This is a genomic window from Tenacibaculum aquaeponti (assembly GCF_057221555.1).
Genome location: NZ_CM170147.1, coordinates 288,356 through 346,026, shown reverse-complemented (window position 1 = coordinate 346,026; position 57,671 = coordinate 288,356). Strand labels below are relative to the sequence as shown.

57 protein-coding genes and 1 pseudogene (2 of these 58 running past the window's edge) are annotated in these 57,671 nt (G+C 28.9%); 28 read left to right on the top strand and 30 right to left on the bottom strand.

The window, feature by feature from the left end; genetic code table 11:
• Nucleotides 1-1,212, top strand: partial view of a S41 family peptidase gene (locus AC2TEO_RS01645; protein WP_442266440.1) — the 3' portion only. Its footprint begins 2,031 nt before the window's first position; only the last 1,212 of its 3,243 coding nucleotides appear in the window; its start codon lies beyond the left edge, outside the window; the stop codon is at nt 1,210-1,212.
• Nucleotides 1,213-1,303: 91 nt separating this feature from the next.
• Here the strand turns inward: AC2TEO_RS01645 and AC2TEO_RS01640 are convergent, their stop codons facing one another.
• The 4 genes from AC2TEO_RS01640 to dnaB all read right to left on the bottom strand — a co-directional run bounded on the left by AC2TEO_RS01640 (nt 1,304) and on the right by dnaB (nt 5,016).
• The gene (locus AC2TEO_RS01640; protein WP_442266439.1) at nt 1,304-1,870 is read right to left on the bottom strand and encodes a hypothetical protein; all 567 of its coding nucleotides are present in this window, start codon (nt 1,868-1,870) and stop codon (nt 1,304-1,306) included.
• Between the two features lie 83 nt (nt 1,871-1,953).
• Nucleotides 1,954-3,213, bottom strand: coding sequence for an asparagine synthetase B (locus AC2TEO_RS01635; protein ID WP_442266438.1), 1,260 nt, complete (start codon nt 3,211-3,213; stop codon nt 1,954-1,956).
• Between the two features lie 72 nt (nt 3,214-3,285).
• A complete protein-coding gene (locus AC2TEO_RS01630) occupies nt 3,286-3,477 on the bottom strand; it encodes a hypothetical protein (RefSeq protein WP_442266437.1) in 192 nt (63 codons plus the stop codon).
• A 9-nt stretch (nt 3,478-3,486) separates the two neighbouring features.
• On the bottom strand, nt 3,487-5,016 hold the full coding sequence (gene dnaB / locus AC2TEO_RS01625; protein ID WP_442266436.1) for a replicative DNA helicase: 1,530 nt from the start codon (nt 5,014-5,016) through the stop codon (nt 3,487-3,489).
• Between the two features lie 126 nt (nt 5,017-5,142).
• Between dnaB and AC2TEO_RS01620 the strand changes: the two genes are divergently transcribed.
• The 4 genes from AC2TEO_RS01620 (at nt 5,143) to lysA (ending at nt 9,505) form a co-directional block, all read left to right on the top strand.
• Nucleotides 5,143-6,210 carry a DUF3810 domain-containing protein gene (locus AC2TEO_RS01620; protein WP_442266435.1) on the top strand — a complete coding sequence of 356 codons (1,068 nt, stop codon included), beginning with the start codon at nt 5,143-5,145 and terminating at the stop codon, nt 6,208-6,210.
• A gap of 2 nt (nt 6,211-6,212) precedes the next feature.
• A complete protein-coding gene (locus tag AC2TEO_RS01615; RefSeq protein WP_442266434.1) occupies nt 6,213-6,761 on the top strand; it encodes a hypothetical protein in 549 nt (182 codons plus the stop codon).
• 26 nt (nt 6,762-6,787) lie between these two features.
• Entirely contained in the window at nt 6,788-8,026 is a 1,239-nt protein-coding gene (gene pepT / locus AC2TEO_RS01610) for a peptidase T (RefSeq protein WP_442266433.1), read from the top strand.
• A 276-nt stretch (nt 8,027-8,302) separates the two neighbouring features.
• A complete protein-coding gene (gene lysA, locus AC2TEO_RS01605) occupies nt 8,303-9,505 on the top strand; it encodes a diaminopimelate decarboxylase (protein ID WP_442266432.1) in 1,203 nt (400 codons plus the stop codon).
• A gap of 243 nt (nt 9,506-9,748) precedes the next feature.
• Here lysA and rplI read toward each other — a convergent pair whose 3' ends face one another.
• The 3 genes from rplI to rpsF are packed head-to-tail and all read right to left on the bottom strand — an operon-like array spanning nt 9,749 to nt 10,858.
• Nucleotides 9,749-10,198 (bottom strand): 50S ribosomal protein L9, encoded by a 450-nt coding sequence (gene rplI / locus AC2TEO_RS01600; protein WP_442266431.1) that lies wholly within the window; start codon nt 10,196-10,198, stop codon nt 9,749-9,751.
• Nucleotides 10,199-10,213: 15 nt separating this feature from the next.
• On the bottom strand, nt 10,214-10,513 hold the full coding sequence (gene rpsR / locus AC2TEO_RS01595; protein WP_173862380.1) for a 30S ribosomal protein S18: 300 nt from the start codon (nt 10,511-10,513) through the stop codon (nt 10,214-10,216).
• Between the two features lie 3 nt (nt 10,514-10,516).
• Nucleotides 10,517-10,858 carry a 30S ribosomal protein S6 gene (rpsF, locus tag AC2TEO_RS01590; protein ID WP_442266430.1) on the bottom strand — a complete coding sequence of 114 codons (342 nt, stop codon included), beginning with the start codon at nt 10,856-10,858 and terminating at the stop codon, nt 10,517-10,519.
• 120 nt (nt 10,859-10,978) lie between these two features.
• Here rpsF and AC2TEO_RS01585 point away from each other — a divergent pair, with 120 nt between their 5' ends.
• Nucleotides 10,979-11,863 (top strand): sterol desaturase family protein, encoded by an 885-nt coding sequence (locus AC2TEO_RS01585; protein WP_442266429.1) that lies wholly within the window; start codon nt 10,979-10,981, stop codon nt 11,861-11,863.
• Nucleotides 11,864-11,891: 28 nt separating this feature from the next.
• Here AC2TEO_RS01585 and AC2TEO_RS01580 read toward each other — a convergent pair whose 3' ends face one another.
• The 5 genes from AC2TEO_RS01580 to mqo all read right to left on the bottom strand — a co-directional run bounded on the left by AC2TEO_RS01580 (nt 11,892) and on the right by mqo (nt 17,694).
• Nucleotides 11,892-12,968 carry a hypothetical protein gene (locus AC2TEO_RS01580; RefSeq protein ID WP_442266428.1) on the bottom strand — a complete coding sequence of 359 codons (1,077 nt, stop codon included), beginning with the start codon at nt 12,966-12,968 and terminating at the stop codon, nt 11,892-11,894.
• Nucleotides 12,969-13,038: 70 nt separating this feature from the next.
• Nucleotides 13,039-13,848 (bottom strand): hypothetical protein, encoded by an 810-nt coding sequence (locus tag AC2TEO_RS01575; RefSeq protein ID WP_442266427.1) that lies wholly within the window; start codon nt 13,846-13,848, stop codon nt 13,039-13,041.
• The gene (locus AC2TEO_RS01570) at nt 13,835-14,395 is read right to left on the bottom strand and encodes an RNA polymerase sigma factor (protein ID WP_442266426.1); all 561 of its coding nucleotides are present in this window, start codon (nt 14,393-14,395) and stop codon (nt 13,835-13,837) included. Before AC2TEO_RS01570 ends, AC2TEO_RS01575 begins: the two co-directional genes overlap by 14 nt.
• Nucleotides 14,396-14,763: 368 nt before the next feature.
• Nucleotides 14,764-16,203 carry a TPM domain-containing protein gene (locus AC2TEO_RS01565; RefSeq protein ID WP_442266425.1) on the bottom strand — a complete coding sequence of 480 codons (1,440 nt, stop codon included), beginning with the start codon at nt 16,201-16,203 and terminating at the stop codon, nt 14,764-14,766.
• 15 nt (nt 16,204-16,218) lie between these two features.
• Nucleotides 16,219-17,694, bottom strand: coding sequence for a malate dehydrogenase (quinone) (mqo, locus tag AC2TEO_RS01560; RefSeq protein WP_442266424.1), 1,476 nt, complete (start codon nt 17,692-17,694; stop codon nt 16,219-16,221).
• Between the two features lie 147 nt (nt 17,695-17,841).
• Between mqo and AC2TEO_RS01555 the strand changes: the two genes are divergently transcribed.
• Nucleotides 17,842-18,840 carry a hypothetical protein gene (locus tag AC2TEO_RS01555; protein WP_442266423.1) on the top strand — a complete coding sequence of 333 codons (999 nt, stop codon included), beginning with the start codon at nt 17,842-17,844 and terminating at the stop codon, nt 18,838-18,840.
• A gap of 23 nt (nt 18,841-18,863) precedes the next feature.
• Here AC2TEO_RS01555 and AC2TEO_RS01550 read toward each other — a convergent pair whose 3' ends face one another.
• Nucleotides 18,864-19,550 (bottom strand): hypothetical protein, encoded by a 687-nt coding sequence (locus AC2TEO_RS01550; RefSeq protein WP_442266422.1) that lies wholly within the window; start codon nt 19,548-19,550, stop codon nt 18,864-18,866.
• Between the two features lie 12 nt (nt 19,551-19,562).
• Nucleotides 19,563-22,004: a replication restart helicase PriA gene (gene priA, locus AC2TEO_RS01545; RefSeq protein WP_484730888.1), complete on the bottom strand. Its 2,442-nt coding sequence runs from the start codon at nt 22,002-22,004 to the stop codon at nt 19,563-19,565.
• A gap of 71 nt (nt 22,005-22,075) precedes the next feature.
• Between priA and AC2TEO_RS01540 the strand changes: the two genes are divergently transcribed.
• Both AC2TEO_RS01540 and AC2TEO_RS01535 read left to right on the top strand, forming a co-directional pair.
• Nucleotides 22,076-22,930, top strand: a complete 855-nt coding sequence (locus tag AC2TEO_RS01540; RefSeq protein WP_442266421.1) for an alpha/beta fold hydrolase — start codon at nt 22,076-22,078, stop codon at nt 22,928-22,930.
• An 89-nt stretch (nt 22,931-23,019) separates the two neighbouring features.
• Nucleotides 23,020-23,202 carry a hypothetical protein gene (locus AC2TEO_RS01535; RefSeq protein ID WP_299677828.1) on the top strand — a complete coding sequence of 61 codons (183 nt, stop codon included), beginning with the start codon at nt 23,020-23,022 and terminating at the stop codon, nt 23,200-23,202.
• Nucleotides 23,203-23,250: 48 nt separating this feature from the next.
• Here the strand turns inward: AC2TEO_RS01535 and recG are convergent, their stop codons facing one another.
• Complete coding sequence (gene recG, locus AC2TEO_RS01530; RefSeq protein WP_442266420.1) at nt 23,251-25,356, bottom strand: ATP-dependent DNA helicase RecG; 2,106 nt, start codon at nt 25,354-25,356, stop codon at nt 23,251-23,253.
• Nucleotides 25,357-25,683: 327 nt separating this feature from the next.
• Nucleotides 25,684-26,193: an SH3 domain-containing protein gene (locus AC2TEO_RS01525; protein WP_442266419.1), complete on the bottom strand. Its 510-nt coding sequence runs from the start codon at nt 26,191-26,193 to the stop codon at nt 25,684-25,686.
• A 78-nt stretch (nt 26,194-26,271) separates the two neighbouring features.
• Here AC2TEO_RS01525 and AC2TEO_RS01520 point away from each other — a divergent pair, with 78 nt between their 5' ends.
• Entirely contained in the window at nt 26,272-27,483 is a 1,212-nt protein-coding gene (locus AC2TEO_RS01520) for an RsmB/NOP family class I SAM-dependent RNA methyltransferase (protein WP_442266418.1), read from the top strand.
• 2 nt (nt 27,484-27,485) lie between these two features.
• Nucleotides 27,486-28,541: an endonuclease gene (locus AC2TEO_RS01515; protein ID WP_442266417.1), complete on the top strand. Its 1,056-nt coding sequence runs from the start codon at nt 27,486-27,488 to the stop codon at nt 28,539-28,541.
• Nucleotides 28,542-28,750: 209 nt separating this feature from the next.
• On the opposite strand, the gene AC2TEO_RS01510 is transcribed toward AC2TEO_RS01515, so the two are convergent.
• Genes AC2TEO_RS01510 through AC2TEO_RS01495 form a run of 4 tightly spaced genes read right to left on the bottom strand, consistent with a single transcriptional unit; the run spans nt 28,751 to nt 32,185 of the window.
• On the bottom strand, nt 28,751-29,584 hold the full coding sequence (locus AC2TEO_RS01510) for a prohibitin family protein (protein ID WP_299677843.1): 834 nt from the start codon (nt 29,582-29,584) through the stop codon (nt 28,751-28,753).
• 10 nt (nt 29,585-29,594) lie between these two features.
• On the bottom strand, nt 29,595-29,987 hold the full coding sequence (locus AC2TEO_RS01505) for an acyl-CoA thioesterase (RefSeq protein WP_442266416.1): 393 nt from the start codon (nt 29,985-29,987) through the stop codon (nt 29,595-29,597).
• 3 nt (nt 29,988-29,990) lie between these two features.
• Nucleotides 29,991-30,170 carry a zinc ribbon domain-containing protein gene (locus tag AC2TEO_RS01500; protein WP_442266415.1) on the bottom strand — a complete coding sequence of 60 codons (180 nt, stop codon included), beginning with the start codon at nt 30,168-30,170 and terminating at the stop codon, nt 29,991-29,993.
• Nucleotides 30,170-32,185, bottom strand: a complete 2,016-nt coding sequence (locus AC2TEO_RS01495) for a VWA domain-containing protein (RefSeq protein WP_442266414.1) — start codon at nt 32,183-32,185, stop codon at nt 30,170-30,172. The genes AC2TEO_RS01500 and AC2TEO_RS01495 overlap by 1 nt, the downstream gene beginning before the upstream one ends.
• A gap of 128 nt (nt 32,186-32,313) precedes the next feature.
• Here AC2TEO_RS01495 and AC2TEO_RS01490 point away from each other — a divergent pair, with 128 nt between their 5' ends.
• Entirely contained in the window at nt 32,314-32,658 is a 345-nt protein-coding gene (locus AC2TEO_RS01490; RefSeq protein WP_442266413.1) for a hypothetical protein, read from the top strand.
• Here the strand turns inward: AC2TEO_RS01490 and AC2TEO_RS01485 are convergent.
• On the bottom strand, nt 32,642-33,046 hold the full coding sequence (locus AC2TEO_RS01485; protein ID WP_442266412.1) for a group III truncated hemoglobin: 405 nt from the start codon (nt 33,044-33,046) through the stop codon (nt 32,642-32,644). The two genes, AC2TEO_RS01490 and AC2TEO_RS01485, sit on opposite strands and share 17 nt — an antisense overlap.
• A gap of 77 nt (nt 33,047-33,123) precedes the next feature.
• On the opposite strand from AC2TEO_RS01485, the gene AC2TEO_RS01480 reads away from it, so the two are divergent.
• From AC2TEO_RS01480 to AC2TEO_RS01445, 8 genes are all read left to right on the top strand, one after another.
• A complete protein-coding gene (locus AC2TEO_RS01480) occupies nt 33,124-33,720 on the top strand; it encodes a Crp/Fnr family transcriptional regulator (RefSeq protein WP_442266411.1) in 597 nt (198 codons plus the stop codon).
• Between the two features lie 117 nt (nt 33,721-33,837).
• On the top strand, nt 33,838-36,009 hold the full coding sequence (locus tag AC2TEO_RS01475) for a DUF6851 domain-containing protein (protein WP_442266410.1): 2,172 nt from the start codon (nt 33,838-33,840) through the stop codon (nt 36,007-36,009).
• A 124-nt stretch (nt 36,010-36,133) separates the two neighbouring features.
• Entirely contained in the window at nt 36,134-37,477 is a 1,344-nt protein-coding gene (purB, locus tag AC2TEO_RS01470; protein WP_442266409.1) for an adenylosuccinate lyase, read from the top strand.
• On the top strand, nt 37,477-37,908 hold the full coding sequence (locus tag AC2TEO_RS01465) for a hypothetical protein (protein ID WP_442266408.1): 432 nt from the start codon (nt 37,477-37,479) through the stop codon (nt 37,906-37,908). The genes purB and AC2TEO_RS01465 overlap by 1 nt, the downstream gene beginning before the upstream one ends.
• Nucleotides 37,909-37,955: 47 nt before the next feature.
• Nucleotides 37,956-38,279: a hypothetical protein gene (locus tag AC2TEO_RS01460; protein ID WP_442266407.1), complete on the top strand. Its 324-nt coding sequence runs from the start codon at nt 37,956-37,958 to the stop codon at nt 38,277-38,279.
• Between the two features lie 41 nt (nt 38,280-38,320).
• Entirely contained in the window at nt 38,321-40,723 is a 2,403-nt protein-coding gene (locus AC2TEO_RS01455) for a TonB-dependent receptor (protein WP_442266406.1), read from the top strand.
• Nucleotides 40,724-40,756: 33 nt separating this feature from the next.
• Nucleotides 40,757-41,314, top strand: coding sequence for a type 1 periplasmic binding fold superfamily protein (locus AC2TEO_RS01450; RefSeq protein WP_442266405.1), 558 nt, complete (start codon nt 40,757-40,759; stop codon nt 41,312-41,314).
• Nucleotides 41,315-41,415: 101 nt separating this feature from the next.
• Nucleotides 41,416-41,733, top strand: coding sequence for a hypothetical protein (locus tag AC2TEO_RS01445; protein ID WP_442266404.1), 318 nt, complete (start codon nt 41,416-41,418; stop codon nt 41,731-41,733).
• A 17-nt stretch (nt 41,734-41,750) separates the two neighbouring features.
• Here the strand turns inward: AC2TEO_RS01445 and AC2TEO_RS01440 are convergent, their stop codons facing one another.
• Both AC2TEO_RS01440 and AC2TEO_RS01435 read right to left on the bottom strand, forming a co-directional pair.
• Entirely contained in the window at nt 41,751-43,058 is a 1,308-nt protein-coding gene (locus tag AC2TEO_RS01440) for an MFS transporter (RefSeq protein ID WP_442267737.1), read from the bottom strand.
• A 68-nt stretch (nt 43,059-43,126) separates the two neighbouring features.
• Complete coding sequence (locus AC2TEO_RS01435) at nt 43,127-43,963, bottom strand: M48 family metallopeptidase (protein ID WP_442266403.1); 837 nt, start codon at nt 43,961-43,963, stop codon at nt 43,127-43,129.
• Nucleotides 43,964-44,083: 120 nt separating this feature from the next.
• On the opposite strand from AC2TEO_RS01435, the gene AC2TEO_RS01430 reads away from it, so the two are divergent.
• The 3 genes and pseudogenes from AC2TEO_RS01430 to AC2TEO_RS01420 all read left to right on the top strand — a co-directional run bounded on the left by AC2TEO_RS01430 (nt 44,084) and on the right by AC2TEO_RS01420 (nt 46,024).
• A complete protein-coding gene (locus AC2TEO_RS01430; RefSeq protein ID WP_442266402.1) occupies nt 44,084-44,950 on the top strand; it encodes an alpha/beta hydrolase in 867 nt (288 codons plus the stop codon).
• A gap of 2 nt (nt 44,951-44,952) precedes the next feature.
• Nucleotides 44,953-45,435 (top strand): peptide-methionine (R)-S-oxide reductase MsrB, encoded by a 483-nt coding sequence (gene msrB / locus AC2TEO_RS01425; protein ID WP_442266401.1) that lies wholly within the window; start codon nt 44,953-44,955, stop codon nt 45,433-45,435.
• Nucleotides 45,436-45,469: 34 nt separating this feature from the next.
• Nucleotides 45,470-46,024: pseudogene (locus AC2TEO_RS01420) on the top strand (DUF1572 family protein).
• Here the strand turns inward: AC2TEO_RS01420 and AC2TEO_RS01415 are convergent.
• The gene (locus AC2TEO_RS01415; protein ID WP_442266400.1) at nt 46,008-47,018 is read right to left on the bottom strand and encodes a LacI family DNA-binding transcriptional regulator; all 1,011 of its coding nucleotides are present in this window, start codon (nt 47,016-47,018) and stop codon (nt 46,008-46,010) included. The pseudogene AC2TEO_RS01420 and the gene AC2TEO_RS01415 overlap by 17 nt on opposite strands.
• A 99-nt stretch (nt 47,019-47,117) precedes the next feature.
• Here AC2TEO_RS01415 and AC2TEO_RS01410 point away from each other — a divergent pair, with 99 nt between their 5' ends.
• The gene (locus tag AC2TEO_RS01410; RefSeq protein WP_442266399.1) at nt 47,118-47,651 is read left to right on the top strand and encodes a GNAT family N-acetyltransferase; all 534 of its coding nucleotides are present in this window, start codon (nt 47,118-47,120) and stop codon (nt 47,649-47,651) included.
• Nucleotides 47,652-47,712: 61 nt separating this feature from the next.
• Entirely contained in the window at nt 47,713-48,324 is a 612-nt protein-coding gene (locus tag AC2TEO_RS01405) for a hypothetical protein (protein ID WP_442266398.1), read from the top strand.
• Here the strand turns inward: AC2TEO_RS01405 and AC2TEO_RS01400 are convergent.
• From AC2TEO_RS01400 to AC2TEO_RS01380, 5 genes are read right to left on the bottom strand one after another with little or no spacing between them, the layout of a single operon-like run.
• Nucleotides 48,321-49,076 (bottom strand): LytR/AlgR family response regulator transcription factor, encoded by a 756-nt coding sequence (locus tag AC2TEO_RS01400; protein ID WP_442266397.1) that lies wholly within the window; start codon nt 49,074-49,076, stop codon nt 48,321-48,323. The two genes, AC2TEO_RS01405 and AC2TEO_RS01400, sit on opposite strands and share 4 nt — an antisense overlap.
• A 1-nt stretch (nt 49,077) precedes the next feature.
• On the bottom strand, nt 49,078-50,109 hold the full coding sequence (locus AC2TEO_RS01395; RefSeq protein ID WP_442266396.1) for a histidine kinase: 1,032 nt from the start codon (nt 50,107-50,109) through the stop codon (nt 49,078-49,080).
• Nucleotides 50,106-51,125 carry a sensor histidine kinase gene (locus AC2TEO_RS01390; protein WP_442266395.1) on the bottom strand — a complete coding sequence of 340 codons (1,020 nt, stop codon included), beginning with the start codon at nt 51,123-51,125 and terminating at the stop codon, nt 50,106-50,108. Before AC2TEO_RS01390 ends, AC2TEO_RS01395 begins: the two co-directional genes overlap by 4 nt.
• Nucleotides 51,126-51,150: 25 nt before the next feature.
• Nucleotides 51,151-52,590, bottom strand: coding sequence for a serine hydrolase domain-containing protein (locus tag AC2TEO_RS01385; RefSeq protein ID WP_442266394.1), 1,440 nt, complete (start codon nt 52,588-52,590; stop codon nt 51,151-51,153).
• Nucleotides 52,591-52,614: 24 nt separating this feature from the next.
• Nucleotides 52,615-53,955, bottom strand: a complete 1,341-nt coding sequence (locus AC2TEO_RS01380) for a hypothetical protein (RefSeq protein WP_442266393.1) — start codon at nt 53,953-53,955, stop codon at nt 52,615-52,617.
• A gap of 142 nt (nt 53,956-54,097) precedes the next feature.
• Between AC2TEO_RS01380 and AC2TEO_RS01375 the strand changes: the two genes are divergently transcribed.
• From AC2TEO_RS01375 to folD, 3 genes are all read left to right on the top strand, one after another.
• A complete protein-coding gene (locus AC2TEO_RS01375) occupies nt 54,098-54,625 on the top strand; it encodes a DinB family protein (protein ID WP_442266392.1) in 528 nt (175 codons plus the stop codon).
• Between the two features lie 41 nt (nt 54,626-54,666).
• Entirely contained in the window at nt 54,667-55,995 is a 1,329-nt protein-coding gene (ffh, locus tag AC2TEO_RS01370) for a signal recognition particle protein (protein WP_442266391.1), read from the top strand.
• Nucleotides 55,996-56,069: 74 nt separating this feature from the next.
• Nucleotides 56,070-56,945, top strand: coding sequence for a bifunctional methylenetetrahydrofolate dehydrogenase/methenyltetrahydrofolate cyclohydrolase FolD (gene folD / locus AC2TEO_RS01365; protein WP_442266390.1), 876 nt, complete (start codon nt 56,070-56,072; stop codon nt 56,943-56,945).
• A 73-nt stretch (nt 56,946-57,018) separates the two neighbouring features.
• Here folD and AC2TEO_RS01360 read toward each other — a convergent pair whose 3' ends face one another.
• Nucleotides 57,019-57,671, bottom strand: the 3' portion of a protein-coding gene (locus tag AC2TEO_RS01360) for a S8 family serine peptidase (RefSeq protein ID WP_442266389.1). The gene runs 571 nt beyond the window's last position; the window shows 653 of its 1,224 coding nt (coding positions 572-1,224); the start codon falls outside the window, past its right edge; its stop codon occupies nt 57,019-57,021.

The following is a 57,671-nucleotide window of genomic DNA, read 5'->3' as shown; positions in this document are numbered from 1 at the left end:
CTAAGTGGAGGAAGAATTTCGAAAATAGCTCCAGCTAAGAAAAGTAATAAAGGCGTTAAGATTAATGGTGAAATGCTATTAGATACTGATGCAGAAAGAGAAGCAATGTTCGATCACGTTTGGATTAGAACTAATGCGATTTTCTATCATCCAGATTTTCATGGTATCAATTGGAAGCAAATGAAAAAGGAATACAAAAAGTATTTACCATCAATTGGTAATTCTTTTGAGTTTTCTGAAATGCTTTCTGAAATGTTAGGTGAATTAAACGTTTCACATGCTGGTGCAGGTTATAGAACTAGTATCAATAATGCAGATGCTACTGCTTCTCTTGGAATTTTCATGAATTACAATCATAAAGATGATGGTATTTTAATTGATGAAATCATAAAAGAGGGTCCGTTAGACAAATCATCTTTAAATGTAAAAGCAGGAATGATCATTGAAAAAATTGATGGTGTTACTATCGATAAAAATGTTGATGTTGCTAAATATTTAAATAGAAAAGCTAGAAAATTTGTTTTATTAGATATTACTGATCCTAAAACTAAGAAAAAACAAACTATAACAATAAAACCAATTTCTCTTGGTGAAGAAAGTAGCTTATTATATAAGAGATGGGTAAAAACTAACGAAAAAGAAGTAGATAGATTAAGTAATGGAAAATTAGGATATGTTCATATTCCTGGAATGAGTGATGGTCCATATAGAAGTATTTACAAAGATATTATGGGTAAATTCTTCGAACGTAAAGGAATGATTATCGATACTCGATTTAACGGTGGTGGTGATTTAGTTGCCGACTTAGCTATGTTCTTTACTGGCGTACCTTTTATTTCTTATGAAACTGAAGCTAAAGTTGTCGGTGGTGAACCAACGTCTCGTTGGACAAAACCAACATTAACCATGTTTAATGAAAGTAATTATTCTGACGGACATTGTTATGCTGCTGGATATACAGATCTTAAAATTGGTAAAACAGTAGGAATGCCTGTTCCTGGAACATGTAGCTTTGCTGGTTGGGAAGGTTTACCTGATGGAAGTTATTGGGGAGTTGTTCCTGTAAGTGCTAAAGATAAATCTGGTAGATGGATGGAAAATAACCAAACCGAACCAATGATTAAAGTAAAAAATATGCCTGGTATTATTGACAATGGTCGTGATCAGCAATTAGAACGATCTGTTAAAGAAATGCTTAAAGATATTAAATAGTAGTATTTATATATAATAATAAGGTTAGCATTTTATATGCTAACCTTTTTTATGACCTTACAAAATCTCTATGTTTTTAATTAACTAAATCTTATTGTATCCAATGATCAATAACATTTTTCTGTTTCCACTCATTTTCTTCAAGTTCATATAAAGCTATCGTTCCTCCGCCACAAAGAGGTCCACAAATTTTTTCAAAATATATCAAAGCGCGATCGTATTTCTCATTGAAAATCGGTTTTGATATTGATCCAAATCCATATTTACAATTTTTCTTTTCTAACCAATCAAGGTAAGAATAGTCTTCTTTGTGAAACAATTCAAGTAATGCAGTAAAATCTTTATATTCATTTATAGTGATTATTCTTTTAGGTTTAATCAAAATTGAAGGAACTCTAAAACTATCCAACAAACTTAATTGAAAATTTAGATGCTTTAAATCCCTTATCTTTAGACTATTACTCAGGAAATCAATGTTTTCTTTCACTAAATCTGGACTCCATAGAGAAACTTCTAATATTCCATTTACTTTTAAAAAATCTTCATTTTTCAATAATGATTTGATGAAATCATTTGTCATTTTACGATCATGCGTTACATCATTTGACGAACATGAAATACAAAATAATAACATTGTAAGAAACACTCTATATATCATTATACTATTTACACTTAAAAACCCTCACATGTTTTAAAACGTGTGAGGGTTCTAAATATTTTTAATGTGTAAAACAAAGGTTATCAAGTCTTTTGTTTTTTCTTTTTAGCAGCTGGAAACAGAACATTATTTAAAATTAAACGATATCCAGGTGAAGTTGGATGTAAGTCTAACTCTGTTTTTGGATCCCCTACTCTATGTTGATAATCTTCAGGATCATGTCCTCCATAAAAAGTAAATAAACCTTTCCCTTTTGTACCATGAATGTATCTTGCTTCTCTATTGGTTTTATTCTCGCCTAAAACCATAACATTAGATTTAATTGCTCTTCTCTCAAAAGAAGTTGTTTGTCCCATAAAACCTTTTACAAGTTGAGTATGATTTTGACACAACATTGTTGGAACTTGATCCCATTTTGCAGAAAAATCTTTCAAAACAAAATAATCTACTTCTTTATTAATTCTTCGCTTTCTTGTCATATCTATTGAAGAAAACTCATAAGTAGTTGGGTTACGAATTAATTCGAAATTTTTAAACGCAAAGGTTTTGTTATAATCAATTTTCGATTGATAATTTGGTTCAGAAGGATCTCCATCAAACATAGCTTCACAAATATCTACACCATCTGCTGCTAAAGCAATATCAAAACTATCAGTAGCAGAACACATAGCAAACATAAATCCTCCCCCAATTACAAAATCTCTAATCTTTTTAGATACATCTCGTTTTGCTTCAGAAACTTTACTATATCCTAATTTTGTAGCTAAGGCTTCAGCATCTTTCTTTTGTTGAATATACCAAGGAGCAGTTCTAAAAGCTCCGTAAAAACGTCCATATTGTCCTGTAAAATCTTCATGATGTAAATGCAACCACTCATATAATAACAATTTATCAGACAACACTTCTTCATCGTAAACAACATCAAAAGGTATTTCTGCATAAGTTAACACCATAGTTACAGCGTCATCCCAAGGCATTTTATCTTTTGGTGAATACACTGCTATTTTAGGAGCTTTCTCTAAAGTTACAGCTTCTTGATTTTTACTTGGTGATGAAATCTCTTCTAATATTAATTGAGATTTAACATCTGAAATTACCTCGTAAGAAACTCCTCTTATTTTACATTCGTTAACAACAGCATCATTATGTTCAATTAAAAAAGCTCCTCCATCGTAATTTAATAACCACTTCGCTTTTAATCCATTTTGAAGTCCGTAATAAACAATACCATAAGCTTTTAAATGGTTTTTTTGATTATCATGACTCATCGGCAGGTAAATAAATGATGCCGATACAGTATTTGATAATAATATAATTACTAGTAATATTATGTATTTCTTCATATGTAAAAACTAAAATACACAATTACCATAAAGCAATTGTGTATTTTAATATTTTTTGTGATTTGTTTATTGTTATTTTTCTGTCCAATCTTTAATTTTCTTATCTAATTCAGGAAATCCCATATACGAAGCAAACATGGCTATTGGCATTCCAATGATAGTTTTTAAAAAACCTTTAGGATTTTTTTTATATTCATAACTGTATCCCCAAATAAATATAAATAGATATGTTGATATTACTATTATGATAAAAACTATTTCCACTATTTGAGTTTAAAATGGTACATCATCATTAAAATCTGGAGTTGAAGGTGGTTCTGGAGCTCCAAAAGCATCTGCGGCAGATGGAGATGGTAAAGAACCAGACTCAAATGTATTCATACTAGATTGAAATTCACTACTAAATCCTTCTTCTAAATCTGAGAATTTAGCTAAATGTCCTGTAAACTTCAAACGAATATTATCTAAACCACCATTACGGTGTTTTGCTACAATAAATTCTCCTTGCCCTTCACAAGGTGAATGATCATCGTCATCCCATTCTGTCATTCCATAATATTCAGGACGGAAAATAAATGATACAATATCGGCATCCTGCTCGATTGCTCCAGATTCACGAAGATCGGATAAAAGTGGGCGTTTACTTCCTCCACGTGTTTCTACCGAACGTGATAACTGCGATAATGCAATTACTGGTACATCTAATTCCTTTGCTAAAGCTTTTAAGTTACGTGAAATCATCGATATCTCCTGTTCACGGTTACCTCCTGCTCCACCAGCTGTCATTAACTGTAAATAATCTATGATTAAGATCTTTACTCCATGCTGTGATACTAAACGACGAGCTTTTGCACGTAAGTCGAAAATAGATAAAGCTGGAGTATCATCAATATAAATAGGTGCGTCAGATAGTTTTTTAACTTTTACATTTAATTGCTCCCATTCATGTGGTTCTAAGTTTCCTTTACGCAATTTCTCTGAAGTTAAGCCAGTTTCTGAAGAAATCATACGAGTAATTAACTGTACAGAAGACATCTCCAAAGAAAACAAAGCAACTGCGTGATTAAAATCTATTGCCATATTCTTTGCCATCGAAATTACAAATGCTGTTTTTCCCATACCCGGACGAGCAGCAATAATAATTAAATCCGTTGGTTGCCATCCAGAAGTAAGTGCATCTAGCTTAGTAAAACCAGTTGCTAAACCACTCATTCCTTCTTTATTTGAAATCTCTTGAATTTTATTGATTGCTTGTTGTACAAGCGATTGAGCATTCTCTGCTCCTTTTTTAAGATTTCCTTGTGTTACTTCGAAAAGTTTTCCTTCCGCATCATCTAATAAATCAAAAACATCTGTAGTTTCGTCATAAGCACTTTCAATAATTTCCGAAGAAATAGAAATTAATTTTCTCTGAATAAACTTTTCAAGTATAATTCTCGAGTGAAACTCAATATGAGCAGAAGAAGCTACCTTTTGTGTTAAACCAATAATATAAAAATCTCCACCAGCTATTTCTAGCTTTCCTTCTTTTCTTAATTGATTAGATACGGTTAATAAATCTATTGGTTCAGAATTTTGAAATAAAGCATAAATAGCTGCATAAATTTCTTGGTGTCTTTTATCATAAAAAGCTTCAGGATGTAAAATATCTATCACTTCATCAATCCCCTTTTTATCGGTCATCATAGCTCCTAAAACTGCCTCCTCAAGATCTAATGCTTGTGGTGGTAATTTTCCTTTTTCTAAATTTACGACTCTCGAACGATCAACTCTTCCTCCCCTTAAACTTTGTGTTTTCTCCATGGTGACAAAAGTAATTTTTTAGGTTCATATTGTTCCTCATTTTTAACAATTTTCTTTTTTCACAAAAAATGTAAACAAAACTGTTACTAACATGTTGATAACATTTTTGTTTTATATTTTTACCCAATGAAATTAAAAAAGAAACATGTAATACTTGCTACATTATTACCAATACAGTTCTTTATAGTACAATTTTTAAGCCAAAAGCATGAGTTTATTGAACAGTACTATTCTTCAGGGATATATCCATATATATCTAGATTTTTTAGAATTCTTTTAGGTTGGTTACCTTTTTCTTTGGGAGATATTTTAGGGTTTACTCTAATTATTCTATTTATTCGTCAGGTTTACATTTTAATTAAAAATAAATTAAAAAACATATTTCCTAAACTAGTACAATTTATTGCTGCTTTATCTGTAGTTTATTTTTGCTTTTATATGTTTTGGGGATTAAATTATTTTAGAAAACCTTTGGCTAACAACTTAGGTTTACAACAATCTAAATATACTACAGAACAATTAATAAGAACTACAAAGAAAACTATTGAAATTTTCAATAACATTCATTTCAACATAACAAAAAACGATACATTAAAAATTAATGTTCCTTATTCTTCAAGTGAAATTTATGCTAAAGTACCTGATGCTTACAAAAATGTAGCTATTGATTATCCGCAACTCGCTTATAAAAATACTGCTATAAAAAACTCATTAGTTAGTTTATTTCAGTCTTATAACGGAACAGCAGGATATTTAAATCCAATAACAGGTGAAGCACAAGTAAATAGTATGCTTCCAAAAGCAGGTTATCCAGCAACTACTTGTCATGAAGTTGCACATCAAATCGGTTGGTCAGCAGAAAACGACGCTAATTTCTTAGGCTTTTTAGCTTGTATTTATAGTGATGATGTTTATTTTAATTACTCTGGTTATCGAATGGCATTTCGATATTGTATGCGAGAAATAAGAAAACGTGATAAAGAATTATATAAAGAACTTTTGAAAACAGTAAATAAAGGTATCAAGAAAGAACTAAATGACAACTATTTGTTTTGGAAAAAGTATGAAAACCCTATTGAACCTTATTTAAAAAAAGGATATAATTCTTATTTAAAAGCGAATAATCAAACAAAAGGAATAGAATCTTACAGCTATGTTGTAGATTTGCTTATTGCTTATTTTGAACAAAAATAATTATGACAAAGTATTTACTATTTTTCTTCACTGCATTTATATTTATATCATGTGATTCTAACGAATTAGGTAAAGAATTTGCTTGTGAATTTCCTTCTCCAGGTAATTTAGAAACGGTTGAAGATTTTAAGAAAAAATTCACTGTAAAATTCCCAAAACACTGGAAGATTAATTTATATTATGAAGAAGCTGTTTCTTCTATTTATGCTGCAGATACAACATTAAGTTTATCTAAAGCTACTTTAATCGATATTTCTTTTATCACAAATCCTGACAATATTGATAATGATTTTATTAATAAAGTGAAAAGTGATAATAAAGAATTACAACTTGAAGAAGTACAATCGAAACAAATAAAATTCAAAAGAAACGACGCATATTATAACTTAGCTAAAGGAAAAAGAGGAAAGTTTAATTACCATATTCTAAATCTTTATGGAAAAACTGAAACTGGTTTTATACATGCTAAAACAGAAATTTATGGTGATTCATTAATTAATGAGCGACTTTGCTCTGCAATTACTTTAATTAATAATGTACGTGTAAAATAAACATTCAAAAAACAAACAAAACATAAATGAACAAACAAAACATAATTAATAGATTTATTAAATACGTGACAATTGATACTGAATCTGACCCTACAAATCCTGCTTTTCCAAGTACTGAAAAACAATGGGATTTAGCTAGATTATTAGAAAAGGAATTAATCAGTATTGGAATGAAAGATGTAGAATTGGATGAAAATTGTTACTTAATGGCTACGTTACCAAGTAATATTGATTATGAAGTACCAACAATTGGTTTTGTTGCACATATAGACACAAGTCCTGATTATACTGGAGCAAATGTAAAACCTCAAATTCATGAGAATTATAATGGTGAAGATATTGTTTTAAATCAAAAAGAGAATATTGTTTTATCGCCTTCGTATTTTGAAGATTTATTACAATATAAAGGTCAAACCTTAATTACAACAGATGGTACAACTTTATTAGGAGCAGACGATAAAGCTGGAGTTACAGAAATTGTAACAGCGATGGAGTATTTAATTCAACATCCAGAAATTAAACATGGAAAAATCAGAATTTGTTTTACTCCAGATGAAGAAGTTGGAAAAGGAGCTCACAAATTTGATGTAGAAAAGTTTGGAGCAAAATGGGCATACACAATGGACGGAAGCCAAATCGGTGAATTAGAATATGAAAACTTCAATGCTGCAGGTGCAGTTGTTACTATAGAAGGAAAAATTGTTCATCCTGGTTACGCTAAAGGAAAAATGGTGAATTCTATGACTATTGCCAGTCAATTCATCAACACTTTACCTGAAAATGAAGTTCCAGAACAAACTACAGGTTACGAAGGTTTTTTCCATTTACACACAATGGAAGGCAAAGTTGAGCAAACAGTTTTAAAATACATTATTAGAGATCATGACATGGAACTTTTTCAGCAAAGAAAAGAAACTATGATATCTGTTGCTGAAAAAATTAATAATGAACTTGGCAAAGAAGCAATTAAAGTAGTGATTAAAGATCAATATTTTAATATGCGTGAAAAGGTTGAACCTGTAATGTATATCGTAGATATTGCTGAAGAAGTAATGAAAGATTTAAATATTACACCATTAATTAAACCTATTAGAGGAGGAACCGATGGTTCTCAATTATCTTATATGGGACTTCCTTGTCCAAATATATTTGCAGGCGGGCATAATTTTCATGGTAGATACGAATATGTTCCTGTTGAATCTATGATTAAAGCTTCAGAAGTTATTGTTGGTATAGCGGAAAAAGTTTCAGTGAAGTTTAAATAGAAAATTTACTACATATTATAAAATGAAAAAACTCTGGTGAAGAAATACCAGAGTTTTTAATTAACCTCCTATTAAAATCAAATATATGAAAACACTCCCATCAATTTTGATTTCGATACAAAGATAATATTATTTTTTACCAAAAACCAAAGAAAAATTGCAATTTGTAATAAAAAAATGTAATTTTTTCACATAATAGGCTATTGTGTTATATTCTCACATTCAATTTTTTTTAAATTTTTATATCAATACATTTGAAAAAAATTAATTTTAAAAATGGAGAACAATTTACTATTAGATTTAGCAAAAAAGCATGGAAGTCCTTTATATGTGTATGATACAGAAAAGATTATAAGTCAATACAAAAGAATAACAAAAGCTTTTTCTAAGGTAAAGAATGTAAAAATTAATTACGCAACTAAGGCATTATCTAATGTTAATATACTAAAGGTATTTAATAAATTAGGAAGTGGATTAGATACTGTATCTATTCAAGAAGTTAAACTAGGTTTATTAGCTGGATTTGAGCCAAAAGACATTATTTACACTCCAAATGGTGTTTCTTTAAAAGAAATTGAAGATGTAGCAAAGCTTGGAGTACAAATAAATATCGATAATTTATCTATTCTAGAATTATTCGGTCAAAAACACCCAAACATTCCGGTTTGTATTAGAATAAACCCTCATGTAATGGCAGGTGGAAACTCTAAAATTTCTGTTGGACATATCGATTCGAAATTTGGAATTTCAATACATCAGGTTCCACATATAAAAAGAGTAGTAGAAAACACAGGCATGCATATAAATGGTATTCATATGCATACAGGTTCTGACATTCTAGATGTAGATACTTTTTTAATGGCTACTGAAATTCTTTTCAACACTGCTAAAGAATTTAAAAATATTGAGTTTATTGATTTTGGCAGTGGATTTAAAGTTCCTTACAAAGAAGGTGACATTGCTACAAATATTGAAGATTTAGGAAAACATTTATCGAAAAGGTTTAATGATTTCTGTAAAGAATACGGAAGAGATTTAACCTTAATGTTTGAACCTGGAAAGTTTTTAGTGAGTCAAGCAGGATATTTCTTAGCTACAGTAAATGTTATTAAACAAACTACTTCTACTGTATTTGCAGGAATTGATAGTGGTTTAAATCACCTTATCCGTCCTATGTTTTATAACTCGTACCACTTTATAGAAAACTTATCTAATCCAAAAGGAAGAGAACGTTTTTATAGTATTGTAGGATATATATGTGAAACAGATACTTTTGGTACAAACCGAAGAATTAATGAAATTAGAGAGGATGATATTTTATGTTTCCATAATGCTGGAGCATATTGTTTCTCTATGGCATCCAATTATAATTCTCGATACAGACCTGCAGAAGTTATGATTCATGAAGGTAAGGATTATTTAATACGAAAAAGAGAAACTTTTGAAGATATTATGAGAAACCAAGAAATAGTAATCTAACTTATAAAAAAACTCCGACTTTCGTCGGAGTTTTTATTTCTTATATAATTAAATAATCCCCTAAATAAATTATATAAAAGTATATGCATTGGCAATTTGCAAATTATTTAAGGTTTTTAAACAGGAAAAAACCTGTTTCTAAATAGGGAAAACCGCAATTAAAATTACGGTTTTCCACATTATATCATAAAAAAACACACTCATTGAGTGTGTTTTTATTTTTTTAAAGTTAAATTTCTGAAATTATTTTTCAGCTACTACTTCAAATGTAATATCTACAACTACTGATCTATGTAAACGAACAGCTGCGTTATATTTACCTAATCTTTTTACATTACCTCCGGTAACTTTGATAAATTTCTTTTCAATCTCAGTACCTTCTTTAGCTAAAGCATCAGCTACATCAGCATTATTTACAGATCCAAATAATTTATCTCCACTTCCTACTTTAGAGGCAATCTTTAATTCGTAACCTTTAATAGTTTCTGCTATTTTGTTAGCATCTTCTACTAATTTAGCTTCTTTAAAAGCACGTTGCTTTAAATTTTCTGCTAATACTTTCTTAGCTGAAGAAGTAGCTAAAACTGCATATCCTTGAGGTATTAGGTAGTTACGTCCATAACCATTCTTAACAGTTACAACATCATCTTTAAAACCTAAATTTTCTACGTCTTGTCTTAATATCAATTCCATTGTTCTACTTCTTTTTTATTTTAACATATCACCAACGTATGGCATTAAAGCTAAGTGACGAGCTCTTTTAATAGCTTGTGCTACTTTACGTTGATATTTTAATGAAGTTCCTGTTAAACGTCTTGGTAAAATCTTACCTTGCTCGTTTACTAAGTACATTAAGAAATCAGCATCTTTATAATCGATGTACTTGATACCGTTTTTCTTAAAACGACAGTATTTAGCTTCTTTTTTAGTTTCAATGTCAAGTGGAGTTAAGTAACGTACTTCCCCCTGCTTGTTTCCTTTTGCTTGTTGTTCAATTGATGACATAATTGATTACTTTTTTGCAGATTTAACTCTTTGTCTTCTCTTCTCAGCCCAAGCAGCAGCGTGCTTGTCTAACTTTACAGTTAAGTAACGCATGATACTATCGTCACGTCTAAACTCTAATTCAAATGGAGAAATTACTTCACCAGCTGATTTAAATTCGAATAAATGATAGAAACCACTTTTCTTCTTTTGGATAGGGTAAGCTAATTTTTTTAAGCCCCAATCTTCTTTGTGGATCATTTCTGCACCTTTTGAAACTAAATAGTCCTCGAACTTTTTTACTGTTTCCTTTATCTGACCTTCAGATAAAACGGGATTCAAAATGAAAACAGTTTCGTAATGATTCATAATTAAATGTTTAAATTAATTTTTAAAGCGTGCAAATATAACATTTATATATCTAATAATTGAATAATAAAAACAAATATTTTTCTTTTTAGTATATTCACAAAAAATAAACCCTAAATTATGACAATTCCTGAAATGCCAGAGTTAATTCATTATGCAATTCCATTTTTTGTAATTACAGTAATTATTGAAGCCATTTTAACTGTAAAAGTGAAACTTGATAATTATGAGTTTAAAGATGCTTACACTTCCATTTTAATGGGATTAGGTAATGTTTTTATTGGTTTATTTACTAAAGGAGTTATACTCACTATCTTTTTACTTTTATATAAGTATCGGTTTTTCACCATCCCTTTTTCTTGGTGGGCTTGGGTTATTTTACTTTTTGCTGAAGATTTTGTGTACTATTGGAATCATCGAATTGCACATGAAAGTAGATTATTTTGGGCAAGCCATGTAGTTCATCATTCTTCTCAAAAATATAATTTAAGTACAGCTTTACGTCAAACTTGGACAGGAAGTTTTTATACTTTTATTTTTTGGCTTCCTTTAATAATTATTGGTTTTCATCCTGTAATGGTTATGGTTCAAATGAGTATTAGCTTATTATATCAATATTGGATTCATACTGAATTAATACAGAAAATGCCTAATTGGTTTGAAGCCATTTTTAACACCCCTAGTCATCATAGAGTTCATCACGCAACAAATCCCCAATACTTAGATAGAAATCATGCTGGTATTTTTATTATTTGGGACAAAATCTTTGGAACTTTTGAACCTGAAGTAGAAAAACCTATTTATGGTTTAGTTAAAAATATTAATACCTATAATCCTATTAAAATTGCTTTTATTGAATGGTATCATATGCTTTCCGATGTATTTAAAAGTAAAACTTCTGTAAGAAAAAGACTATTATATTTTTTTAAACCTCCTGGATGGAAACATGATGGTACAGGAATCTTATCTGATGATTTAAGAGCAGAATGGGAAAAGAAAAAGTAGCGGACAATACCGCTACTTTTAATAAAGTTTAGTCGATATCGAAACGAACTCCTAAAGATATGTTTCGTGTATTTGTATTTTTAAATAGTGGATTTAAATCATATTTCACATACAATCCATACCATTTGTATGATAAATAACCACTTAAACCATAATTTAAAGTATTCGTGTTAAACGGATCTTTTTGAACTTCTTCAATCTCAATACCATTACTATTTTCATACTCTAAATATTGTCTTGTTCCTAATTTAAATCCAAAGAAACCTCCTAATCCTAAACGAATTCCTTCGTTGGTTCTATCCTTCACAAAACCATCATCATATTTTTTATGTTTTGAAAAATCAAATTCTAAATGCATTGGAAAAATCATTTGTACATGACGCAATCTACTTTCTGAAAGTTTATCAGAAAAAGTTACTAAATTAGTTTGGTCTCCATTTACTTCATGAATTTGGTTATTATCTGCTCGTAAATTGTTCCATAAAAAAGAAAGACCGTATTTAAAATATGTTTTAGATGGTTCTTTTGAAAGCCTAGTTTTTAAAGAAAATCCTATTTCGTAAAAACGTGATTGCCAAAATTTATATTCAGAATTATTAATAGAACCTAGGTTATGATTTTCAATTACATTATTTGCTCCCATAGCTAAAACTATTTGACTTGTGGTTCTTTTATTCCTTTTTCTATGTCTCTTAACTCTTCGCTCTCCTACAGAAGCATTACTAATACCTATACCTCTATCAAAAATTTGAAAATTGAAAACATAATCATTAAAATCTGCATCATCACTAACTATTTTACCATTAGTTTTATCTTGTACTAATTGTTGTAGTTTTAATTCTTCTTTACTAACTCTGTTCTCTATATTTGACGCGTGTAACTCTGCTACTTCTTTTTTTAATTGTTTCGCTTTTTCTTCTGTAATTTCTCCTTTACTTAATCTTTTATTAATAGCTTTTACTTTTTTCTTTAAGCTATCTTTTTCTTGTTTCGTAATTTTCTCTATTTCAATTGAAATTTTCTTTACTTCTTTTTCAAAAGTTTTTTCTTGAGATTGGGCATAAGTAGTACATAGAAGTACTAATATTAGTAGTATTCTTTTCATTTTTTAAGTTTTAAATTAAACGTGATTTAAGGTTTGGTAAGTCTAATTATCGATAATTATTTTATAATTTCTATTTATTATTTCTTTCTGCAATTGCTACAATAACTTCTGATAGTTTTGATTTGAATTTATCCATGAAATTTTCTTGATAATAAGATTCATCTATAGCACTTTCTACTTCGGCTAAAATTATTTCTGGGTCAATTTTCAAATTAGATTTTAGTAACTTATATTTTACTGTATCTATAATATCATTTCTGTTTATTTTGTATTTAGCATAATATTCTTTTACTTCCTCTGGGTTATGAGTAACAGCATATAATAAATCATCTGCATTTACATATATTCTTTTAGTAGCTGGTATTACTGTTTTTATTTTTTGATTTATAACTGAATCTTTTACTGTTTTTTGTTTCTGAGCTAATAATTTATCTTCTGAAATTTCAGTTTTAATAAAATTTACTTTATCATTAAATTCTTTCTTTAGTAATTCTGTTTTACTTGTGATTTTAACTTTAGTTTTATGAGTTTGTTTCTTTATACCTTCATCTTTTTTTGCTAAAACCACTGGTTTAAACTCTTCTTTTGAACTTTTTTTCTGGAATATATCGTTATCGACTTTTTTTTCTGTTTTAGTAATTATTTCCTGTTTAGGAAAATCGATTGAATTATTAATATCATCTTTCAAGAAAAACATCCCTAATGATATTAGAAGTAAAATACTAGCTACATAACTTAAAAGAACCATTTTGTTCTTACGCTTAGACTGATCAACTTCATCTAGCTGATTACTTAACCTTTCCCAAGCAGAACCAGAAGGTGATAATCTTCTATTTTTAAGCTTTTCGGCTATTTGTTTGTCAAAATTATCTGTCTGCATCTTTAATTCTATTCATTTTAATATAATTAGCTTGTAACCATTTACGAGCTTTAAATAACTGCGATTTAGAAGTACTTTCTGAAATAGATAACTTCTTAGCTATTTCGTGATGTTTGTAACCTTCTATTGCGTACAAATTGAAAACCATTTTATAACCATCTGGTAAGGCGTCAATTAATCTCTGAATATCTTCTACTGATGTATTTTCAATGTTATGAGTAACCATATCATTAAACTGATATTCTTCATCTGTAAATTCTAAGTGATTTTTCTTTCTTAAATAACTAATACAAGTATTCACCATTATTTTTCTAATCCAACCTTCAAAGCTTCCTTCGTTTTTAAATTTCTCTAAATTTTTAAAAACTTTTAAAAAACCTTGTAACATTAAATCTTCTGCATGATGAATATCTTTTACATATTGCCTACATACACTAAGCATAACAGGAGCGTGTTCTTTAAATATTTGCTCTTGAGCTTCACGATCTCCTTTAATCGCTTTTTTACGTTGCTGTTGTGATTTTGTATGTAAAGAAATTATTTTCAATTCACTGTTTTTGTCCTCTTACAAATATATAGACTACATAGTTTTGAAAAAGGTTGCCTGAATAAAACATAAAACCTCCTAAATTTATGTTTAGAAGGTTTAAAGCTACATACACAAGATGTAAATCGGGGGAAAGAAAGTACTTTATATTTAGATTTATTTACATTTTAAATTTACGAATTAAAGATATTCTTTAAAAGAGGAAAAACACCTTTTTAAATCATTGTTTTACAATGTATTACAATTTTAAAAAATTAAACAATCCAACACAAAACAACCACAAAAAAACATAAAAAACTCATTTACAGAACATTAAAAATTAAACAAAAAAGACTTAATCAGTTCTTTTTATTATTAAGAATAGTTTTTTACCAACTAACACCAGCTCCTCCACCTCCAGAACTTCCACCTCCCCAACTTGAAGAAGATGATGAACTACTACTCCAACTACTTCCTCCTGAAGAATAGCTGCTAGACGACTGAGATCTTACCTTTTGGGGAATTGTTATTATCACGGAATCTGTATAATGACAATTTCTACATAAATATATTTCTTCTTTTTTTCCTGCTCTTTCATAGGTCGCACTTCGAATAATTCTTGTACTAGAACGCCCATAAGTTTTATAACCACATTCTTTACAATCGGAATACTTTCTACTGGAACCTTCGTATTCTAAGACCATCACATCAGATTCGTCTTCTGTAACCCATACATCATACTCTGCGGCATCTAATTTTTCTTCTAAAATTTCACCTTCTTTCAAAAATTCATTTTCTGCCCAAGCATTTAACAATTCCATTTTCTGCCCATTAACTCTGCTAAATCTTGGAGCATAACGATACTCTTTTAATTTCTTTTTTCTGGTAGTGTATCTAAAATACGCATATATTGGAAAAAACATCCCTAAAAACAATGATAAACAACCTAAAGCTCCTCTGGTTGTGTTTTTTAATTCATTATACTTATCATAATAATCTTCTTTACTATTATCTATAATCGCTATTTTCTCCTTCATTCGTTGAAAAAGCACTCCATTTAAACTTGCATAAACTAGTATTAATATTAATAATGGTAAGTATGTTAGGAAAATTTTATACGGAGATGGCTCTTTAGAATCTAAGTATTGATCATAAACAGAACTTAAAGACGAATTTCTCTTTTCAGGATAACTAATGTTTTGAGAATATACTTCTTCTATATTTTTAGGATCCTCAATTATTTGCTTTACTTTATTAGAAGCCGCAATTAAACCTAATCCAAATTCTCCTTTTTTAAAGTTAGGTATTATTTCATCTGTTCCAATTCTATGGCAAATTAAATCCGTTAAAATTGGTTCTAAACCATAACCGACTTCAAACTCTGTTCTTCGTTGATCTATAACAGTTAATATTAACAACCCATTGTCTTTATCAGCTTGACCAATACCCCATTTTTCAAATAGTTTTACTGCAAAATCTTTAGGAATTTCATTTCCGATACTTTTTAAAATTACAACTGCAACTTGAGCTGTAGAATTCTCTTCCAACTCCCAAAGAATCGAGTTGATCTTATATTCTTCAGATGGATTGATGTAATTATTAGGATCTGACACAAATCCATTTGAACTGCCTTTTTTGGGGTCTGGAACATTATCAACTTTATAAACACTTATGTTTTCATACTTGGGACTTATAAATGTTGATGGTGGTATTTGTTGCTCTACAATGCTATCTTGTTCATAAAAATGAAATGAATTATTAGCTTTTGTTATACCGTGAAACAAAACAAAACATAACACCAATAATAGTTTAGACAAATTAGCTTTCATAACAAACAGTTTGGTTTATAGATTTAAGATTGTATTTACTCTTTTTAACTCACTTTTAAAAAATACTTCTTCAACTTCTTTATTATAAAAAGGAACTACTTTACTTAATAGGTCTTTATTTTCTTGATTTTGTAACAATTCAGGAAAAGCTTTTTCTAATACTTCAAACATGATAGCTGTTGCTGTTGATGCTCCTGGAGATGCGCCCAACAAACAAGTAATACTTCCATCTTTACTACTAATTACTTCAGTTCCGAATCGTAACTGACCTCCTTCGAATTCATCTTTCTTAATAATTTGAACACGCTGACCTGCTTTTACAACATCCCAGTCTTCACTTTTTGCATTCTTCATAAACTTGCGAAGCGACTCTATTCGGTCTTCTTTATTCATTAATACTTGATGAACTAAATACTTTGTTAGTGGTAAATTGTGCCAAAAAGCACCTAGCATTGGTGAAATATTATCAAACTGAATCGATTTAAATAAATCTAAATTCGATCCTTCTTTTAAAAACTTTGGACTAAAGCCAGCAAATGGACCAAATAATAATGACTTTTTTCCGTCGATGTATCTTGTATCTAAATGTGGTGTAGACATTGGCGGGTCTCCAATTCCTGCTTTACTGTATACTTTTGCGTTATGCTGATTAATAATTTCTTCATTATTGCAAACTAACCACTCTCCACTAACAGGAAAACCACCGTAACCTTCTTTCTCTTCTATCTCTATTTTTTGCAGTAATAATAAACTTCCACCTCCAGCTCCAATAAAAACATGTTTTGCTTCTATATTATGTATCTCATCTGTTTTTGTGTTTTTTGTTGCTACAGTCCAATCTAAATCTGTATCTGGATCAACATCTAAAACTTCTTGGTTACAATATACTGGTGTATCAAACTTTTCTTCTAAAACTTTAAAAAGTACTTTAGTTAATGCTCCGTAGTTTACTTCTGTTCCCCTATCCATTCGAGAAGCGGCCATAATCTCTTCCTCTCCTCTATCATTCATAATTAATGGAAACCACTTTTCCATTTCTGCAATATCTCTAGTGAAACTAATATTATCGAACATAAAGTGTTCTTTATAAGCTTTGAATCTTTTTTCTAGATAATCACTATTCTCTTTACCTGTAACCCAACTATGATGTTTTACTGGCATTACAAAATCATTAGGATTATCTATGTATCCATTCTTTGTTAAATATGCCCAAAACTGTTTAGAAATTTCAAATTGAGTACAAATACGAATTGCTTTTTCCATAGCTATGGATCCATCTTCCTTTTCTGGACAATAATTTAGTTCACATAAAGCTGCATGTCCAGTTCCTGCATTATTCCACGCTGCTGAACTCTCCAAAGCAACTCCATCTAAACGTTCAAGAATTAGTATTTTTAATTTAGGATCTAATAATTTAGCTAATAAAGCTAAATTTGCACTCATTATACCACCTCCAATACAAATTAAATCATACTCTTTTTCGAAATTCATTGATTTTATTTTAGATTTGAAGTAAATATATTTAGAATAAACTCTTTTAAAAAAATTACCATGATAAAAAACACTGATTATTATGCTTTTTGTAATCTTTTCAAAACTGACTTAAAATTTCATTAAACTAAAAAAATTAAAAAAACTATGATTAAAAAATTTTTAAAGTCTGAAAAACAGAAGAACAACTTCTTATATATACTTCGTCTTATCTGTAGATATTATATTGCTTTTCAGATGTTTTCCTATGCTTTTGGTAAAATACTTAAAAGTCAATTCGATTTAGGTTTATCTTACCTTGGGGATACCTCTATAAACCAATTTAATGGTTTCATGCTAACTTGGAATTACTATGGATACTCAAGAACCTATGGATTAATAATAGCTTTTACTCAAATTATCGCTGCTTTTTTACTTTTATTTAGAAAAACCGAACGTGCTGGAGTTATTTTATTTTTAAGTTTTATGATAAATATCTTATTAGTAGATATTTTTTATGATATTCAAGGAGCACTTTCTATGGCTATTAGATTAAGTATAATGGGAGTTTTCTTGTTACTATCGGATTGGAATGGTTTTAAAACATATTTCTTAAAGTTTAAAATTAACACGCCTTTATTTCCTTCTATATTACCTAAAAAAATTAAAAATTTATATTGGATAAAATTCTTAATTATTGGCGGAATGATTTTTTATGGATACAACTACATTTCTAATATTAAAAAGAATTTTTTAGTTGAAAAGGAAATCTTCGGAATTTACAAAGCAGTACCTGAAAATTTTAATGAACGATATTTTAGAGTTTATTTTGATTATGATTATAGATTAAAAATTAAAGATTTTAACGATAATATTTATTATGGTAACTTTTCTATTGATTCTTTAAAAAAATCGGTAATCTTAAAAGCTAAATGTTACACTGAAACAGGCTACTTCTTAGTTAAAGACAGTTTAAATAAATTGAACTTACCAAAAGATAGTACTAAAGCAATAAAAAAAGAAATTACTGATTATTACAATAAAAAAAGAAATAGCGAATCTTATAATGTAACTTTTGACTTTAATTTAAAAAACGATACTTTAATTTTAACAAATAAAGAAACAAGTTTTAAATTGGTTAATATTACAGATAAATACAAGCATTAAAAGCAAAAGCGTAGAAATAAATTCTACGCTTTTATATTTTTTTTCTTAAAGAATTCTATTATTAACTCTTCACTATCTCCAATAACTTTATCTGTATCTAAATCTCCAGTAGAACCTAAGCCTGTTGCTTCAAATAAAGTTCCAACAATTTTAGAGTTGGTTTCTTCTTTTGTTTTTCTCCAACATTCTCTAAGTAAATTTTCTACCAAAGTATCTATACCTAATTCATTTGTTGAAATATCTTCTTCTTCCTTAAATTCTGAATAATCTACTTCTAATGCATCTAATAACTGCAATAGTAAGTGTTCTAATTCATTTAATTCAAACTCTAAATCTAACTCTAATCGATCTTGTACTAAACTTTCTTTATGAAACGATCCTTCAGGTTCACAAGCAACAAAAATCTGATCCCAAATGTACACATGATAATACATCTGAACTACTTTTACATCTTCAGGCCCTGCGTTCTTTTCATAATCAAAATCAGCTAACTGAATTCTTTTACAAAAAGAATTGATTTCTTTTCTAAATGAATCTAAAATCATTTTATCAAAAAAATAATCTCTTAAATCCCAAATCAACCAATCATAATACATATCAATTAATGCAGATCCTTTAACAAAACTCTTCGTTTTATTAAAAGCTTCTTCACTTACAGGTAAATCAATTACCTTTTCTTCTTTATTAAGATTTACATATTGGAATTTCATAGCATTTATGATTTAATAAGCATCAACATCTAAAATAAAACGAATAGGACGAAATTCTTTAACTGCTTCAAACGTAGTTCTTATTCTTTGAATCTCTTGTTTCGTTTTTAGTAATGATTGTTTCGGAGGAATTTTTATCACTAAATTTTTTATATACTGATTTCGTACTCTAGAAACTGAAGGAGCTGTTGGACCTAAAACATTTTCTCTGAATACGTTCTGTAAGGATTTTGCTAACCAATTTATACCATCGTTTACTCTAACATAATCTCTATGTTTTAAAGTTATCTTGATTAAACGATAGTAAGGAGGATAATGATATTGCCAACGATCTTGCAATTGTTCTTTATACATTTCCTCATAATTATTTGTAGAAACTTGCTGTAAAATTTGATGATAAGGATTATAGGTTTGTATAGCTACCAATCCTTGTTTTTGATATCTTCCTGCTCTACCAGCAACCTGAACCATTAATTGAAAAGCTCTTTCATGCGCTCTAAAATCAGGGAAATTCAACATTGTATCAGCACTTAAAACACCAACTAAAGTCACGTTTTTAAAATCTAAACCTTTAGACAACATTTGAGTTCCTACTAAAACATCTATCTCCTGGGCATCAAAAGCCTCTATAATTTTCTGATAACCAAATTTTCCTCTAGTTGTATCAGAGTCCATTCTTCCAATATTATGATTTGGAAAAAGTTCTTTTAATTCAAGTTCTATTTGCTCTGTTCCGAAACCTTTCGTGTCTAATGTAGAACTACCGCAAGCTCCACAACTGGTTGGCATAGCTCTTTGATAATGACAATAATGACACTTTAATTGATTGTTGTACTTGTGATATGTTAAACTAACATCACAATTCGGACACTGAGGTGAATTCCCACAAGTTGTACATTCAACAATTGGTGAATATCCTCTTCTATTTTGAAACAGAATTACTTGTTCTTTCTCCTCTAAAGCTTCATTAATTAATTGAATCAATCGATCAGAAAAATGTCCAACCATTTCTCTTCGCTTTCTTTTTTCCTTTACATCAATCAATTCTATTTTAGGCATCAAAACATTTCCGTGTCGTCTTGTTAAATTGACCAATCCATATTTTCCTTCTAAAGCATTAAATTTAGATTCGATAGAAGGTGTTGCTGAACCCAAAAGAACTTTTGCTTTATGAATTTTACCTAAAACAATAGCTGAATCTCTAGCATTATACCTTGGTGATGGTTCAAATTGTTTGTAAGAAACTTCATGTTCTTCATCAACAACGATTAATCCTAAATTAGAAAAAGGAAGAAAAACAGTTGATCGAGCTCCTAAAATAATTTGTGCTTTTGTTTTTTGGTTAAGTGTATTATTCCAAACTTCAACTCTTTCATTCACTGAATATTTAGAATGAAAAACAGAAATTTGATTTCCGAAATAATTCTGTAAACGCGTAATGATTTGGGTAGTAAGAGCAATTTCAGGCAACATAAATAATACTTGTTTCCCTTCAGCTAAAACTTCTTTAATCAATTTTGTATACACTTCTGTTTTTCCAGAACTTGTTACTCCGTGTAATAATGTAATATCGTTGTCCTTAAAAGATTCTTTAATGTTAAATAATGCTTTTTCTTGAAATTCATTAAGATCTTTTAACGGGTTTTCATCTCCTTTAAACTGAACTCTATCTGTTTGAATATGATAAAATTCAAAAATCTCTTTATCTACTAAAGATTTTAATATTTGACTAGAAACTCCTGATCTCTCTTGTAAAGTTTTAGCCTTAATAGGTTTTTTATCTGTTTTTAATTGAAAAAAGGTTAAAACAGCATCTCTTTGTTTTTTTGCACGAGATAATTCTGATAATAAAGCTTGCAAACCTTCTTCATGTTCGTAAACTTTATTAAGCCTCACATATTTGATTAACTTAGGTTTGTATGTTTCGTAAATTTCCTCTTTTACATACAATACAGATTTGTCTATTAATTGGTTTATAACGGGGAATACTTTTTTTCGATCTAATATCGCCGTTATTTCATGAATTGTTAACTGTGATTGACGTTGTAAAGCTTCATAAATCAAGTATTCTTCATCATTTAAAACATCAATATTGGTAAATGTTTCATTTTTATGAATTACAGTTTCACTTTCCAAAAGAAATGCAGAAGGAACAGCTGCTCTGTATACATCTCCTAAAGAACACATGTAATATTGTGAAATCCATTGCCAATGTTTTAACTGTCTTTCATTTACAATAGGTTTTTCATCTAAAATTTGATGAATCTCTTTAGCCTCGTAAAGTTCTGGAGGATTTTGATGGATATTAAAAACTAAAGCTGCGTACATTTTAGTTTTACCAAAAGATACAGCAACTCGCATTCCTTTTTCAAGGAAACTTGCCTCTTCTTTAGTTACCGAATACATAAATGTTTTTTGTATTGGTATAGGTAATATGACGTCTATAAAATAAATAAGAGAAAGATTTTATTATATCAAAACTAAGCAAAATTCACTACATTGTTTATATATTTTTAAATAAGATTATGACTTCAAATGAGTGGGTAAAAAAAGGTGAATTTAGAACTGTTTTTAATCATAAAATTTTCACTGTAGATGCTGGTGAAAAAGACAAACCAATATTAGTTATTTTGCATGGTTATCCGACTTCATCTTATGATTATTATAAAGTTTTAAATCAACTTACTAAAAAATACAGAGTGATTGTTCACGATCATTTGGGTTATGGTTTCTCTGATAAACCAAAAGAGTATTCTTATTCTTTAATTGAACAAGCTGATGTTGCCTTAGCATTATGGAAACAACTTGGTGTTTCTAAATTCACTTTACTTGCTCATGATTATGGAACTAGTATAGCTACAGAAATAATTGCTCGTCTTAATAAAAAACAAATTGATGTAACTATTGAAGAATTCATTTTATGCAATGGAAGCGTACATATTGAACTTTCGCAACTACGATTGATTCAAAAGTTATTAAAAAATAAACTTACTGGTAAACATGTTGCTAAACTATCTAACGAGTACATTTTTTCTAAAAACATACGAAATGTTTATTTCGACAAGAAAAAAGTAACCAACGAAGAACTCAAAGAAATGTGGATACAACTTACTCATAATGATGGTAAAGCTGTAATTCATAAATTATCCAACTACATTAATGAACGTTATTTTTTCTGGCATAGATGGATCGGTGCTTTAAAAACAACGACTATACCAACTAAAATAGTTTGGCCTAAAAATGATCCTGTTGCAGTTTACAAAATGGCTGAATTGCTTCATAAAGAAATACAAAATAACACATTATATACTCTTAATAATTCAGGGCATTTCCCTATGCTTGAAACTCCAAAAGAATGGGTATCCTATGTATTATCATGATAATAATTCAAATATAAATCTAATTATCAATTCATTAAGTTTTGTATATTAGTTGTTCATAAAATTATTTAACCAAAAAACCTTCTATTATGTTAAAAAACTTAGGAAAAAAATTAACGAAAGAACAGCAAAAAAGTATCAATGGTGGTTACACAAACATTTTTTGTAACACGCATAGAGATTGTTGGGAAAGTATACCTTACGCTTTTCCTGGAGACTTTTCTTGTGTAAAAAGATATGGTTCTTTTTACGGAACTTGTGTTCCTAACTAAAAAACATAAAAGAGTATGATTAGCTCCGCCTATTGGCGGAGTTTTTTATTAACTTATATTACTCCAAATCCCACTGGTACGTTGTAAAGATATAAGTCGTTTTAATATCAAAGCGTTTTCTTCTTTTTTTAGCCCCGGATCGTCATTTAATATTTTTATTGCACATTGTCGAGCATTATATAAAATCGGACTATCTTTTACGACATCTGCTATTTTTAAATTAAGAACACCACTTTGTTGTGTTCCCATGATATTTCCCGGTCCTCTTAATTTTAAATCAACTTCAGCAATTTTAAATCCATCAGAAGTTTCCACCATAGTTTTAATTCTAGTTTTAGCATCAGAAGACAATTTTACTCCTGTTAATAAAATACAATAACTCTGTTCTGCTCCTCTACCTACTCTACCTCGCAACTGATGCAATTGACTTAAACCAAAACGCTCAGAACTTTCTATAACCATTACAGATGCATTTGGAACATTTACACCAACTTCAATAACAGTCGTAGCGACCATAATTTGAGTTTCTTTTCTTAAGAAACGTTCCATTTCATAATCTTTGTCCGCTGGTTTCATCTGCCCATGTACAATACTAATTTGATACTTTGGTGACGGAAATTCTCGGACAATACTTTCGTAACCATCCATTAAATCTTTATAATCCATAGCCTGTGACTCTTGAATTAATGGATAAACAACATACACTTGTCTTCCTTTTTCTATTTCATCTTTTAAAAATCGAAATACTCCTAAACGATGACTATCGTATCGATGTACTGTTTTTACAGCCTTTCTTCCTGGAGGTAATTCATCTATTACAGAAACATCTAAATCTCCATAAACAGACATTGCTAATGTTCTAGGAATTGGAGTTGCAGTCATCACTAAAACATGCGGTGGAACTCCTTCAATCTCACTTTTTTTCCAAAGTTTACTTCTTTGTGCAACACCAAATCGATGTTGTTCATCTATAATTGCTAATCCTAATTTTTTAAATTGAACTTTATCTTCTAAAATAGCATGTGTTCCTATTAGAATATGGAGTGATCCATTTTCTAAACCTTCATGAATCTCTCTTCGTTTTTTTGTTTTAGTAGATCCTGTTAATAACTCAACATTGATCGTAGTATTAGCAAGTAACTCTTTTATTCCATTGTAATGCTGATTTGCCAAAATTTCTGTCGGAGCCATTATTGTAGCTTGATAACCATTATCAATTGCTAATAACATCACTAAAAGCCCAACTATAGTTTTACCCGATCCAACATCTCCTTGTAAGAGACGATTCATTTGTGCACCAGTTCCTGTATCTTTTCTAATCTCTTTTAATACTCTTTTTTGAGCATTTGTCAAATCAAAAGGTAAATGATTATTATAAAAGGTATTAAACTGCTCTCCTACATTTTCAAAAACATAACCTTTAATTCTAGATTTATTGATTAGTTTTTTTACTAACAACTGTAATTGAATATAAAACAGTTCTTCAAATTTTAATCGATATTGTGCTTTTGCTAATAATTCTTGACTTTTAGGAAAATGTATATTAAGAATCGATTCTTTTTTATGTAATAACTGATTTTCAGTTCTAAAATCAGTTGTAAATGTTTCTTCTATACTATCAAAAGATTGTTGTAATAAATTTTGAATCATGGTTCTCATGACTTTATTACTAATACCTTTATTTGATAATTTCTCGGTAGAAGGATAAACAGGTTGCATTGCCATTTGTATCTTACTTTTATATTCAGATACTAGTTCCAATTCAGGATGCGCCATGTTTGCAGTTCCTTTGAACCAGTTTAATTTTCCATAAATTACATAAGGTGTATTTACTTTTAAACTGTCTTTAATCCATTTTACACCTTTAAACCAAACTAATTCCATTGTACCAGTTGCATCAGCAAATGTTGCAACTAATCTACTTCCTCTTTTCTGCTTTACAGTTTTAATTCCAGTAATTTTACCAACGATTTGAACCTCGGAACTATTTTGTTCTAACTGGTTAATTGTATAAAACTGAGTTTTATCAATATAACGATTTGGAAATAAGTGCAAAAAATCATTACAAGTCCTTATTCCTAACTCTGAATACAGCAGTTCTGCCCTTGCAACGCTAACTCCCTTAATATATGTAACTGGTTGATTTAAGTTCATTCAATGATTAAAAATTAATGATCTTTTTTGTCTTCAATCTCAAATTTAATTTCTTCTCCTTCCCAATCAAAAGCACAAGATTCAACAGTCTTTTTAATGTAATCTTTTTTATAATCAATAGTTTCACCTACTTCTCTAATAAAAACAATTTTATCTTCTATCCCTTCTTTATCATTTGGAAAAACTATTTTTTCCTCGAACCAAGAACCTCCATCAGCAAAACTAGAAAAAGCAACACCTTTTTTTAAACTTCCATCATTAAACCAATAAACTCCACCACCATCTACTCCGCAAGCTTCTGCTATAGCATCTACTAAAAAGATAGACTTAATATTTTTTCAATCCTTTATTTCCAAATACTCTAATTTTAAAAGTTGTTGCACTTCCTAAAAAACTTGAATTTTCTTCATATTTATTAGTTTCTTTATTAAATAACCTAACTACAACTTTATCATTTTTGTTTTTATCTTTTCTAATAGACACTAAATAAAGGTCAGTATCATAAACTTTATAATCTAAAGACAATAAACTTTCATATACATACCCTTCTATGTTTTTATATTTAACTTTATACCATTCCCAAACTATTTCATTATCAGGTATTGGTTTTTCATCTTCTATTCCAGAACTTAAAACTGTAACTTCTTCTCCAATTTTTAAAGTCTTTAGAACTTTAGCATTCATATTTGGTTCTTCTCTTAAACGAACATTATCACCAAATAACATTACAGTTTCATTAATTTTAAAACGTTCACCATACACTCCTATATACTTTCCTTCTTGAGAAAAAACATTTAGTACACTAAACAAAACGAATAAATAATTCAGCACTTTCATAGACAAAGTTTTAAGTTTTTACACGAAAATACAAAAACCCAATAAATCGTAGTATCTTTGCAGCCCAAAATAAAACGAATGAGACTACATAGAAATTTAGTTTTTGCTGTAATAGACAGTCTAAGAGACATTTTCAACGAAGGTGTTTATGCAGATAAAGGTGTTGAAACAGCTTTACGAAGAGACAAGCGCTGGGGCGCTAGAGACCGTAAATTTGTTGCTGAAACTATTTATGAAATTGTTCGTTGGAAACGATTATATGCAGAAATAGCTAATGTAAAAGAACCTTTCTCTCGTCAAGATTTATGGCGTTTGTTTTCAGTTTGGTGTGTTTTAAGAGGTATTCAATTACCAGATTGGAACCAAATTGAACCTACTCCAAATAGAAGAATCAAAGGAAAATTTGATGAGTTATCAAAAATCAGAAAATTTAGAGAATCTATTCCTGATTGGATCGATGATGTTTGCTTAAGTGAATTAGGAGAAAAAGTATGGACTAAAGAAATTGCTTCTTTAAATAAGCAAGCTGAAGTTATTTTAAGAACTAATACTTTAAATACTACCAAAGAAAATCTAAGAAGTAAATTACAAGCTGAAGGGATTGATACTGAATTTATAAAAGGATATCCTGATGCATTAAAATTAGTAGAACGTGCTAATGTATTTAAAACAGAAAGTTTCAAAAAAGGATTTTTTGAAGTTCAAGATGCTTCTTCTCAATTGGTTGCTTCTTATTTAGAAGTTGAACCAGGTATGAAAGTAATAGATACTTGTGCAGGTGCTGGAGGTAAAACATTACACCTTGCTTCTTTAATGAAAAATAAAGGGCAAATTATTGCCATGGATATTTACGAAAGTAAACTAAAAAAACTAAAAGTTAGAGCTCGTAGAAATGGTGTTCATAATATTGATACTAGAGTAATTGACTCTACGAAAACTATTAAAAAACTTTACAATAAAGCAGATCGCGTTTTAATTGACGCTCCTTGTTCAGGGTTAGGAGTAATTCGTAGAAATCCAGATAGTAAATGGAAATTACAACCTGAGTTTTTAGATAACATTAAAAATGTTCAGCAAGAAGTATTACAAAGTTACTCTAAAATGGTTAAACCAGGCGGAAAATTAGTATACGCTACTTGTTCTGTTTTACCATCAGAAAACCAACAACAAGTCGAATTTTTCTTAGCATCAGACGCAGGAAAAGATTTTACTTTCGTGCATGATAAGAAAGTATTATCTCATGAATCTGGTTTTGATGGATTTTATATGGCTTTATTAGAAAAAAAGTAAGCATGATTAAAAAACTATTCTTTTTATTTTTTACATTTTATTTCTTTGTTGGATTTTCACAACAAAGTTATTATAATGATGTAGACTTAACTAAATCTGGATTAACTCTTAAAGATGAGTTAGCTACAAAAATTACAGCTACTCATACTAACTTTTTATCCTATACCCCTGGTGTTTGGGAAGCCTCAAGAAAAACAGATGTAAACCCAGAAAATGCTAATGAAGTTATTTTAATTTATGGATATAGTACTTCAGGCGTAACTGCGAGAACTAGAGGAATTAATGAAAACGGAGGAAGTGCTGGTGATTGGAACAGAGAACACGTATATCCTCGAAGTTTAGCTAACCCTTCATTATCTACAAGTTCACCTGGAGCAGGTACTGATGCACATAGTTTACGTCCATCTGATGTAGATCATAATAGAGATAGAGGAAATTTAGCTTTTGTGGAAAGTACTGGAAACTCTCGAAGAGTAAATGGTGGCTGGTATCCTGGTGATGAGTGGAAAGGTGATGTAGCTAGAATGATGATGTATATGTATTTACGTTATGGAGATAGATGTTTACCTACAGTAGTTGGAATTGGGAGTTCTGCAAGTACACCTGATGACATGATCGATTTATTTTTAAAATGGAATGCTGAAGATCCAGTTTCTGAAATTGAAGATAATAGAAATACTTACCATGGTGATACAACTAATACCTATGCACAAGGAAATAGAAATCCTTTTATTGACAATCCGAATTTAGCAACTCAAATTTGGGGCGGACCTGTAGCAGAAAACAGATGGGCAACGGCTAGTGTTTCTGAGGAACAAACATTAAAAGCTCGTGTATTTCCTAATCCATCAGTTAACGGTAAAATTACTATTTTCTCTAACGAATCTGGAATTAATGACATTAGAGTATATTCTATTTTAGGAAAAGAAGTTTACGCTAAAAAGAATCCTAATTTTGATGATAAAGCATTTGACATTGAAAACTTAAATAGCGGAATTTATCTTCTTAAAATTAAAAATAATAATAAGTTTACTATAAAGAAGATTATTATAAATTAATTTAGAAAAGGCACTCTAACGAGTGTCTTTTTTTGTATTGATTTAGATTATAAATGTAAAAAAGCCCAAGGTGAATTCCTTGGGCTTTTCAATCAACTATCAAAAACTAACTAATCACTAACTTACAGGAAGTAATTACATATAAGACGACCAATTACCAATCTAGTTACGCTTTTGAAATTGAATTAACTTTTTTTTAAGAAGTTCTCTTATTGATTTCCTAAAATTATAGGCATTCCGTTCTTTCCAGAACCAATTAATACCACTTTACTGTTAGAAGACTCCGATAACTTCAATGTAGCTTCGATTCCTTTTTCTTGTAAAATCTTATCCGTTAATGAAGCACTTAAAATACGGTTTGCAGCTGCTTTACCTTCAGCATCTATTCGTTGTCTTTCTGCTTCTTTTTTAGCTTTAGCAATTCTAAATTCATATTCTAATGCTTCTTGCTCTTGCTTTAATTTACGCTCAATTGCGTTTTTAATTGTTGGAGGTAATTCCACATCACGAACTAAAACTTCATTTAATTGAATATACTGCTTGTCTAAAATTTTCTTAGTTTCAATAAAAATCTCTTGCTGAATTACATCTCTCTTACTTGAATATAATTGCTCTGGAGTATAACGTCCAACCACACTTCTAGCAGCAGACCTAATTGCTGGTTTAATTACACGATCTAAATAATTTTCTCCTTTTTCTTTATGCAATCTTGCTAAATTATTAATCTGTGGCTGATACCAAGCAGAAGCATCTAATCGGATTTCTAATCCGTTTGAAGATAATACTTGCATTTGCTCAAACAATTCTTGTTGCCTTACTTCGTAAACGTATACTTTATTCCATGGTAATACAAAGTGAAAACCTTCATCCATGTAAGGTTCATCTACAACTACTCCACCTCCAAAAGTTTTGTATAAAACACCCGCTTTTCCAGAATTAATTGTTTCTGTTGATTTTGCTATGAAAATCATTAATACAAATGCTATTGGTATTAATAATATTCCACGCTTAGGAAAATTTAAATTTGGTTGTCTGTTATTCATAATTTTAAATTTATTTTTCTTCTAATCTATCTTTAACGTATTCTATTTTAGTTTTCCCATGTGGTACAGGATTTCCTTCATCATCTAAACTTACCATAATAATTTTATCAATTGTAATAATATCTTTCCTTGTAAGTTTGTTTCTTACCTTACAACCTAAAGTAATTGACGTCCTTCCAAATTTCACCACATCAATTCCAATTTCAATAATATCTCCTTGACGAGCAGAACTTACAAAATCTATTTCCGACATAAATTTTGTTACTGTTCTTGGAATTTCTAATTGTATAATTGCATACAAAGCAACTTCTTCATCTATCCATTGTAATAATCTTCCTCCGAATAATGTTCTGTTAGGATTTAAATCTTCGGGTTTCACCCATTTTCTTGTATGAAATTTCATAAACTATTGTTCTATATTAATTGATTGAAAACCGACTAATTCTCCACCATCAAACTGAGTAATAATTTGAATAGGATTACAGCAAATTTCACAGTCTTCGATATATGTTTCTGACAAACTTGAATCTAACAACATTGAGATTTCCTCCCAACAATACGGGCATTGAAAAAAATGTTCTTTCATTAAATTTTACCAAAGAATTTTCGTGTAAACCATTCTATTGCCAATAAAGCAATTGCTAAAAGCAAAATCCATTTCCAATTAATTAGATCTTGTTCTCTCTTTTCTAACTTTTGAATTGTAACCAATTTTTCATTAGCTACTAAATCTTGCAGTAATACTTCTTTTTGATCTTTAAAAAACAATTTTCCTCCAGAATTTTCTGCTAAAACATTTAGTTTTTTATGATTTGCATTGGAGAATTGTTCTTCTATTTGAAAATCTGCAACTTTAAACTTTCCTGATTTAGATACGGTTTGCCCAAGTACATTTACTCGATAAGTATAATCTCCAGAATCTAAACCTTCGATACTTACTTTGTAAGAACTATTCATCAAAGAAAAAGGGTATACTTTTTGTTCTTTTGTTTCCTCGTTTTTCACTAGAATCTCTAAAGAAGCTCTGTTGTCAAACTTGTAATTTTTATCTAAATATAAAGCAGAAACATTTATCTTATCATTAGCTAAATATAAATTGTCTAGTTTTACATCTAAACGTCTTCTCTTTTTATTTGAATTTAAATATTGAACTAAGTTTCCTAAAAACTCATCGAAAACTTCAAAAGAATTTTCTCTAATAAAACTAGAAGCTCTCCATTTCCAAATTCCTTCTCCAAAAAGCACAGCATATTTTGTATCATTTTTATCAAAAGTCGTTAATAATGGATTCGAGGTATTTATTCCTTTTAATCTTTGATACAATAATGGGCTATGCTCTTTAATTGCAATTGATCCAAATTTATCTTTTAGTGGCGGAAAACCATCAAAACCAATATCTTCTTGTAAATAGGTTAAAAAATTTGTATTGTAAACCGGGCGATAATTTTCTGTTTGATTAATTGCTTTTTTATTAAAACTGTACCCTAAAGAATTAATTAAATCCCAATTCGTTTTAGAGCCTGTTACTAAAAGAAAATTAGACTTTCTTTCTTGTAAATACTTTTTAAAATATGCATTAGGCTGATAAAAAACGACTAATTGATAGTCTTTTAAATCTCCTTTAAATTCATTTACTTGAACAAGCTCTACTTTTCTTTGTTTGTTACTTTCTATAGATTTTTTAAGCGCACCTAAATCAGGATGAATAATTGAAGAAAGTATTAAAACTTTAGATTGCTCATCTATTACTTCTACAGTAAAATTCTTTGTGTTATTTCTTACATTTTTCTCTTTATCTAACTTAGTTAATGACGCAGAGTAATAATGTACTCCTTCTTTATCTGAATTTAATTCCGCAGTAATTACAGTCGACTTTTTATTTGGTGATAATTCAACAGTTTTACTAAAAACTTTTGTTCCTCTCTTATAGATAGAAAAAATAGATTTCACTTCTGCTCTCCCTTCATAGTTAATGAAAGCTTCTACCGGAAATTTATTATTTAAATAACTATACTTATTTACATTTAGCTGACTTATTCTGATATCTTGATATTGAATAGTATCTCCTAATACAACAGGATAAACAGTTTTTTGTGAATTCAAAAACTCATAATCTTCTCCTAAAGTTTGGTTTCCGTCTGAAAGTAAAACTATAGTTCCTTCATTATTCTTTTGTAACTCATTGATGGATTTTATAGCCTTAGTAATATTCGTGTTTTTATCAGAAAAAGTTACACTATCTAATTTCTCAACCTGATTACCAAATGTGTAAAAATCAACATCAAACTTATCATTAACAACATCATTCTTTTTTAAATCTTCTACAAAAGAATTCACAAAATCAGTCTCTTTAAAAAATTGAGTTGATGACGAATTGTCAACCAAAACAGATAATGATGGTTTTACATTTTTAGTAGTTGTTAATTCTATTTTCGGGTTTATTAATAATAGTAGAATTAAGAAAATACTTAAAACTCTTAAAAAGAATAATAAAATCGTAATTTTTGATGTCTTTTTTACTTTAAAAAAGTATTGAAAAAAACCAACACCTAAACTTACTAATAAAGCTAAAATGATATAAACTAGAGTTTCTGTTTGCACATTAAAAAATTTGAAATGTGAAGATATGAATAACCTTTAACATAATTTATTTGAAATCTTCTTAAATATGATTTTGGTCATAAAATTTTAACTTTTCTGAAAGTAGCTTTGTATTAAAATTAAATATCATGATCACAACAGATAACACCGCAATTCAAAATATCACTTATACAAAGCCAACAAATATTATTGACTTAATTAACAATAAAATTAAAGCTGAACAAGAAAATGCTTTTGGAATTACAGTATTACTCATTATGATAAGTACTATGATCGCTTCAGCAACTGCAGCACTTGCAATTCACCATCAATTTTCTTTTGTTTATTTAGCATTAGCTTTAGTAACAGCTATGGGAACAAATGCAACTGCATTTAGTCAAAGTCCGTTTAAATATGTAGCCTGGGCGGGAATTATTAGTATTACTACTAATATTATTTTAATTGTAATGCAATTAATTAACCTATATTTTTAGGTTTATTTTCATAAATTTTAAAGAAGAGCATAGAAGCTATATTTCGTGCTCTTTCTTTAGCTTGATGAGCTTTTTCTCCAATAAATAATTCATCTATTGTAGTAAACCATAATTGCAACCATCTACCAAAATGTTCCTGAGAAATTTTAAAGTTAGAATTTGCATCTACATCTCTGTGTTTCTGAATTGGATTTCCTTTAAATTTTCGAACAAAAAACAAATTAGTTTCCCAGAAATCAGTTAGATGCTCTAAATGATTATTCCATTCACTTTCAGGAATTGCATTTAAAAAAAAATGTCCTATAATTTCATCTTTTTTTATTTTATCATAAAAAGAAGAAACTAATAAATAAACATCTGCTCGGTTAACTATTTCTTTTTTAATCATTGATCGAAATATATAAATTACTGTGGTAAAATTATATCTTTAGTACAATTAAACTTTATGATTATAGTCATAATATTATGATACCTGAAACACTTTTAATTGAATATAATGCTACTTTGAAAACTTTTGATAAAGATGAGATTATCTTTTCAGAGGGAGAATTTGCTAGAAATTATTATCAAGTTAAACATGGAATTGTCAAAATGAATAACTTTAATGATGATGCTAAAGAATTCATTCAAGGTGTTTTTTATAAGGAACAAAGTTTTGGAGAACCTCCTTTGTTTATTAATGTTAAATACCCAGCCAATGCAACAGCTATAGAAAAGAGTACAATATATATTTTACCCAAAGAAAAGTTCTACGAATTACTACAAAACAATAAAGAAGTACATTTTAAAATCACAGAAAGCCTTGCAAAAAGACTATACTACAAAGCCATAATAGCTTCAGAAATTTCTAGTCAAGAACCATCACATCGAATTTTAAGGTTTTTCGACTATCTAAAAAACGATGTTTTTAAACAAGAAGGAAAATTCACATTAAAAATAAACTATACGCGTCAGCAAATATCAGACATTTTAGGTTTACGTGTAGAGACTGTAATACGAACTATAAAACAATTAGAAAAACAAGGAGAAGTAAAAATTGAAAATAGAAAAGTTTACAGATAAATGTATTTAATTAGCTTTATTTTAATTTAATAACTACTTTAAATCTTATTAAAAAAAATAAAATTATTATTTTTGAATGAATTGCTAATTATATTATACTATTAATATTAAAAACTGATGTTAAAAAAATTACTATTACTTTTTGTTTTAAGTTGCTATACTATTACTTTGAATTCGCAACACACAATTAACCAATCACACTCTATCGCAAGAAAATGGAATGAAGTACTTTTAGAAGCTATCAGAAAAGATTTTGCTAGACCTACGGTACATGCCCGAAATTTATTTCATTCTTCTATTGCCATGTTTGATACTTGGGCGTTATATAACAGAAGTGATAGTAGACCTTACTTCTTAGAGAAATACAACCTTCCTAATAACTTTGATTCAACTATAAAAACAGAAAAAAATGAATCTATAGTTAAAACAATGAGTTATGCAATGTATAATCTTATAAAACATCGATTTGAAAAATCTCCAAGATATTTCTGGACTTTAGCTAACATGAATGCATTGATGGAATCTTTGAATTTAGACATCAACAAAATAGATTTAAATTTCCATGATGAACCAAATGCTATTTCTTTAGGAAACTTAATAGCATCTGTAATTATTGAATTTGGTTTAAACGATGGTTCAAATGAAATTAATGGTTATTCAAATGAATTTTATTTACCAACAAACCCTTTTCTAATTCCAACTGATAGTGGTAATTCCACAATTATCAATCCTGATAAATGGCAACCATTATCTTTAAGAACTTTTATCGATCAAAGTGGCAATATTGTACATGGTGTACCAGATTTTTTAAGTCCTGAATGGGGAAATGTTGTTCCTTTTTCTTTGACTGAAGAAGATTATGTTGTTAAAACAAAAAATGGTAATAAATATAAAGTTTACAACGACCCGAATTCTCCTCCTCTTTTAAGCGATAATATTACTGCAGAATTTTATAAATGGGGATTCTCTCTAGTTTCCATTTGGGGATCACATTTAACAAGTGAAGATAATACACTTGTTGATATTTCACCTGGAGCAATGGGAAATATTAATATATCCGATTTTCCAAAAAATTATAATGATTATCCTAATTTTTATAATTTAAAAAATGGTGGTGATATTGGTAAAGGAAGAACAATTAATCCAATAACCAATACAGTGTATACTCCAAATTTGGTTAAAAGAGGGGATTATGCTAGAGTTATTGCAGAATTTTGGGCTGATGGACCTGATTCTGAAACGCCTCCTGGACATTGGTTTACCATTTTAAACGAAAAAGTTAGTGATCAAATTTCTAATAAAAAAATAGCTGGCTATAATAAAATTATTGACGACTTAGAATGGGATGTAAAATCTTACTTTTTACTTGGTGGAGCAATGCATGATGCCGCAATAAGCGCATGGAGTATTAAAGGTTGGTATGATTATGTAAGACCAATATCTTCAATTCGTTATATGGTAGGTTTAGGACAGAGTACAGATAACACTTTAGCTAATTATCATGAAAATGGAATTCCTCTTGTTGAAGGTTTAGTTGAAGTTGTTAAAACTGGAGATCCTCTTAGTGGTGATCAAAATCAAAATGTTGGAAAAATTAAATTATATACCTGGAGAGGTCATGATTATATTAATAATCCTTCAGTTGAATATGCTGGGGTTGATTGGATTTTAGGAGAGAATTGGTGGCCATATCAAAGACCTTCTTTTGTAACTCCTCCATTTGCTGGTTATGTTTCAGGGCACTCTACTTTTTCAAGAGCTGCAGCTAAAGTATTAACATTATTAACAGGTAGTGAATATTTTCCAAATGGTATGGGAACTTTTTTAGCTAAACAAAATGATTTTCTAGTATTTGAAGAAGGTCCTAGTCAAGATATTGAATTACAATGGGCAACCTATTTCGATGCTTCAGACCAATCTAGTCTATCTAGAATTTGGGGAGGAATACATCCTCCAGCAGATGATATACCTGGTAGATTAATTGGCGAAGCTGTAGGAGAAAAAGCTTACAATCACGGAATAACTTTTTTTAAACCTTATGCTTCAACTATTACAAAACAAATAGTTTATCCAAATCCAATAAATGTAGACAACTCACTTAATATATCTCAAACAAATAGTACAGATACTTTTAGACTATACAATAATTTAGGTAAATTAATTCAATTCCGAACAATTATTTTTGATGAAAATACACAACAAACAAAAATAACCTTTACTTCAAACACAAAAGGAATTTACTTTATAAAACAAAATGAAGATAAAATATTTAAAGTCATCATTTATTAACATCATAAGAGAAGTATCTGTTTTAAAAATTAAGAACTTAAAAACTATCTAAAATTACTATTTAATAAATTCATATATAAGCATAGTATTTTCTATTTTTGTCGTTTGAACACAACACACTAATATGAGTTTAACTACATTAAATGCCATCTCTCCTATCGATGGTCGATATAGAAACAAAGTAGATCAACTAGCAAATTATTTTTCTGAAGAAGCACTTATTAAATACAGAGTTAAAGTAGAAATAGAATACTTTATCGCTTTATGTGAAATTCCTTTACCACAATTACAAGATATTGATAAAAACTTATATCCAGAATTGCGTAACATATATTCAGATTTCACTACTGAAGATGCTTTAAAAATTAAAGAAATAGAAAGTGTAACAAATCACGATGTAAAAGCTGTTGAATATTTTATAAAAGAAAAGTTTGATGCTTTAAACTTATCAAAATATAAAGAGTTTATTCATTTTGGATTAACTTCCCAAGATATTAATAATACTGCTATTCCTCTATCTATTAAAGATGCTGTAGAAGAAGTATATTTTCCTACGTTAGATAATTTAACTTCTAAATTAGCCGATTTAGCCGAAGAATGGGATGATATTCCTATGTTAGCTAGAACTCACGGTCAACCAGCTTCTCCTACAAGATTAGGCAAAGAATTATTCGTTTTTGTAGAACGTATTAATCAGCAAATATTATTCTTACAGCACATACCCAATGCAGCTAAATTTGGTGGAGCAACAGGAAATTACAATGCACATAAAGTAGCTTATCCTGATATTGATTGGAAAGCTTTTGGAACTTCATTTGTTGAAGAAGTTTTAGAATTACACCATTCTTTCCCTACTACACAAATTGAGCATTATGATCATATGGCTAGTTTATTCGACGCTATGAAACGTGTGAATACTATCCTTATTGATTTAGATCGTGATATTTGGACATACATTTCAATGGATTATTTTAAACAAAAAATTAAAAAAGGTGAAGTAGGTTCTTCTGCTATGCCACATAAAGTAAATCCAATTGATTTTGAAAACTCTGAAGGAAACTTAGGAATAGCTAATGCTATATTTGAACACTTAGCTGGTAAGCTACCTGTTTCGCGTATGCAACGTGATTTAACTGACAGTACTGTATTACGAAATGTTGGAGTTCCTTTCGGACATACTTTAATTGCTTTTAAGGCTACTTTAAAAGGTTTGAATAAATTATTATTAAATCAACAAAAGTTTGAAAACGATTTAGAAAATAATTGGGCTGTTGCTGCTGAAGCAATTCAGACTATTTTAAGACGAGAAGCTTATCCTAACCCTTATGAGGCTTTAAAAGGACTAACAAGAACTAATGAAAAAATTACGCAACAATCTATTGCTAATTTTATAGATACTTTAGAAGTTTCAGATGCTATAAAATCTGAATTAAAACAAATTACTCCATCAAATTACACTGGAATTTAATGAAATATTTAATCTTATCTTTTCTAGCTATAGTACTTACTTCTTGTAATATAAATACAGAAGGAAATCCTGAACGTTTTAAACACGGAACTTTTGAAATTCCTGCTGGAAACAATTACAGTAAAACTATTATAGTTAGAAAAGATAGTTTACAAATAGAATATTATACAAAAAAAGTAACTATTTCAACAGATACTACTGTATATGAAAAAGAGATTCAACATATAGACACTTTATTTATTACTTGGAGAAATAACTTTTCATATACATTGAAAATGAAAAACCCTAAAACAGATTTGGATAAAGATCCTATTTATGTTCAAATGAATAAAGTTACAGATTCATCTTATAATTATGTTTCAAGAATAGGGTTTTCAAAATTTAAACCTAAAGGAACTGTATTTATCAGCAAGATACCTTTTAAAAATTAAGTTAATTAATTGGATTTTAAAAATAAATCCTTTTAATTTGCGAATCAATGAAGACATTAAAGAAATATTTATCTGTAGTAATGTTACTTCTGTTGTTATTGAGTCCATCAATAATACAGCTAGTACATTCCTTTGATTCGGATCATATCGAATCTGAGATTTGTATTTCTGAAAACGATCAACACTTACATGAACATGAAGTAGAGTGTGAAATTTGTAAATTTAATTTTAATAGTTTCACAACTATAGATTTTACAAATACTACTTTTATTTCTTATGAAAAAATTGATTTTTTAACTAGTCTTTATACTTCTTTAGAATCCTATTTAAAATTATCATTTTCTCTTAGAGCCCCACCTTCTTTAGTTTAATTATACTAGTATTAGCATATAATTCAAACTAAACATTCATAATGAAATTCAATCACTATTTTTTGATTGTATTATTGTTTTTTTTATCAAATTCAATAATAGGTCAAAAATGCACATATACTTTTTCTGGGCTCGTTGAAGATTTCCATGACAAATCTCCCATAATTGATGCTACAGTTTACATAAAGAACCTTAATAGATATGCTGCCACTGATTTAGATGGTAAGTTTAAATTTAAGAATTTATGTAGTGGTAAATTAATTATAGAAGTTTCTCATGTAGCTTGTGATACACAAATTATCGAAATAAATCTAACAAAAAATACTTTTAAGATAATTGATTTAGAACATCACATTGAAGAATTAAAAGAAGTTCAGGTAAAATCTTCTAACGGAATAAAAACTAAAACATCACAAGAAACTTTAATTAAAGAAAGTACAATTGATGCATACAGTAATAGTAGTTTAGGAGATGCTTTAAAAGAAGTATCTGGTGTTTCATCTTTAAATACTGGAAATGCTATTGTTAAGCCTATTATAAATGGTTTACATAGTAGTAGAGTATTAATATCTGTAAATAATGTTAGATTACAAGATCAAGACTGGGGAATAGAACATGCTCCAAATATTGATATTAATGCAGCGGGTAGTATTTCTCTTATTAAAGGTGCTAGTGCACTTGAATATGCTGGTGATGCCATTGGCGGTGTTGTTGTTGTTAATCCTGCTAAAATAATCGTAAAAGATTCTTTACACGGAAAAACAATTTTATCTCAGCAAACTAATGGTAGCCTTACCTCTGTAAGCACTTCAATTAATAAATCCTTTGAGAAAGGTTGGTTTGTAAATGGACAAGCTTCATTAAAAAGAGCCGGAGATTTTGAAGCCCCTGATTATAATTTAACAAATACAGGATTAAAATCTTTAGGTTTATCTTTTAACACTGGCTTTAAAAGATTTGATAAAGGCTATGATATTTATTACAGTTATTTATCAAATGAAATAGGGATTTTAAGAGCTGCTCATATAGGGAATACAGCTGATTTAATTAGAGCTATTAATAACGACATTCCTTTAGTGATAAAGGATTTCAGCTACGATATTAACAACCCTAAACAAGATGTTACACATCAACTCTTTAAAGCTAACTTTTACAAAAGATTTAAAGGCCTTGGAAAACTTTCTTTACAATATGATTTTCAACATAATCAGCGTAAAGAATTTGACATAAGGCGTGGTGGAAGAAGTAATATTGCTGCAACAGACCTTACATTAAAAACTCATAATGTAAAAGCTGACATGAAGTTTGATGCTAATCCGAACAAGATATTCAAAATTGGGATTTCTGGCGGATACCAAAATAATTTTCCTGACCCTGAAACAGGAGTAAGACGACTAATACCTGACTATGATAAGTATAATGTGGGAGTTTATACTATATCTGAATTAATTTTTTTTAATGGTTTAATTTTTTCATCAGGTATCAGATACGACTTTAATCATATTAACGCAAAGAAGTTTTACTTAAAATCTAGATGGAATTCACTCAATTATGATCAAGATTTTAATTCTATAATAATAGATGACAGAGGATCACAATTCTTAACAAATCCAACTTTTAATTATCATAATATATCAGCTTCAGTTGGACTGTCTTATGAATTCAACCAAAAAAACTCTTTACTATTTAATTATGGTTTATCAAATAGAGCTCCAAATCCTGCTGAATTATTTAGTGATGGTTTACATCACTCTGCAGCTAGAATTGAGTTAGGAGATTTACGTATCCGTCCAGAATCTTCCCATAGAATTTCAACAACTTATAAATTTACAAGTGAAAAATTCAAAGCTTCTATAGAAGGCTTTTACAACTTTATTGACGATTTTATTTACATAGAACCTACTACTTCAGAAACTACAATTAGAGGTGCCTTTGTAGTATGGTCTTATAAACAAACTAAAGCCAATTTATTTGGTTTAGACACTGATTTATCGTACCAAATTAATGATAATTTTTTAATTAGGAACAAATCTTCTTATATCAAAGGAGATGATTTAACTAATGATAGACCATTAATTGATATACCAGCATTTAAAACCGTAAGTAATTTACAGTTTAATAAAAAAGAATGGAATAACTTTTTCGCAAATTTAGAAAGTGAATTTAACGCAAGACAAACACTGTTTCCAAATAATAATTTCACAACGTTTGTGGCTACAAGTAACACTAATGAATTAGTTGATATTAGCACCCCTCCAGATGCATATCATTTATTAAATTTTTCTAGTGGTTTTGAATTTAAATTATCAAAAACCAAAGTAGGAATAAATCTGTTTGTAAATAATATTTTAGATACTTCTTATAGAAATTACTTAAATCAATTACGATTTTTTGCTGATGATTTAGGTAGAAATTTTAAAATACAATTAAAACTCAATTATTAAATAGAACCTTAAATAAATTAAAAATATATTATTATGAAATCAATTAAATTATTAGCATTCTTATTTATCTCTTCATTAGTATTTACAGGGTGTTCTGACGATAAAACTCCTGAAGAAGTAAATGAAGAAGAAGTTATAACAACGATGACAATTACCTTAACACCAGATGGCGGTGGAACTGCTATAGTGTTAAAAACTCAAGATTTAGATGGTAACGGACCTAACTCACCAGTAATAACACCATCAAACGCAACTTTAGCAGCAAATACAACTTATAACGGCTCAATTGTAGTATTAAACGAAACTGAAAATCCTGCTGAAGATATCACAAAAGAAGTAGAAGAAGAAGCTAATGAACATCAGTTTTTTTATACTGCAGTAGGACCAAACGTCGCTTTTAACTATAAAACTCCTAACGATTCTAATAATAATCCTTTAGGAATAAACTTTAGTCTTGTAGCAGGTGAAGCTAGCTCAGGTACTATAACATTCACGTTAAAACACGAACCAACTAAACCAAATAATGGATTAGTAGAACAAGCTGGTGGAGAAACTGACATTGAAGCTACTTTTAATGTAACTATTCAATAATTAGTTCATACGAATTAATCAACCAAATAAAAAAAGAGCTTCTTTGTGAAGCTCTTTTTTTATTTACTAAATTTGAAGATAAACTTTAATGTATTATTGTTATGAACACTCCTTGTAAAGAAATGAGTATAGAAAATTATATTGATATTTTAAATAATAATCCAGAACTCAAAGAAAAATTAGTTAACATTGGTATTGTAGAAAATAATAATGGTGAAGCTATCATTAAACTCAAATATTATGACTTATTGACTGAGAAAGAAAAAGACTACCTAAATAAATCTTTTAAAAGCTTAAATAGAGAAAAATATACTCTGAAATATGGAATTGTAAAAGGTGAATTTTTTATTTGTTTTACAGATGAAATCTGTGACAACTGTCATAAAGCACTTACAGATGCAAGAAATGATTATAAATAACTAATAAATATATTTTTCTAAGACACATACTTTGTCTTTTTCAGTCTTAATAAAACTACTAAAGATGCAAAGAAGAAAATAGCTAAAGATAAAACACTCCATTGCATAGAGTTTGTAATGGCATTTAAGAAACCATAAACAAAGGTTCCTGTTACTATTGCAATTTTTTCAGTTACATCAAAAAAACTAAAATAAGTTGTGTTATCATTTGTTTCTGGAATTAATTTAGAATAAGTAGACCTTGCTAAAGATTGAATTGCTCCTAATACTAAACCTAAAACTCCTCCTAACAAATAAAAATAGACTAAAATATTATTTAAATCTTTATGTAAAAGAAATGCCCCAAAACAAACAAACATCCAAACAATAATAGTAATCGTTAAAGCTTTTATATTTCCAAATTTTTCAGATATTCTAGAAAAAAGAAAAGCACCTAAAATTGCCAAAACTTGAATAATTAATATGGTTCCTATTAGGTTAATTTTTCCTAACTTTAATTCTGCTGTTCCAAATAATGTAGCTGTTAAAATGATCGTTTGAACACCAACACTCAACAAAAAGAAAGCTATTAAAAAACGTTTTAAAACTGGATGATCTTTTTTTACTTCTTTCAATACTTTTTTAAGCTCTTGAAAGCCTTTCCATAAATACCCTTCTTCTAATTGATCTTTTGGTATTTTTTTATCTTTTGGTAATTTTTTAAAAGTAATTTGTGCAAAACCTAACCACCAAACTCCTACAAGTACAAAAGATAAACGTGTAGCCACTCCTTCTGTTAAGCCAAAAGAATCATGAAATATGACCAATGATAAACATAGAAGAAGTAATAAAATAGAACCGATATATCCATTTATAAAACCTCTTGCACTTACCCTATCATGATCTTCAGGATGTGCTATCTCTGGCAAATATGCATTGTAGAAAACAATACTTCCCCAAAAACCAATACTTGCTAAAATACTAGCTATAATCCCAATCCAAGTTGTAGATAAGCCTTCAAATAAATACAAACTCATAACAGATAAACTTCCTAACAAACAAAAGAATTTCATAAAACTCTTTTTATTTCCCCTGTAATCAGCAATACCTGATAAAATTGGTGAAATAATAGCTACAATTAAAAATGAAAATGATAATGCATAAGTATATAAAGAATTAGGATGTTCCCATTCTATACCGAGAAAACTTACAAAATTACCTTCAGTTACCGCATCATAATACATTGGAAAAATTGCTGTACTAATCACTAAAGAATAAACTGAATTTGCCCAATCATAAAAAGCCCAAGCTTTAATTACTTTTGAGTCTCCTTGTATTTTTACCATCACTTAGAAAAATTAAAAAACCGTTCTTATTTTAAGAACGGTTTGCAATATACTCAAAAAGTTACCTTTTATTTTTTTACTCCTATATTTTTTGTTTCAGCATTATATTTAGCTGCTAATTTTTTTGCTGTAGGTAAATATGCTTTTAAATCTACAATTCTTGTTTGGTTGTGTGGATGAGTGCTTAAAAATTCTGGGGGTGCTTTTCTACCCGATTTTTTAGCATTTTCACTCATACGAAACCAAACATTAACAGCTTCTTCTCCTTTATAACCTGCCATTATCATAAAAACTAAACCTAATTTATCTGCTTCAGTTTCATGAGTTCTACTAAATTTAAGCATTCCTAATTGAGATCCTACACCATAAGCCATATTCCATAAATTACGTTGCTTACTATTTGCTGTTCCTAGAGCTACTGCTAAACCTCCTAATTGTTGCATTTGAGCTGAAGACATTCTTTCTTGTCCATGTTTTGCAAATGCATGAGCAACCTCATGCCCCATTACTGCAGCAACTCCATTAGTATTAGCACATATAGGCATAATGCCTGTGTAAAAAACTACTTTTCCTCCTGGCATACACCAAGCATTAATTGTTTCATCATTAATCAAATTAAATTCCCATCGATAAGAATTAGCTTCAGAAGTCATTCCATTAGCTCTCATGAAACGATCAACAGCAGCAGCTATATTTTTACCTATTGATTTTAACTCTCTAGATTGCTTAGTATTTTTAATTAATTTACTACTATTTTCTTTTAAAAAACCACTATACTGTTGAAAACTCATAGGTAAAACTTGAGAATCACTTACAAAATTCACTCTCTTCCTTCCTGTAATTGGTACAGTACTACATTGAATGAATAATGTGATTACAGTTACTAAAGCTAAAATTCTTCTCATCTTTTTATTGATTTTTTGTTACTCTTTATTAAAATATGACTCAAATTTAGTGTAAAAGTCACTTTCTATGTTTTTAAAAATACAAAATTCTATCTTTACATTAAAAATATTCACCCGATAATGAAAACAGCTTCAAACAGAATTTTACCCCAAGGCTTAGCTATTCCAAATAAAGTCAAAAAAATAAGTAAAATTATTCAGTTTATTTCTCCTGCTTTGGCAACAAAGTTTTCTTTGAAATTATTTTCAACTCCTATCAAATTTCAATTACCTGAACGAGAAAAAACAATGTGGAAGAGTGCTCAAAAAAGCAGGTTAAAAGTTTCTTCTATCAATAAAGAGATTGATGTATTAACTTATGGTTACTCTACTAAAAAAATACTACTGGTTCATGGTTGGTGCGGTAGAAGTACACAGCTATTTATGATTGCAGATAAATTACTTGAAAAAGGATATATGGTAATTTCTTTTGACGCTCCAGCTCATGGTAAATCTGAAGGTAAAACTACTTTAATGCCTGAATTTATTGAAGCTATTCATGAAGTTAATAAAGAACACGGTCCTTTTGAAGCTGCCGTTGGTCATTCTTTGGGAGGAATGTCTTTATATTCTGCATATGCAGATGGCTTTAAAACAAATAAAATTATATCTATTGGCTCTGGAGATACGATCAGTGAAATTCTAATGAATTTTACAAACAATCTTACATTAAAACCTGAGATTGCTAAAAGAATGAAAAATTATTATGATAAGAAATTAGGTAAAGATATCGATTTAAATGCTAGCTCTGAAACAGCTAAACAAGTAGATATACCTACTTTAGTTGTTCATGATTCTTTAGATGGTGATGTGGCTGTAAGTTGTGCATACAGTATTCGTCAAAACTTAAACCAAGGTTCTATTTTAATCACGCAAGGATTAGGACACACAAAAATCTTACGTGATAAAGAAACCATGAATAGAGTTGTTGATTTTATAATTTCTTAAGTATGAAAAAAATATTTGTTTTATTCGCTGTATTAGCCTTAATTTCTTGTGAATCTATTGCACAGAAAGATAAAGCTTCATCGAAAAAATATAAGGTTCAAAAAACCGATCAAGAATGGAAAAAAGCTTTAACTCCAATGCAGTATTATGTATTGAGAAAAGCTGGAACAGAAAGACCAAACACAAGTGAATTTAACTACTTAAAAGAAAAAGGGACTTTTGTTTGTGCTGGTTGTGAAACTCCTTTGTACAAATCGGAACGTAAATTTAATTCAGGAACAGGTTGGCCTTCTTTTGATAAAGCTATTGAAAACAATATTGAAACTGATGTAGATTATAAGATTGGTTATGCCAGAACGGAACTTAAGTGTAATACTTGTGGCGGGCATTTAGGACATCGTTTTAATGATGGACCCAGAGAGACTACAGGATTACGAGATTGTATTAATGGTGTAGCCCTAAAATTTATTCCTTCAAAAAAATAATGTAAATTAAGAGTTGAAAATTCAACTCTTTTTTATGACCAATTCTTACTTAAATAGCGCTATCAAGCAATTTGAATATTACAAAGATTTAGGAGATAAAACATTTAATCAACTTACTAATGATCAATTTTTTTGGATAGCTGATACTCATGAAAATTCTATAGCAATTATAGTAAAACACATGGTAGGTAATATGTTATCTAGATGGACTAACTTTTTAACTGAAGATGGCGAAAAAGAATAGCGCAATAGAGATGAAGAATTTTTAAATACTTTTGTTTCTAAAGATGAGATAATATCATATTGGCAAAAAGGATGGCAATGTTTATTTAACGCAATTGGATCTTTACATCAAAATGATTTAGAAAAAATTATTTACATCAGAAATCATGGACATACTGTTACGGAAGCAATTAATCGTCAGCTTTGTCATTACTCTTATCATACAGGGCAAATTGTATTTTTAGGGAAAATGTTAACTAACGAAAAATGGCAATCTTTATCTATTCCTAAAGGAAATTCAGAACAATATAATCAAGAGAAATTCTCAAAAAATAAAGTTCGTAAGCATTTTACAGAGGATTTATAATTGTTTGTGTTGTTGCTCTTTCGCATAAAGATGAATACACAACTGTAACTTTATTTGTTTTTGACTCTTTATTTAATTTATCTAATAATTGTTTTGCTGTAGTTCTTCCTACTCTTTTTCCATGTTGATCAACCGTACTTAAGCTAGGTTTTAAATGTTCAGAAATTTTTGTTCCAGCATAACCTATCATTAATAATTTTCTATCCTCTAAAAGTTTTCTTTTACTAGCTGTTCTAAAAGCTGCTAATGAAGCTTCTTCATCTAATGCTATAATTCCATCTACTTTTTCTTCATCAAATAAAACATGAAGTTCATTTTCAATATACATTTCATTTCCTTTAACAATAAGAGGATCTTGATTATCTTTTATAGCCTCTAAATATCCTAATAGCCTTGTATTTTCATCACTTAAATTTTTATTTGAAGAAACTAATGCTACACTAGAAGCTCCTTTAAACTTTAAGTGTCGTACAGCTTTTTGTACAGCTTCAAAATCATTTACCAAAACTTTATCACATTCTACAGGATTATCAACCCTATCAAACATTAATAAATCGATACTTTCTGAAATATCACTTAAATGCTTAAAATCTTGTTTAATTTGTGTCTCTTCAGTTACCGCTATAATAATACCATCAACCAAACCATTTACTAAGGTTTCTACAGCTTTTACTTCTTTCTCAAAAGATTCATTAGTAACGGTAATAATAATATTATAATCTGTATCTGCTAAAACACTTTCAATACCTCTTAAAGCTCTAACTAAAAAGAAATCTTTAATACTTGGTAATACTACTCCTATTGTATTTGTTTTTCCTGATTTTAAATTTAAAGCAGCTCTATTTGGTCTGTAGTTATATCGTTTAGCTGCTTCTTCAACTTTCTTCTTTGTGGCCTCACTAATCTCATAACTATCATTTAAAGCCTTTGAAACTGTAGATGCAGAAACATCAAGAATCTTAGCCAACTCTTTCAGCGTGATACTTTTTTTCATAAAAAATCAATATTTGTTCGGTTCCTTAGGAAGTAAATGTATTAATTTGCTTTTTGTGATCAAAAAAAATGTGATTTCATACTGATAAAAATTAACAAAATGAACTCTTACATATTTACTTCTGAAAACTTAGGATTTAGAAATTGGACTATTAATGATTTAGATAATTTATATAAATTAAATTCCGATCAAGAAGTTATGCGTTTTTTTCCTTCTACAGCTTCTAAAGAACAATGTGAAGATTTTATAAAAAGAATGCAGCAGCAATTTGAAACACATAAATATTGCTATTTCGCTACTGAAAAATTAGAAACTCAAGAATTTATAGGTTTTGTGGGGCTTTCTTTACAAACTTATAAAGCTGATTTTAATCCTTCTACAGATATTGGTTGGCGGTTATTACCAAAGTTTTGGGGAAATGGTTACGCTACTGAAGGTGCAAAACGTTGTTTATCGTACGGTTTTGAAACTTTAAAGTTATCTGAAATTGTTTCTGTTGCTCCTTCAATTAATATTTCTTCAATAAAGGTAATGGAGAAAATAGGAATGCAAAAAGCCAGTACTTTTAATCATCCATTTTTAAAAGAATATCCTAAACTAGAATCTTGTGTATTATACAAAGTAAATACCTGACTCTTTGGTAACAAAAATTTATATTGTTCGTCTCTAACTAAGTAACCAAGTAAAAACAGAGATGAAAAATAAATTATTACCTCAATTGTTTATTATATACACTAGGTATTTAATAGGCTTTGCTTTTGTATTTGCTAGTATTAAAAAAATACAAGGGATGCGATTTACTACCGAAAGTGGTGCTGAAAATCCGATCAACACAGCTTGGCATTTTTTTGAAACACTATATCAATCTGGAATTTATTGGAAATTCTTAGGAATAGGACAATTAATTGCAGGAATATTATTGATGACACAACGCTATGCTAAACTAGGTGCTGTTGCTTTCTTTGCTATTATTACCAATGTTTTTGTTATTACAATATCTTATGATTTTAGAGGAACACCTATTATAACTGGATTAATGTTATTAGCTAATATTTTACTATTGATATGGGATTGGGACACTTTAAAAGTTCTCTTTAATAAAGAACCAAATTTTCCTTCTCAAAACAGATTAGAATCTGAGCCTATATGGATATATATTGGAGTTTCTTTTTTAATACTAACAATAATAAGTACTTTACTTAACATAAAATTTCTTATTATTCCAATGCTCATTTGTATTATAATTATTAGTTGTTTCGGGTTAGTTCTTGGTATCAAAAAATATAAAAACAAGCTTTATAATTAATTACCTTCAAACCAATTTTTAAATAGAGAAACTTTTTCTCTACTTACTATAATTTCTTTTTCGAGTTGAAATGATGTTGTGATTTTTAATCTACTATTAGAATAAACTAACACATCTTTAATTGGATTGATTCCAACTATAAATGTTCTATTTACTCTAAAGAAGTTTTTAGGATTTAAAATTTTTACCAAATCTTCTAATTTAAAATCTAAAATATATTTTTTTCCAGAATTCGTTACTAAATATACTGTTCTTCCTTCAGCATAAAACAAAGAAATTTCGTCTGTTTTTACTGAATGAATATGGTTTCCTAATTTCACTAAAAAGCGATCTTTAAACTTTCTTTTGATTAAATCTTTAGCAACATTAGATACAACTTCTGTTTTTTTGAAAAGATTTTGCATTGACTTTAATTTAGTCATTGCTTTGGAGATATCAGTAAATGTAATTGGTTTTAAAATATAGTCTATACTATTCACCTTAAAAGCATCTATCGCGTATTCATCAAAAGCTGTAACAAATATGATGGGTTTCTCGATCTTAGTTTGATTAAAAATCTCAAAACTTAGACCGTCTGTTAATTGAACATCCATAAAAACAACATCAAATTCATTTTCTGATTGAAAAAATTCTACTGCACTTTGAATACTATCAAGTTTCGTTGAAATTTCAATAGTTCCGTCGTACTTTAAAAGATAACGTTCTAGTTTCTCTACAGCTAAGGATTCATCTTCAACTATTATTATTTTCATTTTAGTTTTTTTCAGTTTTGGTAGTTAGTTTTGGTAAGGTTATCGTTCGTTTAAAATCAGTTGTAATAAGCTGTATTTCTATATCACTATATATTTTATAAACTCTTTCTATCTCTTTAATACTGTGTAATGTAAATGGTGTTGTTATTTTATCATTGGTTACATAAGTTAGAATAAAACTATTTTCCGTTTCTTTTAATTCTATTTTTAATTCTAAATTCGATGAGATGATTGTAGTCCTAATAATTTGTTCAATTGTAAAAAGTAAACTTCTTGGTACAACTAAAAAATCACTTTTAACACCATTTACTATTGTAATATTTCTGAATGGTAAATAATTAAAAAGATGTACCAATTCATTTGTAGCTTCTAATTCCTCATGAATCGTTACCAATTGTTTTTCTTTACTTGATAAAATATAACGATATATTGTTGCTAAATGATCGATAAAATTATCTGCTAAATCAGTATCATTTTGAATTAATACTAATAAGTTTTCTAAACTTTCGAATAATAAACTAGGATTAATCCCTTGTTTAAATTCTTGAAAATCTTCTTCTATAAATTGAAGGTATTGTTCCTCTTCTTTTAATTTATCTGTATTTATTTTATGTAAATATTCGTGACTAATAAAAAGTAAAATATAAATAGCACTTACAACACTAAAAATACTATTGAACAATAATAACTCTTCAAAATTTGGTGAAAACCCTAATATTTTCTTGTAATATATTGTCATAAATAACGATACAATTGCAATACATAATATTATGGTAACGAAGACTTGAATTAGTATAAAAAAAGGACTACTTAATGATTTAAAAAACCTTTTAAATTGTAATAATGAAAACCTTAAAAACTCTTGAACTATGTACGATAACCCAATACACACATATAATTCTTGTCCTAAAAATTCTTGTCGAATTTGTGCTACATTATTATTCACCAAAAGAATTAATAAATACACCACTACTCCACTAAAAACAGGACTTAGTAATCGAAACAAAGGTTTGTGTATAAATAACTTTTTCATCGTATAATAGGTAATTTTACTAGAAATTTATCTCCATTGCTCATTTCTATGTTTTTTCCTGTTAAAAGCAAATACCTTTTGTTAATGTTCTTCAACCCTATTTTAAATGAACTAACCTTTTTAGGCTTCGATGTAATATTATTTTGAACATAAATAAATTCCTCATCATTTGTAATTTTCATCATCAAAGGTTTTTCAATACTTAAAACATTATGTTTAACAGCATTTTCTACCAACATTTGTATAGATAATGGTGGAATTTTAGTTCCTAATAAAACAGGAGATAATGTTATTTCACATTTAAATTTATTTTCGAATCTATTGTTAATTAAAAAAATATATGACGCTACTAATTCCATTTCTTTCTCTAGTTCAATGAGTTTTGTATCATAACTTTTTAAAACATAATCGTACATTAAAGCTAACTTTCTTATAAATAAAGAGGCTTTTGTTTTGTCTTTATGAGTTAATGATGAAATCGCGTTTAAACCATTGAATAAAAAATGTGGACTTAATTGTGATTTTAAAGCTTCTAGCTGATGTTCTATTTGATTCCTCTGAAGTTTTACTGTTTCTATCTGTAATGTAGCATATGCATAATATGAGTATAAAGCAAAATAAACTACTTGAAATAATATTGAAATTATAAAAAATATAATACTCAATTTTATTAAAATCAATGAATATTCTGATAGAAAATCAGAAATAGGATTCAATGCCAAAAGATAGAAGTAAAAAAGAGAAACACTTATTAAAAAAGTAATTACAAAATGTAATATTATTCCTAAAAACAATCGTGTTCCTTCATTTGTTTTCCAAGGTAATTGTTTATCTAAAACTTTGGAAATAACCAAATTTGAATATCCACACACTATCCCCAAACAAGCTAATAAAAAGATGGTAATTATATTAATATCTTCTCCTTTTTGCTCTCCTATTAGCATAAAATATCCCACTGATATTCCTAATGCTAGTCCAGTTATAATAGTAAGAAGATGTATTTTTATTAGTTTCATTTACATGAACTTAAACTTAAGACTTTTAATTTTTTTTTCTTTTTATTACTTTATCTACCTTAGTTCCTTCTTGTTGAATTCTACATTGTTTAACTTCCCCTTTTTTATTAAGGACAAACGTGTATGATACTTCTGGTGAAAATCCATCGACAATAAATTTTGTTTCAGATACAGGAACTAATTCAAGGTTAATTTCTGGATTCATTGGAACCCAAAGTTTATCATTTTCAAAAATAATTTGTTCTTCTATTCCTTTATTTGAAATATAAATTCCAGCTAAATTTCCTAAAACCTCTTTAACTAATTTAATAGGTTTTTCAATAGGCATCCCATATAAAATCCTTCTTGTATTTTTTATAGGTATTTCAATTTGATTTGTAGAATTATTTTGTAAAATAATAATTGTTTTATCGTTATCTATATGCCTTTCTATATAAGTAATATAACCTGCCCATCCTCCAGAATGAGAAACAATTTTATTAAATTTTTCAGAATCTTCAATCATCCAACCATAACCATAATCTGTCTCAGTATTTCCATTAATTTTGTATGATGAAAATATATGCTTTTTTTCCTCTTCAGTCACTAATACATTATTATACAAAGCCCTATCCCATTTCAATAAATCATATAAATTTGAATTTACCATACCATCACCAACAATTCCATCTAAATAAACCACATAATACTCTTTACCTAATTCATCAGGTAATATTTTCTTTTTCAAACTATCAGAATAAATGTACCCTAATGCGTAATTATTAATTTCTTTAGGATTGAATCTTCTTCTGTGTACGAAAGTATTCTTCATTTTTAAAGGATCAAAAATCTTTTCTTTCAAATAATCTCCATATTCTTTCTTACTTACTCTCTCAATTATTGTAGCTAATAATAAATATCCTGTATTGCTATATTCCCATTTTTGATTTGATTCAAAATTTCTCTTTGGTTTAACTTTATGAAAAAGATTTATAATATCTTGATTTGTGGCAATTTTACTTTTATCTAATTCATTATTTGACAATTCCATATAATCTGGTAAACCACTTGTATGTGTTAACAAATTTTGTATCGTTATAGCTTTGTATTCTTTTAACTCAGGGATGTATTTTGATATGGTATCTGTTAAAGATAATTTTCCTTCTTTTTCAAGTAAAATTATTCCCATTGCTGTAAATTGTTTAGATACAGAAGCTAATTCAAAAGTAGTTTCTAAATTTAATTTAATCTGATCTTTTTCATTCGCCAATCCGAAACTTTTTTGGAATATTATATCTCCTTTTTCAGCAACAAGAACATTACCGTTAAATTTCTGATTATTGTACAACTCTGAATACAATAAATCTAATTTCTTTGTTTTTTCGTTAATTATAATTTTAAACGAATCGTTATTTTTATTGTGATACTCACAAGAAACCAAAATTAAAAATGTCATTATAAAAACGAAAAGTAAACTCTTTTTCATATTAAAATTTTTATTGTATAATTTTTAATAAATTGCTTTTATAGCCCTACCAAAATAAAGATCTGAATCTATACTTTTAGCTCTTTTTAAATAAGCGTCTTTAACACGTTGGGAAGCCTGTTTCACACTTGGAGCAAAAGCGATTAAAACAGATGATAAATAATTACTTGAATTGATAGTATGTAAAGACTCTAATATTTTAATTAATTGCTTTTCTGTTAAATCTCTTTTAGCTAATTTTTTATAAACATCAGATGCATAATAATCAGAATCTACATTCTTTTCTACAAGTGTTATTAATTCATTTAATGATTTATCATTTAAATCCTTTTTAAGTAAATCTTTAATTACATTTGAAGCATAATAATCAGAATCTACATCTCCCATAGACTTAATAAAAGTATCATAATTCTCTTTAGATAAATCTTTCTTTTTTAATGCTTTTTTCAAAATTTGACTCTTATAATAATCTGAACTAATACTGTTAGATAATTTCATAATTTTATTCATATTTGATTTATTTAAATCTCTATTTTCTAAAATTTTAGTTAACACTTCAGATAAATAATAATCTGAGCTAATATTTTTAGAAATTTCTAATAATTTATCTAATTGCTCGTCTGTTATCTCTGTATTATCAATCGCATTTTCTATTAACTGAGATTTATAATAATCAGATTTTATAGTTTTTGTGGCATTTAAATATGCTGATACTGATTGTTCATTTTGTAAAAATAAATTTTGATTTTTTTGAAGAATATCCGATAAATAATAGTCAGAATCAATAGTAGTACTAGCTAAATTTATAAGTTTTATTAATTCCGAATTATCCAAACCCTTATCTAACAAAAGTTTAAAATATGTAGATTCAGCATAATCGCCATTTAATTTTTCTATTTCATTAAAAACTGCTGTTGCTCCTCCTCTTCTATAAAACCTTTCTACTCTAGATTTTGCAGCAATACCAGTATACCTTACAATTTCTGGAAGAATTTCAGCTAACCAAATTTTCCCTTCAGGGTCAAAGTTTTTTTCACTCCACCCAACATAATATCTCTTTTTTAAAGAGCCACTTTCTGCTTCAATTACCAGCCTTCTCTTTTTTCCAAAACTTGTTTTTTTAATCTCTATAAAACCATCTCTTGAAATTGAAATAATATCTTTATCATCATCTGAAACCTCTATATCTCCTTCGTATTCTATATGAAACTTTCCTTTTCCTTTAATAAACAGAGTAATATTTCCTACTGCTTTTTTAAAATTTTCATTCTTTCCATAGACTTTAATATTTGTCTGTGCTGCTAAATTATATGCAATAGATGATAATATTAAAATCAATGTTAGTATAATCGATTTTGTTCTCATGACTTTGTTTTTTGTTTTACTTTTTCAAAAGTATTTGAAGTTTAAACTTAAAAAAAACGAAATGTAATCAACCGTATTTTTAATGTAGTCAATTGTAAAATTTAATTTTATATCTTTAAAATGCATTTCATTTTATACGGATATGGATAAAAATTCAATTTCAAATTTACTTGAAGAAAAACATCAACAGTTATTTCAATGGATATCTAAACAAGAAGGAAAATATTGGGAGAAAGGACCAATAAATCGATGGACAGCTGGTCAACAAATTCAACACCTTGTAGATTCTATTAAACCATTGAATCTTGCTTTAAATTTACCGCCATTTATTTTAAAAGCAAAATTTGGCACAACTAATAGAGAATTAAGAACATATGAAGAGATTGTGAAAAGATATGACGAAAAATTAATAAAATATAAAGACAAAGCCAGAGATTTTAATAGTAAAGTAAGTACTCCAAACGAAAAAAAAATAATTAAACTTGTAGCTACTTTAAAAAAGCAGAATAAAAAATTACAAAGTAAGACTAAAAAGTTAAGTGATTATAAACTAGACAACTTAATTTTACCCCATCCATTACTAGGAAAAATGCCACTTCGAGAAATAATTATGTGGACTGCGCATCATACAGAACATCACACAAGAGATTTAATTGAAAACTACTCTTAAAATACCTATATTTGTGCCTCTAAAAAATGTAGTAGACATCGATGTTCAATAATTTAAGTGAAAAATTAGATAAGGCTCTACACTCGCTGAAGGGTCATGGTAAGATAAATGAGGTTAACGTTGCCGAAACTTTAAAAGAAGTTCGTAGAGCACTTTTAGATGCCGATGTTAACTTTAAAATTGCAAAACAATTCACAAACTCGGTTAAGGAAAAAGCCATAGGACAAGACGTATTAACAACGTTAAATCCTGGTCAGTTAATGGTTAAAATCGTAAAAGACGAGTTAACTGAATTAATGGGAGGAGATACAGTAGGTATTAACCTTGGCGGGAGTCCAACTGTAATTTTAATGTCTGGTTTACAAGGATCGGGTAAAACAACCTTCTCAGGTAAACTGGCCAATTATTTAAAAAACAAGAAAACTAAACAAGTATTATTAGTAGGTTGTGATGTTTATCGTCCTGCCGCTATTAATCAATTACAAGTTGTTGGAGAACAAATCGGTGTTGAAGTTTATGCTGAAGTAGGAAACCAAAATCCTGTTGAAATTTCTCAAAATGCAATTAAGCATGCAAAAGCAAACGGAAAAAATGTGGTTATTATAGATACCGCAGGTCGTTTAGCTGTTGATGAAGAAATGATGACTGAGATTTCTAATATTCATAAAGCTGTAAATCCAAATGAAACATTATTCGTTGTAGATTCTATGACAGGACAAGATGCAGTAAACACTGCTAAAGCCTTTAATGATGTTTTAAATTTTGACGGAGTTGTACTAACAAAATTAGACGGTGATACAAGAGGTGGTGCTGCATTATCTATTAAATCTGTAGTTGATAAGCCAATTAAGTTTATTGGTACGGGTGAAAAAATGGATGCTATTGATGTATTCCATCCGAATCGTATGGCTGATCGTATCCTTGGAATGGGAGACGTTGTGTCGTTAGTTGAGCGTGCTCAAGAACAATATGATGAAGCTGAAGCTAGAAAATTACAGAAGAAAATTGCAAAAAACCAATTTGGTTTTGACGATTTCTTAAATCAAATTCAGCAAATCAAAAAAATGGGTAGCATGAAAGATTTAGTTGGAATGATACCTGGTGCTGGAAAAGCTTTAAAGGATGTAGATATTGATGATGATGCATTTAAAGGAATTGAAGCTATTATATTTTCAATGACCCCTGAAGAAAGAAGTAAACCTTCTGTTATAAACGCAAGTAGAAAAAAGAGAATCGCTAAAGGTTCTGGAACCTCAGTACAAGAAGTAAATCAACTCATGAAACAATTTGATCAAATGAGTAAAATGATGAAAATGATGCAAGGTGGCGGAGGCAAAAGAATGATGCAAATGATGCGAGGAATGAGATAAAAAATTACAGAAGAGAAGTGTGCCCACTTCTCTTTTTTATTTACACAACATAAACAACACACTAACAACAAAAAATGATTTTATTAGACGGAAAAAAAACTTCTGCCGACATTAAAGAAGAAATAGCTTTAGAAGTTGGTGAATTAAAGAGAAACGAAAAAAAAGCGCCTCATTTAGCAGCAATTATTGTTGGTAATGATGGGGCTAGTTTAACTTATGTTAATGCAAAAGTGAAAGCATGTGAACGTGTAGGTTTCGAATCAACTTTAATTCAATTACCAGAAGAAACTACTGAAGCTGAATTGTTAAATGAAATTGAAATCTTAAATGTCGATAATGATATTGATGGATTTATTGTACAACTACCTTTACCTAAACATATTGATGAACAAAAAGTTTTATTAGCTATAGATCCAGCCAAAGATGTAGACGGTTTTCATCCTGAAAATGTTGGTAGAATGGCTTTAAACTTACCTACTTTTATTTCTGCAACTCCATTTGGGATTTTAGAATTATTAGACCGTTATGAAGTTGAAACTTCAGGAAAAAATGTTGTCGTTATTGGACGTAGCCATATTGTTGGAAGTCCTATGAGTATTTTACTTTCTCAAAAGAGAAAAGTCGGAAATGCTACTGTAACTTTAACGCATAGTAGAACTAAAAATTTAGAGAATATTACTAAAGAAGCAGACATTATTATTGCTGCCATTGGTATTCCAGAATTTTTAAAAGGTAATATGGTAAAAGAAGGTGTTGTTATAATCGACGTGGGAATTACAAGAGTTGCTGATCCTTCTAAAAAAAGTGGATTTAGACTAGTTGGGGATGTGGCCTTTGACGAAGTAGCTGAAAAATCTTCTTTTATTACTCCTGTTCCTGGCGGTGTTGGTCCTATGACTATTGCTATGTTATTAAAAAATACCTTAATAGCGAATAAACGTAGAAATTAATTTTTAATTTTTTATATAAAACAGAGCCTCTAAAAGTAGAGGCTCTGTTATATTTTAAAACTTTATATAAAATCTATTTTCTTACTGCAATTGGATCTGGATCATTATCCTTATCTTGAACAAAACCATCACCAGTTACACCTCCTGAAATTAATAAACCACATACATGAGGTGAAGCCATAGAAGTACCACTAATTGTGTTATAACCTCCATCTTTCCATGTAGATAAAATTGAAGTACCTGGCGCAGCATAATCAACAGGTTCTCCATAGTTAGAACTACTTGCTAAAACTTCATTTATAGTCATATTAGAAATTGTATATACATTAGGGTGATTAACACGAGCAGGTGAATAGAAAGATGCATCATCATCAGAGTTTCCTGCTGCAATAGCGATATTAATTCCTAAGTTTGCCACATTTAAAGTTGCTTGATCAACAGCAGAATCAGTATATCTAGATCTTGGGCCTAAACTCATATTTACTGCATCACCAGCAGATCCATTTGCTGCTACATAATCTAAAGCCTGAACAGTCCACGAAAACTCACCTGTACCTCTTGAACTTAAAACTTTTAATGCTACTAAGTTTGCTCCAGGTGCAACTCCAATTACTCCAATATTATTATCTAATGCACCAACAGTACCAGCAACATGAGTTCCATGACCATTTCCATCATTTGCATCTTTTGAGTCTTTTCCAGAAGTAACAAAAGTTCTACTTCTAT

Excerpts from the sequence above, each read along its gene's own strand:
- AC2TEO_RS01640 (WP_442266439.1), bottom strand. The coding sequence starts at position 1,870 with ATGATATATAGAGTGTTTCTTACAATGTTATTATTTTGTATTTCATGT.
- AC2TEO_RS01635 (WP_442266438.1), bottom strand. The coding sequence starts at position 3,213 with ATGAAGAAATACATAATATTACTAGTAATTATATTATTATCAAATACT.
- dnaB (WP_442266436.1), bottom strand. The coding sequence starts at position 5,016 with ATGGAGAAAACACAAAGTTTAAGGGGAGGAAGAGTTGATCGTTCGAGA.
- AC2TEO_RS01620 (WP_442266435.1), top strand. The coding sequence starts at position 5,143 with ATGAAATTAAAAAAGAAACATGTAATACTTGCTACATTATTACCAATA.
- AC2TEO_RS01615 (WP_442266434.1), top strand. The coding sequence starts at position 6,213 with ATGACAAAGTATTTACTATTTTTCTTCACTGCATTTATATTTATATCA.
- pepT (WP_442266433.1), top strand. The coding sequence starts at position 6,788 with ATGAACAAACAAAACATAATTAATAGATTTATTAAATACGTGACAATT.
- lysA (WP_442266432.1), top strand. The coding sequence starts at position 8,303 with ATGGAGAACAATTTACTATTAGATTTAGCAAAAAAGCATGGAAGTCCT.
- rplI (WP_442266431.1), bottom strand. The coding sequence starts at position 10,198 with ATGGAATTGATATTAAGACAAGACGTAGAAAATTTAGGTTTTAAAGAT.
- rpsF (WP_442266430.1), bottom strand. The coding sequence starts at position 10,858 with ATGAATCATTACGAAACTGTTTTCATTTTGAATCCCGTTTTATCTGAA.
- AC2TEO_RS01585 (WP_442266429.1), top strand. The coding sequence starts at position 10,979 with ATGACAATTCCTGAAATGCCAGAGTTAATTCATTATGCAATTCCATTT.
- AC2TEO_RS01580 (WP_442266428.1), bottom strand. The coding sequence starts at position 12,968 with ATGAAAAGAATACTACTAATATTAGTACTTCTATGTACTACTTATGCC.
- AC2TEO_RS01575 (WP_442266427.1), bottom strand. The coding sequence starts at position 13,848 with ATGCAGACAGATAATTTTGACAAACAAATAGCCGAAAAGCTTAAAAAT.
- AC2TEO_RS01565 (WP_442266425.1), bottom strand. The coding sequence starts at position 16,203 with ATGAAAGCTAATTTGTCTAAACTATTATTGGTGTTATGTTTTGTTTTG.
- mqo (WP_442266424.1), bottom strand. The coding sequence starts at position 17,694 with ATGAATTTCGAAAAAGAGTATGATTTAATTTGTATTGGAGGTGGTATA.
- AC2TEO_RS01555 (WP_442266423.1), top strand. The coding sequence starts at position 17,842 with ATGATTAAAAAATTTTTAAAGTCTGAAAAACAGAAGAACAACTTCTTA.
- AC2TEO_RS01550 (WP_442266422.1), bottom strand. The coding sequence starts at position 19,550 with ATGAAATTCCAATATGTAAATCTTAATAAAGAAGAAAAGGTAATTGAT.
- AC2TEO_RS01540 (WP_442266421.1), top strand. The coding sequence starts at position 22,076 with ATGACTTCAAATGAGTGGGTAAAAAAAGGTGAATTTAGAACTGTTTTT.
- AC2TEO_RS01535 (WP_299677828.1), top strand. The coding sequence starts at position 23,020 with ATGTTAAAAAACTTAGGAAAAAAATTAACGAAAGAACAGCAAAAAAGT.
- recG (WP_442266420.1), bottom strand. The coding sequence starts at position 25,356 with ATGAACTTAAATCAACCAGTTACATATATTAAGGGAGTTAGCGTTGCA.
- AC2TEO_RS01525 (WP_442266419.1), bottom strand. The coding sequence starts at position 26,193 with ATGAAAGTGCTGAATTATTTATTCGTTTTGTTTAGTGTACTAAATGTT.
- AC2TEO_RS01520 (WP_442266418.1), top strand. The coding sequence starts at position 26,272 with ATGAGACTACATAGAAATTTAGTTTTTGCTGTAATAGACAGTCTAAGA.
- AC2TEO_RS01515 (WP_442266417.1), top strand. The coding sequence starts at position 27,486 with ATGATTAAAAAACTATTCTTTTTATTTTTTACATTTTATTTCTTTGTT.
- AC2TEO_RS01510 (WP_299677843.1), bottom strand. The coding sequence starts at position 29,584 with ATGAATAACAGACAACCAAATTTAAATTTTCCTAAGCGTGGAATATTA.
- AC2TEO_RS01505 (WP_442266416.1), bottom strand. The coding sequence starts at position 29,987 with ATGAAATTTCATACAAGAAAATGGGTGAAACCCGAAGATTTAAATCCT.
- AC2TEO_RS01500 (WP_442266415.1), bottom strand. The coding sequence starts at position 30,170 with ATGAAAGAACATTTTTTTCAATGCCCGTATTGTTGGGAGGAAATCTCA.
- AC2TEO_RS01490 (WP_442266413.1), top strand. The coding sequence starts at position 32,314 with ATGATCACAACAGATAACACCGCAATTCAAAATATCACTTATACAAAG.
- AC2TEO_RS01485 (WP_442266412.1), bottom strand. The coding sequence starts at position 33,046 with ATGATTAAAAAAGAAATAGTTAACCGAGCAGATGTTTATTTATTAGTT.
- AC2TEO_RS01480 (WP_442266411.1), top strand. The coding sequence starts at position 33,124 with ATGATACCTGAAACACTTTTAATTGAATATAATGCTACTTTGAAAACT.
- AC2TEO_RS01475 (WP_442266410.1), top strand. The coding sequence starts at position 33,838 with ATGTTAAAAAAATTACTATTACTTTTTGTTTTAAGTTGCTATACTATT.
- purB (WP_442266409.1), top strand. The coding sequence starts at position 36,134 with ATGAGTTTAACTACATTAAATGCCATCTCTCCTATCGATGGTCGATAT.
- AC2TEO_RS01465 (WP_442266408.1), top strand. The coding sequence starts at position 37,477 with ATGAAATATTTAATCTTATCTTTTCTAGCTATAGTACTTACTTCTTGT.
- AC2TEO_RS01460 (WP_442266407.1), top strand. The coding sequence starts at position 37,956 with ATGAAGACATTAAAGAAATATTTATCTGTAGTAATGTTACTTCTGTTG.
- AC2TEO_RS01455 (WP_442266406.1), top strand. The coding sequence starts at position 38,321 with ATGAAATTCAATCACTATTTTTTGATTGTATTATTGTTTTTTTTATCA.
- AC2TEO_RS01450 (WP_442266405.1), top strand. The coding sequence starts at position 40,757 with ATGAAATCAATTAAATTATTAGCATTCTTATTTATCTCTTCATTAGTA.
- AC2TEO_RS01445 (WP_442266404.1), top strand. The coding sequence starts at position 41,416 with ATGAACACTCCTTGTAAAGAAATGAGTATAGAAAATTATATTGATATT.
- AC2TEO_RS01440 (WP_442267737.1), bottom strand. The coding sequence starts at position 43,058 with ATGGTAAAAATACAAGGAGACTCAAAAGTAATTAAAGCTTGGGCTTTT.
- AC2TEO_RS01435 (WP_442266403.1), bottom strand. The coding sequence starts at position 43,963 with ATGAGAAGAATTTTAGCTTTAGTAACTGTAATCACATTATTCATTCAA.
- AC2TEO_RS01430 (WP_442266402.1), top strand. The coding sequence starts at position 44,084 with ATGAAAACAGCTTCAAACAGAATTTTACCCCAAGGCTTAGCTATTCCA.
- msrB (WP_442266401.1), top strand. The coding sequence starts at position 44,953 with ATGAAAAAAATATTTGTTTTATTCGCTGTATTAGCCTTAATTTCTTGT.
- AC2TEO_RS01415 (WP_442266400.1), bottom strand. The coding sequence starts at position 47,018 with ATGAAAAAAAGTATCACGCTGAAAGAGTTGGCTAAGATTCTTGATGTT.
- AC2TEO_RS01410 (WP_442266399.1), top strand. The coding sequence starts at position 47,118 with ATGAACTCTTACATATTTACTTCTGAAAACTTAGGATTTAGAAATTGG.
- AC2TEO_RS01405 (WP_442266398.1), top strand. The coding sequence starts at position 47,713 with ATGAAAAATAAATTATTACCTCAATTGTTTATTATATACACTAGGTAT.
- AC2TEO_RS01400 (WP_442266397.1), bottom strand. The coding sequence starts at position 49,076 with ATGAAAATAATAATAGTTGAAGATGAATCCTTAGCTGTAGAGAAACTA.
- AC2TEO_RS01395 (WP_442266396.1), bottom strand. The coding sequence starts at position 50,109 with ATGAAAAAGTTATTTATACACAAACCTTTGTTTCGATTACTAAGTCCT.
- AC2TEO_RS01390 (WP_442266395.1), bottom strand. The coding sequence starts at position 51,125 with ATGAAACTAATAAAAATACATCTTCTTACTATTATAACTGGACTAGCA.
- AC2TEO_RS01385 (WP_442266394.1), bottom strand. The coding sequence starts at position 52,590 with ATGAAAAAGAGTTTACTTTTCGTTTTTATAATGACATTTTTAATTTTG.
- AC2TEO_RS01380 (WP_442266393.1), bottom strand. The coding sequence starts at position 53,955 with ATGAGAACAAAATCGATTATACTAACATTGATTTTAATATTATCATCT.
- AC2TEO_RS01375 (WP_442266392.1), top strand. The coding sequence starts at position 54,098 with ATGGATAAAAATTCAATTTCAAATTTACTTGAAGAAAAACATCAACAG.
- ffh (WP_442266391.1), top strand. The coding sequence starts at position 54,667 with ATGTTCAATAATTTAAGTGAAAAATTAGATAAGGCTCTACACTCGCTG.
- folD (WP_442266390.1), top strand. The coding sequence starts at position 56,070 with ATGATTTTATTAGACGGAAAAAAAACTTCTGCCGACATTAAAGAAGAA.